The sequence below is a fragment of the Leptotrichia sp. OH3620_COT-345 genome (genome assembly GCF_003932895.1).
Lineage (GTDB): Bacteria > Fusobacteriota > Fusobacteriia > Fusobacteriales > Leptotrichiaceae > Pseudoleptotrichia.
Genome location: NZ_RQYW01000014.1, coordinates 1 through 57,671, shown reverse-complemented (window position 1 = coordinate 57,671; position 57,671 = coordinate 1). Strand labels below are relative to the sequence as shown.

Sequence of the window (57,671 nt, the reverse complement as noted above, 5' to 3'; positions counted from 1 at the left end):
AAAAGAGAACCTAAAATAACTATTGAAACTTCGTTTACTGCTTGAGATTTCTTTATTATTCCTAATCCCAATATTATTGCTGCAAGACCTATTACTATTGCCCCTACTCCTAATTGTAAATCAGCAACTTTTATTGATTGGGCAAACAATGCTCCTGAAAGTGAAACAAAACCGTTTGAGAGCATTAATCCAAATATTTTTAACCTTTTTTCATTTACACCAAGACTGACTACAAGCTGTTCATTATTACCTAATGCTCTGAGAGCAAATCCAAATTTTGAAGTAAGTATATAGTCTAAAATCATTTTTAATATGAATACTATTAAAACTGTTAACATTAGTTTTATATCTTTTGTAAAAAAAACATAAAATATTAAAATAAAAACAAGTCCCATATATACTATCATACATCTAATTACATATTTGTTTTCTTTTATTTTATAATCATAAAATCCTTTTAATATTAATAATATTATAAAAATAATTGAAAATACAACAAAATTTTTATTATAGGATACTATTTCATATATACTTCTTTCAGGAGGAATAAAAGTATTTGAAACACCAATAATTCTTGAATTGATACTATAAAGTCCCGTCATAACTATTATCCCAGATAATAATCCTTCAATATTCAAATATACATGTAATGCTCCTGTTACATAGCCTGCAAACATTCCACCGATAGTTGCTAATATTAGTCCCATTATGGGATTTGTTATTCCAAAAAATCCATTTTTAGATAGTGCAAAAGCTGCAAATATAAATCCTCCCATTGGGAAAGCTCCCTCAACTGACAAATCAGGGAAATCTAAAATTTTATATGTTATATATACTCCCATTACCATTATAGAATATATAAATCCGGTTTTGAGAGCCTCTGGAAGACTCTGTATAAATACTAATAATTCATTCATTCTTTCTAAATTTCCTTTTTAATTTATTATTTTACTAAAGTTGCATTTACTAATTCAGGATTCTTAATATCAATTCCTAATATTTTCGCAGTATCTTCATTAACAAATAAAGTAGTTTTCTTTGATACTTCAAAAGGAATTTCTGAAACAGGTTTTCCTTTTAATATTTCAATTGCCATTTCTCCTGTTCTTTTTCCCAAATCAAAATAATTAAGTCCCATTGTAAATAATGCTCCTTGTTCAACTGAAGAACTTTCACTTGAAACTACAGGTTTTTTTACATTTATTGCTTCTGATGTTATTAGTTTTATGGCAGATACTACTAAATTATCTGTAGGTAAATACAGTGCATCTGTTTTTCCTAATAAAAGTTTTATTACTTGAGGCATCTCCCCAAAAGAAGTAACTCCCTGTAATTCTATTACAAGTTTTCTCTCTTTTGCTTTTGCTTCAATTTCTCTTATTTGTACAATAGAATTTTGTTCAGATGGATTATACAGAACCCCTATTTTTTTTATATCCGGTTTTAATTTTAACAATAAATCCAGTTGCATTCCCACATTATCTAATTTATCACTTGTTCCTGTAACATTTTTATTCAAAATTTTTGCCTCTATCGGGTCAGTTACTGCTGAAAATAGCACCGGAATATCTGCTATATTATTTACCAAAGCTTGTGCCGAAGGAGTTGCTATACCTAAAACTATATCCTTTTTATCATTTTTAAAATTATTTGCAATTAAATTCGCATTTGCTATAGTACCTTCAGCATTTTTTTCATCAAAGTCAGCTTTAATTCCTGCCTCCTCAAATGCTTTTTTGAACCCGTCCTTTACCAAATCTAAAGACGGATGAGTAACTATTTGAGTAATTCCGATTTTATAACTTTTTTCAAAAGTATTATCCTTTGTATTCATATTTTTATCTTCTTTTTTATCTCCACACATTAAAATCATTAAGCAAACTAACACCGATAACCACACTTTTTTCATACTCTAATTCCTCCACACTTTTTTATCACATTAATTTTAATCTATAACTTTCAATTTGTTTTCTATTTCCTCAGGTAATTTAATACCTAATTTTTCAAGTACTTTTGAATTTACAATTATATCTCCTAATTCCATTGCTTTATACTTTATTTCTGAAGGCTTTTTATTATTTTTCAATATTTCTATAGCTAATTCCCCGGCTTCTTTTCCCATTTCATAATAATCTACTCCTTGAGTTACTAAAGCTCCACCTTTAACATGTGCTGCTTCTGCCCCAAATACTATTTTTTTCTCATTTACTGCTTTTTCTGTTATCAAATTCACCACCGAAGCAACTAAATTATCAGTAGGCAAATAAATAGCATCACTTTCTCTTATGAGACTATCTGATACCTGTGGAATTTCACTTACCTGAGTAACACTTTTTTCAATAATAACAATATTAAACTCCTTTGCTGCTTTTTTTAAATCTTCTACTTGTATTTTTGAATTCGCTTCCGATGAATTGTATATTATTCCTATTTTTTTTATTTCACCATTTATTTTCATTAATAATTCCAACTGTTGTTTAATGTCCACTCTATCACTTATTCCTGTTACATTTTCTCTTACTAGACCCGCTGATTCAGGATCTGTAATTGCAGAAAAAACTACAGGTATTTCTTTAGTCGATTGGACTACTGCCTGAGCTGTACTTGTAGCTATAGCATATATTAAATCTACTTTTGAATTCACAAAATTGTTTGCTATTAAATTTGCTGTTGTTATTTCTCCATTAGCGTTTTTTTCATCATACACTACTTCTAGTCCTACTTCTTCAATAGCATCTTTAAATCCTTTTCTTGCGCTATCTAAAGCTGGGTGAGTAACTATTTGTGTAATTCCGATTTTTATTTTTTTCTTTTCCTTCTGCCCTTCTACACTGCTTTTTTCTTTCTTACAACTTAAAATAAATACTGTAACTAATGTCAGTAATAATAATACTTTTTTCATTGTTTCCTCCTACTATCCTACATTTTTATTTATATATTCCTACGTTAACATATATTTTAGAATAATAACATTTTTTTTAATATAATGCAATACTATGAATTTCAATTTATGTTTTTCTTAAGCATTTATTAAATTAGTCTTATGTCAAAAAAGAAGAAGTTAAACAAAATGCTTTTAATTTTTTCTAACAATATAATATCTTTTAATATTTTAATAGTAATATCATCCTATAAAATATGACAATTTAAATACATCATATGTTTTTATTCAATAAAATCCCTTGTTGGAATACCAGCTATGTTTATGCTATTTAAATACATCATATGTTTTTATTCAATTGGAATTTCAAGGTATGCTTCAGGGATGGTTAATTTATTTAAATACATCATATGTTTTTATTCAATAAATAGAAATTGAGGAAGAATAATGGGTGAAAGAAATTTAAATACATCATATGTTTTTATTCAATCATAACTATGCAATATATAAGCAAAAATGGCAGAAATTTAAATACATCATATGTTTTTATTCAATTTTAATCCGGAAACTGTTAAGGATATGTCAAAAGAATTTAAATACATCATATGTTTTTATTCAATAAGATTATATAATTTTGAACAATAAAGTAGGAGTAATTTAAATACATCATATGTTTTTATTCAATTCTAGCTGAGGCAATAATGACTCCCAGATATGACCAATTTAAATACATCATATGTTTTTATTCAATTACAAAAACTTCTACGAATATGGGGATTTTTACGGAAATTTAAATACATCATATGTTTTTATTCAATAAAGAAGAAATTGACATTAAAAAGATACAAGAGTAATTTAAATACATCATATGTTTTTATTCAATTATAGCGGGAATAAAAGGGGTAAAAAGTCTTGTAGTATTTAAATACATCATATGTTTTTATTCAATAAAGGGACAAAAAATGTCCCAAGAAGAGCTACACAAATTTAAATACATCATATGTTTTTATTCAATTTTAATAAACCAATACTCCAATAAGGAGCATGTTATATTTAAATACATCATATGTTTTTATTCAATATGAGTACTGAGATATATAAGAAAGTCTTTAACTAATTTAAATACATCATATGTTTTTATTCAATGCATGCAGATAGGACGGAATTGGAGCTTATAAAATAATTTAAATACATCATATGTTTTTATTCAATTATTATTCTGAAGATGATAAGTATACTCCGGAGTAATTTAAATACATCATATGTTTTTATTCAATCTCATTATCTCCTATATACATCCCGTGTCTTCTCTATTTAAATACATCATATGTTTTTATTCAATATTCCTTCTAAATTTTCAATTACGTTTTCTTTTTCATTTAAATACATCATATGTTTTTATTCAATTTTAAGGAGTAAGTTATGACTATTGAGGAAAAAATATTTAAATACATCATATGTTTTTATTCAATTAGAAGGAATACAAGCCAAAGTTATGGTTTTAATATATTTAAATACATCATATGTTTTTATTCAATATCAGCTAAGGTCTAGAATAGAGAGTAGATTTATAAATTTAAATACATCATATGTTTTTATTCAATTGTATATTTGATAGCTTGTTTTGTTTCGTTTCCATATTTAAATACATCATATGTTTTTATTCAATGCTGTTATAAAAGAATTCGACAAAAACAGTATTGAAGTATTTAAATACATCATATGTTTTTATTCAATAAACAGAGAAAAAGCAAACACGCAAGAATTAATAAAATTTAAATACATCATATGTTTTTATTCAATGGAAGAAATAGCAGAAAAAACAATGGAAAAAGCAATATTTAAATACATCATATGTTTTTATTCAATTCCTGAATTTCCTAACGCATATATTTTCCCATTTTCATTTAAATACATCATATGTTTTTATTCAATGCCGATTTATTCTATAATATCTAATATTCCTCATAATAAAAATCTCAGATTATATTTTTATTATATACCTTTTTTTCCCAAGTGACAACATTTTTTTGATAATTTACTTTATAATACTTAAAAATCAGTTTTTTCATATAATTTATATATTCTTAGGTTGGGAATTGAATTTTATAAATAACTTTTAATATTCGTTACTATCATAAATTTAAACTATTTATATAATTATTTTAAAGTTAAAAAATAACAGTTACTTCAATTTGTATTATTTTCTTCAAAAATAAAGCATATTTATTTTGCTTTTAATCTTTGAGAACATCTCATAAATTAGAAACAATTCCAGAATTACAAGTAGTATGTACTCTAAAAAATCAAAAATCATTTTTTACTAATAATTTTATTGAATTTTATAAAAAATAAAATATATAATTTGTAATATTTTTCTACTTTAATAAAAACAACCAAAAAAATAGAATAAGCAGTATAATAAACAAATAAATAAATTAATTAATTATTACCACTTATTCTAAAATTTCATTATTAAATTTATATTATTAATTTATAACAAATTTATTCCATTTTTTTCACATATTTCCACTATTTCATCAGACCATATTGAAGCCTGAACTTCTCCAATGTGTGCTTTCTGAAGCAAAAACATACAAATCCTTGACTGTCCAATCCCTCCACCAATTGTTAATGGAAGTTCCCCATTTAAAAGCATCTTATGATACTGAAGTTTTTTTCTATTCTCTAAATGTAAAATTTCTAGTTGTTTTACAAGGGATTTTTCGTCTACTCTAATTCCCATAGATGATAATTCCAAAGCTTTATCAAGTACAGGATTCCACATAATCAAATCTCCATTTAATTCCCAATCATCATAATCAGGAGCTCTTCCATCATGTTTATTACCTGAATTAAGAATTTTTCCTATTTGCATTATAAAAATAGCTCCATTTTCTTTTGCAAATTTATTTTCTCTTTCTTCAGGTGATAAGTTAGGATATATATTTTCTAATTCTTGCGAAGTTATAAATGTAACTTTTTCAGGTAAAAATTTTTTATATTTAGAATATTTATTTACAAGCATATCCTCCGTTTTTAAGAACACATTATATATTTTTCTTACAGTTTCTTTTAAAAACTCTATATTTCTTTGATCTTTTGTAATAACTTTCTCCCAGTCCCACTGATCCACGTAAATTGAATGAGTATTATCCAATTCTTCATCACGTCTTATTGCATTCATATCAGTATAAATACCATCTCCTAAAGAAACTTTATACCTTTTTAATGCCAATCTTTTCCATTTTGCCAACGAATGTATAATTTCAATAATTTTACCTTCATAATCTTTCATTTCAAAGCTTACAGGTCTTTCTACTCCATTCAAATTATCATTCAGTCCTGTTTCTCTTTTTACAAATAATGGTGCTGATATTCTGGTTAATCCTAATTCCTTTGATAGTTCCGCCTCAAAAAAATCTTTTATTAATTTTATAGCTTTTTCAGTTTCCATTATCCCATATTTTGCATCATAATTTTCAGGGACTATAATTTTTGCCATAATTATTCACCTAATCTACCTTTCAATAAAAAATAACGTATACAAATATAAATTTGACACGCACAACTAAAAAAAACTTAACAATTTCTTTTTAGCTAAATTAATATTATGAATAATACCACACTTTTTCTATTTTTTCAATAAAAAAGCATTTATTCGCTAAACTCCTTGTTACATAAGTAAAAAAATCATTAACAAAAATTTTAATATCAGAAATTTCATACTACTTTTTTCAACTTTCTTATTTTCACCAGATCGTGTATTTTCAGTTTTTATATTGGTTAATAAACCTTATCTTCAGTAAAATAATACCTTTTCATTCAAAATTTCTGAAAATTTTCAAATTCTTCAATATAATCACTATTAACTTTAATACCTGTATATACTCTCTCATCATCGGTGTCATATACAGACTCTTACAATAAAATTTATAGAAGTATCTTACAAAAAATCATTTATATTTATTTTTCTCTTTTCCATTTAAAAATAAATATAATCTCAATATTTTTTCTTTATTTGTATATTTGTACAATATAACACACAATAATCATCACTATCATAATAAATATTGTTTATTAAATTTCTAAGAATATAATTAATTACAAGTTCCTATAAATCTTATCCCTGAAAAAATAAACATAGTAAAAAACTATCTTCTTTATAATTTACCTCAATATTATGCCTCAATTTCTTAAAAATAAAAGTCTTTTTACGAAGTTTCATTTTTTTCTTTATCTTTTTCATCTTTTATTTCTTTCTTTTTCTTTATATCATCTATAAGTACACCTGCACTTACAACTAAAACTACAATGCATCCTACTCACATAAATCTGACTCCTTTATTCAATTTTAATATATTATATCTAATTACTATAATTGTCTTTTCTAATTTTTCTTCTTATTTTTATATTTGACAATTTTAATTTTTTACAAAATTTTTTTATTTTATACTTACCTTTATTTTTTACTTTATTAATTTTCCATTAAACATTAATAATCATCTCGTTTTTAAATACATTTTAGAAAGTTATACTAAAATTGTCAATATTTTTTTAATATAATAAATATTTTAAAAAATTAATTATTATCAAAATTTATAAAAAGTAGTAATAATTCCATTTATTTAATATCTAAAAAAATAAGATATTAAAGTATTAAAAAATATTTCATAAGACAAAAAATTCAATGCCCCGAAAAAGTTAATACTGCTTAGATTTTTTAAGATTGCTGAATTCTGTTTACTTTCACTTTCAATAAAAAATCTAAAACATAGTATATAACTATAATGATATAGAAATAACGTTTTGAAAAATACTCACTGAAAATCAGTGAGTATTTTTCATTTAAAATTTATATAAACTTATTAAAAATTAGATGGCGCACCCAGCAGGAGTTGAACCCACAACCTTCTGATCCGTAGTCAGACGCTCTATCCAATTGAGCTATGGATGCATTTTATACAAAAAAATGGCGGAGAAGGAGGGATTTGAACCCTCGATCCAAGTTTTAGCCCGGATACTCCCTTAGCAGGGGAGCGCATTCGGCCTCTCTGCCACTTCTCCACAATATTTAAATAAATATGGCGGGTGAACAGGGATTCGAACCCTGAGAGCTTTCGCCTTGCCGGTTTTCAAGACCGGTCCCTTAGCCGTTCGGACATTCACCCACACATTACTTGCTAAGTTTAGCATATTTATTTGTTCTTTGTCAAGAATATTTTATTATTTTTTTTACACATGGAAAATATTGAGTTTTCAAGTTTTTATTTTATATGTAAAATCTCAAATCTATAAACATTTTAATGATTATTTTTAATAATTATCTCTTAATAAAATAATTTTATATTTAACTTATAAAATATTTATCAGTATTATATTTTTTAATATCCTGAGTTAAATTAATAAGATAACGCCTTATAAGTTAAAATTATTTTTCTAACTATATTTAAAAATTAAAATTCACTTATCTTTAATTGATTTTAATATACCATTTTTATAATTTAATAAATTTATTATAAATAAGACAACTTTATATAAACAACCATTTTTACAGTTAAATAGCTTTAGATTTAAATATTTATATAATTTTTATATGCTCTTTCGATTGTGAATAATAAAATTTAAATGCTTAAAATTATTATATTTACTACTTTTTCTTATATACAATCTTATTTATTAAAAGCTAATCAAATATGCTTAGTATACCCTCTATTTCCCAGTTTTTATTAATTTTTACAGCTTTAATTGTTTTCTTTTTTATTTTATAATTTTTAACATTTATCTTTTCCTTTTCAAATACTTTATTTATAACAATTGAAAGCTCATCCAATAATTTTTTTGCCTTTTCTTCAACTAATATATCAAAATCTAATTTTTCTAAATTTTCTCCTGTTTTCTTTTCAAATGCCTCAGCTACTTTTTTTTCAAATATTTCTTCTTGAAAGTAGGCTTCATCAGGAAATTTAATCATCAAAGTTACAATTGCTTTATTAAAAGAAATATAATTTATTTTTTCTATTTGTATATTAGTATTTTCTAGCTCCTTTTCAAATATTCGAAGATAAAAAGTAAACATTATATTTAAAAATTTTTCTTCAATTTCGTTTCTGTCACTTTTTGAAAGTCGAGATTTATATCCTTTTTTTATATTTTCTATTAATTTTCTTTTCTCTATTTCATTTTTTACTTTATTTGCAATCTTTTCAGCATTAGATTTCATTCCAGATATTGTTAAATTTACATTTGATTTTTTTACAATTTCATATTGAACTGTAAAACTTAGCGAAGATAATAATAGAAATAATATTAAAAATTTTTTCAACATACTTTGTATCAGAATAAATTATATATTTATTCAATTCTTCCTTTCTTTTTGATTATTTTTTATATCTATTATTACATAGAAAACATATTTAAACAACCCTTTATATTAAAATATACCTAAAAAATCAATAATATTGTAATTTTTTATAATTTAAGAATTTTTCAATTTACAATACTTAACATATCATATGTTCTTATTCAATTAGGGGAGGAAGCTATCCACGCTGTAATTAAAACACATTTAAATACATCACATGTTCTTATTCAATTCCTATATCAATACTTCCTAGTACATTAAAAGAATAATTTAAATACATCACATGTTCTTATTCAATATATGCTCCTCTTGAAGTTGCACCTATATCTAAAAGATTTAAATACATCACATGTTCTTATTCAATTTACTGTTTTCTTTTGTTTCTTTCAGTATCTCGTTATTTAAATACATCACATGTTCTTATTCAATCTATAGAAAAAATAAAAGTTTCATAATCATTTAACAATTTAAATACATCACATGTTCTTATTCAATGCTGATTAATTCTATCATATTTAGTATTTATCATAGTAGAGCATACCTATCATATCAATCATTGTATATCTTTTTCTTCCAACCGACAATATTTTTTTAATAATTTATTTTATAATGTTATTAAATATAAGTTTTTGGATATAATTTATATACCGTCAAGTCAGTTTTTTTATTTTAAACATATTTTTAATCAACATATCTTTAGAGTTAAAATTAATTATTATATAATTTAAAAATTATAATATCCTAATTTCGTCAAAAAAGCTAAAAAACAATACTATTATCATAAAAAATATTACTACATTTTATTTAAAATTTTCAAAATTAGTTCCTTTATTTTTATTAATATATTAAATAATAAATATGGCTTTTATTTATAATAATTTTTTCAAATCAATAAACAATTTAAAAAACATATGTAAATCTTTTTTCATTTAAATAAATAGTTCATCTTCTTTGCATTCACCTAAGCTATGTTCAAAAAAATTATATTCATTGACCATTAAGACAAAACTTACATAATCATATTTTTCATCAATTACTTTTTTCAATTCCTTTTCCAGCTTTAATATTTGTGAAGGCGATATTTTCCCTCTAAAAACCGATTTTTGATGATGTTCCAAATATTTTTTACAAATCTTAAAAACTTTATTTACTCTTTTTTCCTGTATATCATAAAAAACAAAAGCATAATTATAATTTTTATCAAGCTTCATCAAATTTTCTCCTTTAAATTAAACGGTATAAATTTTTCACCTTCTACTAAATTTTTTATTAATTTATATCCCTCTAATTTTATTGCCGTATTGTATGTAACTTTTCTTTTTAACTTAGAGTGTTCAAAAGAGCTTTCCAACCTTTTTTCAAAATTTTCAATAAATATTTTTCTTCCATTTTCATTTAATAGACAATAGTTCAGCTGTTTTTCAAAATGTTTGTTCACTTGTATTTTTTTATTATTTACCAGTTCAAATATAGTTTTATACACTATTACAGGTTTAAACACTTCACTAATATCCAAGCTTAATGAAAACCTCGATTCAAAAGGTTCATGAAGATAGCTGATTCCTTGATTTAAATGAGTTTTATACAATTGAGAGATAACTTTTGTATAAAGCATACTGTTTCCGAAAGAAATTAAAGCATTCATAGGATTATCAGGCGGCCTTTTAACTCTTTTATTAAACATAAAATCTTCAGGTAAATAAATCGGAAAAGTTTCATAAAACCTTTTCCATATACTCCCTTCCAAGTAAAGAACTTGCTTAATATTATCGAGTTTGTTCAATATTATTCCCGTTTCTTTGTTTAACCAATTTAATAAAGGCTTCAGTTCTTTATAACCATGCTTATAATAATGATACAACACTTCATATATATTTATCCCGATCCCTTTCACTATTGCCTTTGCTATTTCAAGCCTGTTTTCTTCAAACTTTTTCACTTGTGCAATAGTTACTTTTCCACTTATATACGCTTCCTTGGGATAAAATGTTCCTGAATAATATCCGTAATAATTAAAAAAATGAACTATTATTTTATTTCTTGCCAAAAAATCCAGAAGTTTACTGTTAATTGAAACTTCATTCAAACAATAAATTACTTTTACACCTTCTATCGGTATATATTTATGCCCTTTATCATTTCTAAAAATCAGCGAATTATCTTTTCTGCTTAATTCTCCCATTGATGTGATATAACGTGTTGAAGAAGACATACTTTTTTCCTCACTTTCTATATGTAACAATATGAATAATATGAGCATTTATTACATTTTTTATCATTTAAAACTTCACTCGGATTTTTTTTATGGATATAATCTTCTATTTCTTCCATTAATAATTCCAACTCTTTTTCCAATTCTTGAGTAAGTTCCAGATAAATTGTTTTACTGTTCTGTTTATTTTTTTCTACAAATTCTATTTTCCCTTTTCTTTCCACTCCTTTTTCCTTTAATATCTTTAGATACAATAAAACCTGCCATTTTACAGCCTGTACATCTGCATCTGATTTCTTTACTTCCACTAAATATTCTTTAGTTATTTTATCTATTTTTATATTTTCCACATTTAATTCAGAATTTTCATTATCCATTGCCATATTTTCATGGATAACTCTTCCTATTCTCACTTCCTCACTTTCATCTTCCATATTTAATCTATTGGCACATAACCAACACTGTCTTTTACAGTGAAAATAATAATTTATTAAAGTTCCATTTATTTTCAAGAGTTTTTCCTCCTCTCAAAATCATATTAAATAAATTCCACTTCTTCACCTGTCAATTTTTTAATGTTCAGTTTCCCATTTTCAAAATAATCTTCACCATTCTCAATATAATAAATATCTCCTATTATATCAGTATATGTTATTATCTGTGTTCCTCTAATTTCGTAAATAAAATTATTCAATTTTGAATATATTTGAGATAACTTTACTTTTCTCTCTGCAAATCCTATTTCTTGATCAATCAGAATACTAAAGAAGTCGTTCCACACTTCTTGCCCATTTATTATATTTCCACTTTCATCAGTGATATTCCTGTTAAGAAATACTTTAAATACATTTTTATCTTCATCGATAAGTTTAAAAACCGCTTCTATTTCGAAAAAATTTAAATCTCTGAAATTTCTATTTATGTCCTCTTCATTTCCTTTTTCATTTTTTTCTATTTTTTTAACAATTTTTCTGAAAACAGCTTCATAAAATGAATTAAAATCTTTATTTAAAAGATTTTCCCTATTTTTTTCATTTAATAATGTAAGAGAAAGTTCATCTCCAAGCCTATGATCTTCTTTATAAATTCTTTTAGGATCATCTAAATAAAAGAAAAATACAACTGCTCCTTTTTTCCGGGAATTTCTGTTAATTCTTCCAAGAAACTGTTCTTCACTGTCCAATGTTGATATATTTTTAAACCCGTATTTCACATCTATATCCACTCCCGCTTCAATTACTTGAGTAGCAACAAGTATTACATCTTCATTTCCATTTTTTAAATAATTTATAATTCGGTTTCTTTCAATTTTATTGTCGTCAGAAGTTATAAGCATTATTTTCCTATTTTCAAAATTTAAACTGTTTAGTTTTTCAAAAAATTCATATGCAGTTTTTTTTCTTATAAATTCCACTAATATATTTCCATCATTTTTCTTTGCAATTTCCTTTATTTTTAGTAGCAACTTTTCTTCTTCCATATTTCTGTCAAAATTTCCTTTTAGCTCAAAGTTAAGCAATGAATAGTCAAGTTTTACTCTTTCTCTAAAAATAGGATGTTCAAAATATTTTTTCGGATTCCCGATTAAAGTAACTACTTTTTCTCCTGTAAGATTACTTAGTTTAGGTAATGTTGCCGACATAATTATTATTTTTAAATTTAAAAATTCCGCATACTTTTCAAGAAGATTGATGACATATTTCCAGATACTGTTTTTATATGATTGAATTTCATCGAAGATAATAATACTGTTAGCTACATTTGCCAATGTAAATATGCTTTCTTTCCCGATATTAAATAAATATGAAAAAAAGTTTACATGGGTTGTTACAACAATAGGATAATGTATAAACTGCCTATCAAGCAGAATCTGCTCATAATCTTTACCAAAATCCTCTTCATCACTTTTTTTATTTTCCTTATAAGGAGTTAAGGAATTTAAAGTAGCTATATAATTTTCTCCGAATATATCCAATAACTGCTTTTCCGTCTGCTCTACTAAAGTATTAAAAGGAAATATGTAAAACAGTCGGTTCAATGATTTGTCATTCTCCAACAGAACTGTTGCAAGATTAATAGACATATTAGTTTTCCCGCTTCCTGTAGGAGCTTCAAGATAAAAAATCCGTTCATTTAAATTATTTTTTATATTTTCTTCCGCTTCTTTAAATAAATTTGTTCTTAAAATATTTATATCGGAAACATTTGTTAAATCATTTACTTTCACACTTTTACCGATTATTTTATAAAGTTCGGTATTTCTGTATTTTTCTATAATTTTCTCATCTTTTATCGTATTTAAAGTATTTTGAGCTTTACTGTTCATAAAACTTCCTGTAGCATAAAAGTCCGCCGTACATATGCAGGAAAAAAGAAACCTGATATATATGAATACATACTCAGGAGGTATTTTCTCACATACATCATTAATTGAAATAGTCGGGTTAAATTTTTTAACCTCGTAATGTTGACATGTGTCTTTATATTTTTCTTTTTTCATAAAGTTTCCTATTTTTTTTCCATACTCGTTAATTATATCAAAAGAACTATGATGTTTCGATATTGCATAACTGTTTAGAAAAAGTATCCCCTCCAAAATACGTTTTTCTTTTTTGGACATTATTACTTCTACTTCTTCTGTATAAATATTTAAATAAATAAATGCAGATAATAAAGAGTGATTGGTATCACTCTTATCTACATCATTTTTTATATATATGTCGTTCTTCATTTTTACACTTTGGAAATTTACATTGATTTTACCTATATCATGTAAAAATACTGCATTAACGAAAAATTTCAAAAATAATTTTTCAGATTCTTCTGATAATTTCAGTTTTTCAGCCAAAAACTTTATCTGCTTTCCCAATCCTTTTTCTTTTACTAAAAACAGAAAATATTCATAAGTTTTATAAAGATGTTCCTTTAATGTTTCTTTATAGTTCTCTTTAGTATGAGCATACATTTTATCTATTTCTTTAATCTTACCGTCCAAATCAAATAGTTCCACATTTTCTATTTGCATTTATCCCTCCGCTATATACTATATAAAATAAATAATTTTATTTTCAACACTGTAAAGCTTAACTTCTTTACATAGTTCCACATCATTATTTGTAAAACACAGTTTTTCATATTCATAATGATTTGTCTGAGAATTTAAACTTACAGGTAAAAATTCTTCATATTTGAATATATCAGCTTTTCTTTGATTATCTATTTTTTCTATTATCTCTGAAGGGAAAATACTGTCTATTTGCTCAATATTTTCAACATCTTCATAAATTTTCAAATTTAAAATTTCTGTATTTTCTATTGTTGCAAAATGATCATTTTTTCCTAAATAAGGATTAAAAATAAATCTATAATTTAGCAACCTTTCTTTTAACTCCTTCAGTATTTCGTTTTCATCATTCACTTTTAAATAAACAGCCCATTCAGGATTAACAAGCCATTGTTCCTTAACTATTAAATTCCCCCCCTCTTCTTTTGATGCATACCCCACTGAATTGTTAAAAACCTGAAGACTTTTTGGAATATATGATATTTTGGGAATAATTGAAACTTCTATTTCTTTGAGTTTTTCATAAAATTCAGGAAACTTATTTTTCTTTCCCTGCTGATTATATCCTTTCAATCCTAAAATCGAACCGAATATACCGAGCAGAGCAATTTTATGTATATGGCCGTATGTGAAATAAACGTATGAATTGACATCAGGCTGCTTGAAAAAGGCTGTTTTTCCTTTCAATGTAAACTTGACTGCTTGTTCTCTCATGTTTATACCTCTTTCATTGTGAAAATATTAAAATATTTAGCCTTTTCCAATTCTCCTTTAACTTCAGTTGTATAAGGATTATAGTAAATTTCAATTCCCTTAATATCGTCTTTTACCCCATTTACTAATTCTGAAAATCCTAATTTTATGATATTTTTTCCTCCTTCTCTCTTTTCAAATTCCACATATTGTGCCAAATCGGGTAAATATCTGTCATTTTCAACTTCAATAAATACTCCCAATTCATTTTCACATCCCATCTTTGAATTTGTATTAAATGAAGTGGCTGCTATTAAAGCTGCTTTCTTAAATTTTTCGTAATCTCCTTCCGTATATCCTTCAGTAACTCCTAATTTTACATATTCATTATACGAATTCGGAGTAATCGCAAAAGGATATATATAATGTGCTTCATCAGTTACAATTTTAGTTCCTAATGTAGAGGCATCTGCCTCAGTTCCTTCTTCTTTCTGTTTTCTATTTTCAGCTCTGAACGGAGATAATATCTGCTGTTCCTCTGCATTAGTTTCTTCATATTTATTAAATCCCTGTCCTATCTGAACTGCTCCCGTTATGGAAATGTTATTTCCTTCTTCGGCAAATGTCGCACCGAAGTTCTTGACATCTATTGCTTTAAACAAGTTTTTTAGAACTTTTTCCTGATCTTTCTCTTTTTTTAAATCTTCCACTTCAAAAATTTCTTCATATCTTTCTTTAAGAGATTTAGGTCTTACAACTCTCTCTTTTTCTTTTTCATCAGCTATCTTATAAGATTTTATATATAAAACTTTTTCTCCTGTGTTTTCCCACATTTTTTTCATAGGAAACTTAAATGCTTTATCACTACCGAATATTTCCCCATTATTTGTTTCTTTTGGATATCCTGAAAAATCTGCATTCCAGTTTGCCATTACGCTTTTAATCCCAAATACTCCAAAAATTTTTGTCTTCATAAATATCATCCTCCATTTTATTTATTTTCTTTTTTCATATACATTATATTTTTATGCAAATAACCGGCTATAATAAGATCTTCATTTATTACTCCGGGATTATCTAAAACATATCCTTCGACCATAGCCGTTAATTTTTTAAATTTTGGAAATTCACCTGCTGCATATGAATATTTCACTAATAATCTTTTTAAATTACTCTTTAATTTCTTATCATTTTTTATATTTAATAAATTTCTTAAATATTGTCCATTTAATACTTCCTTACGAGAGGACAGACTTTTATCTATTAAATAACCTGCTGCCTGTCCCATTGCTATAAAATATTCACTATCATCATATAATTTTTCATCATCTTTACCGGAATCTAGCTTTTCTTTCAATAATTTTATTTTTTCCTGCAATATATCCGCCATTTTATTTTCTCCTTTATTAAAATATTTTTTTAATTCACAAAATAAATTAAACTGAGCTATCGCTTTCTCTTTTCTTTTATTTAACACATTATGTTTTATTAAAGATAAACACAACTTATCCCATATTTGTTTTACTTGAGTATCATTTCCTTTATAAAACCAAGTATGAAATGCTTTTCTTGTAAATAATAAATTTTGTTTTAAATTTTCATCATATATTTTAATATCTTTGGGAGTGGAATAATAATTATTATTAAGATATTTATTAAATAAAACTTCATTTATTACTTGACTTAATCTTTTTAAATTCTCCAAGTCTTCTCCATAATTTATGATTTCAAATTTAAAGTCCTTTTTTTCATATTCTAAATATTCGTGAAGTATTATAGATATGTCTGTAGAATATTCTGTTACAATATCTATATCATGTATTTCAACTTCTTTTCCTTTTTTTAATCTTAAATAATATCCCCTTATTTCTCTATCGGGTAATTTCCCTTTTTCCAAAGAAATTATCTCATCTTTCAAATTGTCAAAATAAACATCATACCGTCCCTCATTTGCACAATTAAAAAGATACTTAAACAAGTTATTCTGCAGTAATATTTTTTCTGTAGATACCAGTATAGGAACTTCATTTTTTCTAGTTTTATTTTTCAAATATATTTTTTTACTGTTCAGCTGCATATTATTATTGGGAAGCCCGTAAATTTTATTATTTTCTAACTTTTCATTATAATCTACAGTATTATAAATATTAGGTAATAAATATTTTTTCTGTTCTTTTTTATATTCTTCAATATCAGTATCAATAAATATTTTCAAATAATTTTTATCTCTTTTATACTTTTCTCTTATGTTATCTAAATTATTTATAATACTATTTTTTATTTTTTGAACTAATTCTTTATCAGTTATTCTATCCTTTTTTTCTATTCCTAAAAATATTTCCTTTGCATTTTTGGAATATTTTTTTTCAGGTTCCGATAATATTTCATAATATTTATTTATTATTTCATTTGTGAGTTTTTTTGCATTATCTATAGTTTCGAGTATTTCTTTTTTTACAAAAAATGAGTATATTTGATTTGAATGAATTTTCTTTTTCGGATCAATAGGTTTATTCATATCAATTAAAGTGGAGTAATAATCTCGTTCTCTAAAATATTCATATATATCAGAATCTTTATCAAAATTTTTATCAATTTCAAAAATTTCATAGTTCCCGTCTAAATTCATTTTTACATATGTTCCCACAGATAAAATATAAGAATCCGTTATAAGTTTATCTTGTTTTTCTGAATATTCCTTTTCAAATATTTCCATTACTTCATTTAGCATATACCGTTACCTCCTTTAAGTGTAAAAACGGGAATTGACAAATCCCAATCCTCTGGCATTGACCTCAAGTATACCTGTTCCTAAAGCCATATAGGCTAACCTTTGGGCAGTTTCATTATGTGCTATATGTAATGTTATTTTTTCACCAAGCAATTTTATATTTTTCATTTTAACAGATATCGGACCTTTATTTTCAAATACTATATAATTGGAAAGTTCAAAATTCTCATCTATTTTTTCATTATAAAAATAATTATATTTTTTTATCAAATTTTCTTTCAACCAACGCTCAAAATCAATAATACTGAACATATCTCTCCAATATCCTTCATCATTTTTCACTATACAAGGTGTTAAAGAATAAATTTTTTCAATCATTTTGGGATAAATTTTTCTTTTTTCTACTGTAAGAAGTTTTATACTGTCTGTAAAACACCCTACCAAAACTTTCTCAAAATGAATTTTTAAAGTTTCAGATACATTCAACATTCTTAAAATTACAGTATATATATTTCCTTCTTTATGTACTCCGTCTTTTTCCAATGGAAAAAAAGAATTAAAACAGTAAGGTTTATATATATTTTTCTTATGCATTTCTTTTAATTCTTCATTTTTTAAAAAGGAACTATCCACAAGTTTTGCAATGTTAGTTAATGCATCCTCCTGCTTTATATCTCTTAATAAATAAACTTTCAGTCTGTATTCCATTACTTCCATAAACTACCTCTTTTCTACTTTGAATTTTATTTCAATTATTTTTTCTAATTTTATTATACCCCACTTTTTATTTTTTTCAAATAATAAGTTTAATATATTTTTTATTTTATTTCTAAATGTATTCAAATCTTTTAAATTCATTTTTTTTGATTTTCAATTTTTTGTTTTTAAAATTTTTCTATACAAAATCGAATTATATTTTTAATATTTCTATATCAATAAGAAAATTATAAAATTTTATACTTAGTTTTTTATCTATATATTTTTAATTTTTTACAAACTTTATTAATAACGAAAATAACATTTCACTTCTTAATTTCAAATAAAACAAACTGATGCAACATTATATAGATAAGCCACACTACTAATCTCAAAAATCCTATTTTTATAAAACATATAGGAATTTTAGAGTAAATAAAAATATTTATTTCATAAAAAGAAATATTCATATTAAATATAACAAACTTACCTTCTATTTTATTTTTCTTTTCTTCAAAATCATATTCTATTTGTAAATAAAAAACTGTCTGTTTGGATTTTTTATATCGCTTTTTTATTTTTTTCATTTTATTACCTTCTTTCTTACGTTATAATTTTCTTTTTATTGTATAATATTTACCCAGATACAATGTTTTATAATATAATTCCTTAAACTAAATTTTTATAATATACAGTATTGACTTTTTATCATATATTGTTAAAATATTATTTTAATTACAAAAGTTATTTATAATGATAAAATAATTTTATTTTCTAAAAAAATCAATATTTATTCTTATAAATTTAATTTACAATAATAAAAAACATCACATGTTAAAGTTCAAAATATTACAAAAGTTATTTATAAATTTAAATACATCATATGTTCTTATTCAATCGAAATTTGAGATATCTAAAGTACAGCATTTAAATAAATTATATATAGTTATCCACTTTTTATGAAAACAAATCAAAATAACATTTCGTTTTTTTAACTTATTTATCCAACACTTTATTCCACTCATCTATTCTATTTTTATGCTTTTTCAGAAATTCTTCTATTCCTTCTCCGCTTATTGTTACCGTTTCCATTATATCTCCATTTGTAAGAGATTTTACTACTTGTAAATCTTTATCCGATACTACTTCTCCAAAAATAGTATGATTTCCGTTAAGCCACTCTGTAGGTACAGTTGTTATAAAAAATTGACTTCCATTTGTTCCCGGACCCGCATTTGCCATCGCCAGTTTTCCCGGAACTGAAAAATCCAGTCCATTTTTCACTTCATCTTCAAATCTATATCCCGGACCTCCCATTCCTGTACCTGTGGGATCTCCTCCCTGTGCCATGAAATCTTCTATAACCCTATGAAATTTGAGTCCGTTGTAATAACCTCGCCTTACAAGATTTACAAAACTGGCCACTGTAACAGGAGATTTTTCAGAAAATAATTTTACATTAATTTCTCCTTTGTTTGTCTTAAATTTTACATTCATTTTTGTCACTTTTGCGTATGATTCCGAATTTATTGAAAGCATCATCATTAAAACTATCAAAATAAACGAAATATTTTTTATTTTCATTTGAATCATACTTCTCCTTTCTATTATAATTATTATTTACAAAACTTTTTACTACCATATTTTTTTATTTTTTACCTTTATTCGGATTTAACCTGTATCCATCCATCAATTCATCATTTTCCATAATAAAAGGACTCGCAGTTTCCTGCCCCCATTCAACATCATATTTATTCATAAGATAATCATTCAGCTGAGTCCGATTATCAAATTTTAAAACTTGATATGGTTCTTGAAAAGACAACTTTTCAATAAAAATGAGTTTTCCATTGTCAGAGTTAATTAAAACACCGGCATGTCCGATAAACAGAAAATTTTCTTCAGGAGTAATTAATGAATGAAAAAATACCGATATTAAAGAAAGTTTATCATTCTTTTTAAAAGTTATATTCTTTTTTCTCCAATCTTCCTTAACCTTAATTATATGTTTATCAATATCTTTTGTTTTTTCAGTTTTTATTATTGAAAAAAAACTGTTGAATATCTTTCTTTCATTTTCATTAAATTTTTTTAAAGGTGTACTATTTAATGCTTCCTCATCTATAAAAAGCTGACTTGTATCATTAATTTCAGGATTTCCCAAAGAAATGTAATCTTTCATGAGTCCAAAAGAAGTAATCCTGCAATTATATCCCGGAAATAAAGAATTTTTTTCTTCCCATTTATTTTGAATAACTTCAATATTATAATCAGGATTTAAACTGTCGGAAGTGATAAATCCTTCTTTTACAAGACTTTCATTATCAATTTCACTATTAAAATAATTCACACTTTCTAAAAAATTTTCTATATCATTATGCTGTATTCCTGCTTTCAGCAATTCATTTTTCAGTTCTTCCTGAGTTTTTTTATCAACTAAATTTGAGTATGTCAGTAACTTTAAATCTTCTGTTTTATTATTATTTTGTTGTTTTTCAATCTTTTCAGATATTCTATCATTTTCATTTTTCTTATTTTGAGTGTTTTCCGAACAGGAAACAATTAAAACTGAAAATAATATTATCATTATCTTTTTCATTTTAGTTCCTTACTTTCTATAATATAATACAAAAGTATACCCTATTTTTTATATTTTTTCAATAAGCGGAAATATTATATGTATTTCTTCACTTTATCAACAACCGTAATAATTGATTCTGACATTATACTTTATATTAAATATTTTTAGCAATATAATTTATAATATGTTTTATAAAATTTATTCGATTATAATTTTAATTATTATTATTATTTGATTTTTTCTCCTGTATTGTTCTTTCTAAAGTCCATATAATATATTTTTCAATCTATTACTATAAAATTTTATAAGTTCTATAAAAATAAAACTGTTTCATAACTTAAAAAATATATCAACTCTAAATTTATACATTTTAATCACTTTTATAAAATCAATAATCTATAAAACATTAAAAGTATATTACTTATAGTTTGTAAATTTCATTAACTTATGAAACAGCCTTTTATATATGATTTATTTTATATTATTAAATATCAATTTCCTTATGGTGCGAGTGGCGGGACTTGAACCCACACGGACTTAGTCCACTACCCCCTCAAGATAGCGTGTCTACCATTCCACCACACTCGCATTTAAAACTTAACAATAATCATTTTACAATATTTAAAAATTTTTTTCAACAAAAATTTTATAGTTTTTTTGATTTTTTTATTTTTAGATTTTAGTTTATTAATTTTAAACACTATTTTCTCTTGCTTTCAATACTTTATTTCTCATCAAAATATATTTTCCGTTTATACAACTTCGAACTTATTTCCTATTATATATTGCTGATAAAAAATATAAATTAATCTTTTCATTTTCTTAAATAATAGTATAATTACTAGATAAACTTCGATATTTTTATCCCGGCAAAAAAATATCTTTATATTTAAATAATAAAAACAACAAATAACCGATTACAGCTATTTTAATGATAAATTTTGCAGATTTAAAAATAAATCGAATAACAAGAATACCCAATATTAATAATATTATTTCCAGCATTTTAAATCCTCCTTTCCATACAGATTTTCTATATAAATGCTTTTTTCTCCTTTTTCATTATATACATAAACAGCCTCTTCTATTATAAGTCCCTTTTTTGCATCTTTTATTGCTTCAATAAGACAAATTTTTGCATTTCCTTTCTTTTTGGTATAACAGATTCTCATTCTTTTCGGTTCTAAATTATAATTTGTAAGTAATGACACTATTTCCGTAAGTCTGTCACTTCTGAAAACCATTGAAAAGGATCCCCTGTTTTTCAACAAATAACTTGATATTTCAATTATTCTGTCAATGGTCAAATCTATATTGTGTCTTGCAAATGCCAACTGTTTTAAATTATTAGTCTGATTTATATCTCCTTTATATTCAAAGTAGGGAGGATTTGTTACTATTGAGTCAAATTCATCTTTTTTAAATATTTTTGTATAATTTCTAATATCTTCATTAACTATTTTTATGCGCTCACTTAAATTATTATATTCAATATTTTTTTCAGCAATCTTTGACATTTCATTATACAGTTCTATTCCGATTATTTCGGCTGTTGATTTATTTCCTAAAATAAGAGGAATAATTCCACATCCTGTTCCTATATCAAGTATTTTCTTAGTTTTCCTGTTTATTTTTACAAAATCACTCAATAATACCGAATCAAGTGTAAAATTCTGAAAATCATTTCTCTGTATAATTTTCATATTATTTAATAATGTTAACGTTTCTTCTCCATTTTTTCTCATTTTTAGACTTTCCTTTTATATTTGTTTTCTTTATTTTTGTTATTATACCATTTTTATTATCTTCTTGAAATATATTTAAAACAATTATATAATAACTAAGATAAATTAAAAGGAGAATAATAAAATCAATGAATAATAATTCCGAAAATAATATAAATGATATAAAAATTGGAAATATAGGAAATACGTCCTGTGAAGCTATACTTCCTCTTGTTTCTTTAAAACCTCTTAATGAAATAGAAAAAAGTATTCAGAAAAAGTACCGTTCTGACCTTTGGTCACCTTTTATACGAGCATTAAAAGAATTTGAAATGGTAAAAGACGGTGACAGAATTGCCGTTGCTATTTCAGGAGGAAAAGACAGTCTTCTACTTTCAAAACTTTTTCAGGAGCTAAAAAGAGCAAGTAAAACTTGTTTTGAACTTATATTTATTTCAATGAATCCCGGATTCAACAAAATAAATTTGGAAAATTTGAAAAAAAATCTGAAACATTTGAATATCCCATGCGAAATATATGATGATAATATATTTGAAATTGCAGGGCAAATTGCCCAAGATTATCCCTGCTACATGTGTGCAAAAATGCGTCGCGGAAGTTTGTATACAAAGGCTACTTCCCTTGGTTGTAATAAACTGGCTTTAGGTCATCATTTCGATGATGTTGTTGAAACAACATTAATGAGTATGTTTTATATGGGAAAATTTGAAACTATGCTCCCTAAATTAAAATCCGATAATTTTGATATTGAACTTATAAGACCTTTATTTTATGTAGAAGAAAAATCCATCATAAAATGGGTAAGAAATAATGGTATAGCGGCTATGAACTGTGGCTGCACCGTTACTGCCGGAAAAACTTCAAGTAAAAGGCGTGAAACCAAAGAATTACTTACACAGCTTGTTAAAAATAATCCCGATATTAAGAAAAGAATTATTCAATCTACTCAAAATGTTAATTTGGAAAAAATATTAGGTTGGAAAACTTCTAAAAGAAAATTTTCATACCTTGATAATTTTTAAAACTTAAAAATAAAAAAGACTCAAATTTTTTTACACATTTTTTGAAAAATTTACCCAAAATATCTTTAGATTATCTGAATAAATCGAGTTTATTGTTTTCCAAGTACAATTTTGAGTGTTAAAAATTCTGTAACCTATAGTAAGAATATAAGAATTGTAATGACCCCTGACAGAAAATAATTTGAGTCGGTAGTTTTTGTCGAACTTTTTCCAAAAATTATAATTCCAATTAAATTCTAAAACAGTTTCATCATAATTAATTTAATATTAAAACAAGCTGTATCATTTTTCCGATACAGCTTTTATATCTATCCGGCAACTTTAAAAAGTTTAAGTCTCAAAGCATTCAATAAGACCGATACTGAACTGAAAGACATAGCAAAAGCCGCAATCATAGGGTCAAGTTTAGGCCCTCCAAATAAGACATAAAAAATACCGGCTGCAAAAGGTATTCCTATTACATTATAGAAAAATGCCCAGAATAAATTTTCCTTAATATTTGTAATTGTGGCTTTACTCAAAGCGATAGCTCCGGCCACATCATTCAAATCATTTTTTATTAAAACTATATCAGCTGACTCAATTGCTATATCTGTACCGCTTCCTATAGCAATTCCTACATTTGCCTGTGCCAATGCTGGCGAATCATTTATTCCGTCACCTACCATTGCCACAAATTCTCCTTGAGACTGTAATTTTTTTATTTCTTCAGCTTTTTGATAAGGAAGTATTTCCGAAATTACACTATCTATTCCTACTTTTTTTGCTATATAATCTGCTGTTTTTTCATTGTCCCCTGTAAGCATTATAACTTTCAATCCCAATTTATGCAATTTATTCACAGCTTCCTTGCTTGTTTCTTTTACAACATCCGCTACTGCTATTATACCTGCAAGTTCATTTTCTATTGAAATAAACATAGGTGTTTTCCCTTCATTAGACAACAAATTATAATCCGATTCACTTTCTGATAAATCTATTTTTCTGGAATTCATCAATTTTTTGTTTCCTATCTGTATTTCTTTTCCTTCTATTTCAGCTCTTATTCCGTATCCCGGCATTGCTCTGAACTTGTCATAATCTTTAAATTCAATATTCATTTCTTCAGCTTTATTAACTATAGCTTCAGCCAAAGGATGTTCAGAATGTTTTTCTACACTTGCTGCTGTTTTTAAAATTTCATTTTTATCATATCTCCCGTATGTTCTTATATCTGTAAGTACAGGTTTCCCTTTTGTAATTGTTCCCGTCTTATCTAATACCACTGTCCTTATTTTATGAGCTGTTTCAAGAGCTTCTCCGCTTTTAATAAGTATCCCGTTTTCTGCTCCTTTTCCTGTACCAACCATTATAGATGTAGGCGTGGCAAGACCCAATGCACAGGGACATGCTATTACAAGAACGGAAATAAAAAACGTAAGTGCAGCTGTAAGACCTGCTCCGCTTAAATACCATGCTACTCCTGAAATAACTGCAATAAAGATAACAATAGGGACAAAGTATCCTGCTACAATATCTGCCATTCTCGATATAGGGGCTTTTGATCCCTGTGCTTCTTCAACTAATTTTATTATCTGAGAAAGAATAGTATTTTTTCCAATTTCTGTAGCTTGAAATTGTATGCTTCCGTTTTTATTTATACTTCCTCCGATAACTTTATCTCCGATATTTTTAGTTACAGGAATACTTTCTCCTGTAATCATTGATTCATCTATTGAAGTACTTCCACTCGTAACTTTCCCATCTACAGGAATTTTTTCTCCGGGCTTTACTATTATTATATTTCCTACTTTTATATTTTCAATTAAAACTTCTTTTTCTGCTCCATTTTCAATAATTTTGGCTTTTTTCGGCTGTAATCCGATTAATTTTTTTATTGCCGATGAAGTTTGACCTTTTGTTCTAATTTCAAGAAACTTCCCTAATAAAATTAGTGTTATTATTACTCCTGCAGACTCATAATACAAATTCATATGATATTCAGGATCAATAGTCGCTGTCATATATGTTGCATACAAACTGTACAGTATAGCAGCGGTAGAACCTATAGCAATAAGAGAATCCATTGTCGGAGATTTCCTTATAAGATTTTTAAATCCATGTATGAAAAAATCTCTTCCGGCATATATTATGGGTAAAGTAATAAATAGCTGCACTAATGTGTATCTCAAAGGATATTTCACAGGGTTTATGAAATCGGGAAGAGGTAATCGCATCATATGTCCCATGGATATATAAAATAAAGGAATCACAAATATAATAGATAAAATTAGTCTGTTTTTTAGACTTTTTACTTTCTCTTCATGCATTTTCACTTTCTCTTCTTCATTTAGAGTTTCCAACAATCCATATCCTGCCAATTGAACTATATTTTTTATTTTTTCAAAATCATACTTTTTTTCATCATATTCTATATTAAGTTTTTCAGTAGCTATATTAACTGATGCATTTATATTTTCATTTTTATTTAATGCTTTCTCTACTGCTTTTGCACAAGCTGCACAACTCATTCCCGTTACACTGTAAGTTCTACTTTTCATATTATTTCTCCTCCTTTTGATTATTATAACAATGCTCAGGACAGTTACACTGTCCCGGTAAACACAAGCAATGAACTTTTTGAACTGCTGTTTCTTTTTTCTTTTCAGTCACTTTCTGAATTCTTCTTAGATCATCATAACTCAACACACTATTTTCTATAACTTCTTCTATCATTTTTCCAATTTTTGTCTTACATATTCTGTTAAAGGTTTCCATAACATACCCTTTTGCTATTTCTTGTTCATTATACTCAGTATAATAGATATATCTGTTTCCTTTTTCTTTTTTTTTCAGAACACCTTTTTCCAGAAGACGGTTTAATAAAGTTTTTACAGTTGTATGTTTCCATTTCATTTTTTCCCCTAAAATTTCCGATACGGATTTAGCCGTTATTTCTTTGTTTGCCCATACAGTACGCATTATTTCCCATTCAGCCCCTGTTATATGACAAATAGAGTTTTCTTCCATATTTCTCCTTTCATAGTTTTACTTTCATTGAAATTCCACATTTAAAACGATTACATTTGTAATTATAAATAGTTTACAACAGTAATCGTTTTTTGTCAAGAAAATTTTAAATAAAAAATGAATCTCAATTTAAAAATTCTCCTGTTATAAATATATACTCACTATCTTTCTGATATACCCCGAATCCCCTGTTTTCATTTCCATATTCAGATTTTCCAAAAAGATATATCAGTATATAACCTACTAAATACAACATACTAAAAGTAGTTTTCTACATTCTACTTTCTTTATCATGATGTTTTTTAAAATTTTTTCATATTTTGTCCGATATATCCAAATCTGAATAACTTGTCGCCAACTTTTTAGGTATTTCTTTTAAATTTTTCACTGAAAACCTTAATTTTCAGGGATTACCTTCCATTTCCATATTAAACGACTTTCCATTTATTAATTCCTGCTTTATATTATATCAACATTAAAAATATCTTTAGCATCTTCAAATGAATCACTTATAACGGGAGTATAAGTCATCTCCACTTTATATCCTAGATTTTCTTTACAAACTTTACCTGAAATATCTTTTATTTTTACACTTGTATTTCCCATTTAAAACTTTCTCTATTTTCTAAATTAATTTTCTCTTCTCTTTTAATCATATTATCTACCATTTTGTTTTTTTAGTCTTCATGATAAATTGCACATATCTTTCAGTGAAATTCTTTTTTCTTTATCCGATTCTGCCATAGTTTTCTTCTTTTTAAATTTTTTATCAGTTATAAATACAATAAAAACCTTTTTGGAAATCAAAATAAAAATGATATTTTCGGTTATTTTCTTTATTTTTATTCTTTATAATTATTTTGCATTATGTAACTATACTTTGTCAAATTTTATAGTATATGGGCTAATTACTTTATAATATTTATTTTTTAATAAATTAAAAAGAGAATTTGTAAATATCTACTTTACAATTCTCTTAGTAATATTAATATCTATTTTCACTCATACACATTTTTATTTTTTCTATAACTACTTTTTTCATTTTTTCTTTAGCATTTGCCATGTATTTTCTCGGATCATTAGCTTCAGGATGTTCTATCAAATATTTTCTCAGTTCATCGGAAAAAGGTATTTTAAGTTCCGTTGCTATATTTACTTTTGTTATTCCCAAACTTATACATTTTCTCACATCATTATGACTCACTCCCGAAGCTCCATGAAGCACCAAAGGTATTGATACCTTTTCTCTTATTTCTTTAAGTCTTTCAAAGTCAAGTTTAGGCTCATTTTTATATAGTCCGTGTGCTGTTCCTATTGCTACAGCTAAAGAATCTATTTCCGTCCTTGCCACATATTCCACAGCTGCATCGGGATTTGTATAAAACGAATCTTTCTCATTTACCACAATATCGTCTTCTTGCCCTCCCAATCTTCCCAGTTCAGCTTCTACAGTAGCATCATATCTATGCGCATATCGGACTACCTGTTTTACAAGTTTTATATTTTCTTCAAAAGGATAATGAGATGCATCAATCATAACTGATTTTGTTCCCAAATCCACCGATTCTTTTATACTTTCAAAAGTTTCATGATGGTCCAGATGAATAGCCACAGGAATACTATACCTTTTTGAAGCTGCTTCTACTATTGCCTGTAAATAATCCCTTCCTCCGTATTCAAAAGTACCGGGCGTCCCTGCCAATATAACAGGGGATTTCATCTCAGCTGCACCTTCGACTATTGTCTGTATGGTTTCCAAATTATGGAAATTAAATGCAGGTACTGCAAATCCCTCTCTTTGTGCCTTTAATAACATTTCTCTTGTACTTACTATCATATATCTTTAAATCTTTGTAAAACAGAAAATCATTTTACTTCTTTATATATTTTTCAAATCTGATATAAATGAAAAATTATAAATATCAGAAATATAAAAGCTGTTTTTCAAAAATTTTTCTCCTTTCCAGTTAAATTTCATTTTCAAAATTGTTATTTCTTCATATAATAATTATTTTTTATCCAAAACTTATATTTTCCATTTTTATAAAATATAAAAAATCCATTTTTTATTCTTAACTTTTACATTTTCTTAACTATTAAATTTATATATCCTAAATTTTTTAACTACTCTGTTTACTTCTCCTGTAGGAAAAGGATTATCCGTAGTATTTCCCAGATACTGAGATTTAAAAAAGGCATACATCTGTCCGTATACTAAATATATAAAAAGACTGCACAGTTCTTTATTTTTTATATTTCCTATACTTATAGGAAAAACTATATTATGTGTATTTTCAATTATTTTACTATTTTCCATAATAGAATAAGCAACCAACCTATCAGATTTTCGGTCTTCAAACATTTCCTCCATGAGATCTTTATCATATTTTTGAGCATATTCATTCTGATTTACAAGATTAAATACTATTGTTTCCTCGTTAATAATTGCTTTGGGACCGTGTCTGAAACCGAGAGTTGTATTGCTTACTGAAACTGCTTTTCCTCCACTCAGTTCCATAACTTTTAAAGAAAGTTCCTCGGCAAGACCTTTCAATATACCGCTTCCGAGTATTACAATTCTTTTATTGTCATTATCAGCCAATTCTTTTATTTTCAGATATTTTTCATTTAATTCATTTTCTGCAAGGATTATTATTTTTTCCATTTCTTCTATAATTTCTTCACTGTTATTTTCAAATACAAGAATCCCTGATAAAAGCATACAGCTAAAGCTGTTTATCATTGCAAATCCTTTATCATTAGATCTTTCAGGCATCAATAACAAAAACACTTTTTCATTATTTTTCGAATTTTTTGCCAATGCTCCCTCTTTATTACATGTTATAAATAAATGATATACCTCTTTAATATTTTCATTTGCAATATCTACAACAGCCATACTTTCAGGAGAATCTCCAGATCTTGCAAATGAAACAAGGAGAGTTTTCCTGTTTTTTTTCAAATAGTTCAAAGGATTACTTAAAATGTCGGTTGTTGCAAGTGATTTGAATGTAATATCTAAATTTTTCCTTAACAAAGGTTCCAATATATTTCCCACATATTCGGAAGTACCTGCTCCTGTGAATATCACTTCAAATTCATTATTAAATCCTATTTTCTTCAAATAATTTTCCAGTTCCATTTTGGAATTTTTAAATATTTCAAGAGTTTCTTTCCACAGTTCAGGCTGCTGAATAATTTCCTTTGCAGTATTCCATGATTTTTTTTCTTTCAATATTTCTTCTTCCATTCCAAATAATTTACTCATAAATTTCCTTCTTTCCTGTTTAAAAATACTGATTAGTTTCATAAAACACATATCATGTAATAAATATTATAACAAAACAGTCTCAAAATCAAGCCAAAAATACACTTTAAAAATTACGACTTTTAAACTGATTTCATCACATTGTATATTTTTTACTTTTGTTTTATATACTATATAAAAACCTGAAATTGAATTTAATTTTTTATTAGTTTACTGTATTTTATTTTCTATTTCTATCTTTTTATTTTCATCCAGCTTTCCGTCAGATGAAAATATAAATTTTGAATGATATCTTCCAAAAGTATTTTTTGCATATGCTCCCCATTTCCCTGCAAGTTTTTTTTGTCCTGCACCGTAAATCGGAAGCACAGCACCATCAATTTCTTTATTTACATAATTTAAAAACCATATTTCAAGTTCTTTTCTCATTTCATCTATAATTTTGTTGTACATTTCATTATCAATTTCATTTATATATTCTTCCGGATCCTTTTCTATATTATAAAATTCATGAGGCCCGTCAGGATATCTGTGAATATATTTATATTTTTCATTTCTGATCATTCTTGTAGGTCCGTACTCATCATAGACTACAACTTTTTTTCCGTTACTGATTTTTTGATTATTTAATATTTTTAAAAAGCTTTTTCCGGGATAATTGACATTTTCCTTTTCAATATCATCCAATTCTAAATATTCAAGTAATGTAGCTCTGATATCATAATGACTTAACAAATCACTTATCATCTCTGTTTCCATTTCATCTTTTTTATATATAATAAAAGGAACTTTCACAGAAGTATCATACATATTTAAGGGACTTGTTCCGTTTCCTTTCCCGAAAATTCCGTGATGACCCATATTCATTCCGTTGTCACTTGTAAATATTATAAGAGTATCTTTGAGAATATCTTTTTTTTCAAGTTCTTCGATTATTTTTCCGATACTGAAATCCATCGCAGTTAATGCCGCAAAATACCCTTTTAATATTTCTAGCCTTTCTTCTTCATTTCCTTCAAATGTTTCGGAAATTTTCCAAGGATGATATGGATCTCTCGGACAAGATTCAAATTTACATTTTTCATATAATTTTAAAATTTCCTCTTTATGATTTTTTCTATCCCAAGGAGAATGAGGAGCGGTATAATTAAGATTTAAAAAGAAAGGTGACTCTTTTTTATAAACATCATTTAAAAATTCGACAGCATAATCTGTTATTTTATCGGTTATATATTCTTTTTCATGAATCAATTCTCCATTTTTATACATAGGAGCATTGTAATAAGGTCCTCCGCCCTTTTGATGAGAATACCAGTATTTAAATCCCTTTTGAGGCATATTTGAAAATCCCATATGCCATTTCCCGCTCATGCAACATATATAACCGTTTTCGGCCAAAACATCTACAAAGGTAGACTGTCCCTTTAAATAATCTTCCGTTGTTACTCCATTTTCCCATTCATCAAGCCAGTCATGTATCCCATGCTGAGATGGTATTCTTCCTGTAAAAATTGAAGCTCTTGCGGGAGAACATACAGGAGAAACACAGAAAAAATTTTCAAATATTTTCCCTTCTTCTGATAATCTATCAATATTAGGGGTTATAGCATCTTTATTTCCATAACATCCTAATGCCCATGCTCCTAAATCATCAGCTATAATAAGTAAAACATTATTCTTTTTCATTACTAACGGCCTCCAACATTTCCTTTATATTTTTAAATCCTTTTATTCCTACAATAATTATAGTTCTTACATACCAAATCAATCCGAAAACTATTAAAATTTTCCAAAACAGTATTAATATATTCATTTATTTCACTTCCTTTTTCAAAATAATTTCTTTTAAATAAGAACCTGCTATCATAGCAATCCAAGTAAAAACAAATGATGCTATACCTGAATAATACGGACCTATTTTATCTGCAAAAGGTTTCAACACTTCTATCTGTTGTGCAATCAAAAAACTCACAGGAGTTAAAGCCCCTGTAATTATTGCGGCACAGGCACCCCATTCATTTGATTTTTTCCAATAGCATGCTGCTATCAGTAAAGTAGATACACTTACTGAATAAATCGTAGCTGTAAGAGTCATATATACCCACAAATCAGATTTTAAAGGATACCATAGTCCATATAAAAGTAAAAATACTCCTATTAAAGCTACCAATAATCTGTTTACAAAAACAGCTTTCTTTTCTTCCCATGAGTTTTTGTGAAATATTACTAATATATCATTATATATAACACTTGCCCATCCTAATAAATACGATGAATCTGTTGACATATCCGCAGCAAGCATTGCAGCTACAAGAATTCCTATTACTCCGCTTGGAAGAAGTACTGACAGCATTTTAGGCATTGCTTTTATAGGTGCTCCTCCGACGGAATCCAAACTAATAAGAGACAAAGCTGCCACTCCCCATATTACAGGTATTAATGATCTTACAATATAAAATAAACTTGTTTTTGTATATATTTTTTTCGCTACTTTCTCATTCTTAGCCGATAATACACGTGAAATCATCGTCTGCCATGTCAGAACAGTTGCACTGAGGACCAATGCCGTATATAGAACATACTGCCAACCCAACTGAGGATGAGCAAAAGGGTTTAATCCTCCTACTCCGTATTTTTCTATAACTGTATTAAATAATCCATTCCATCCTAATTTATAAAATATAATGAATGTGGTTAAAATAAGTCCTACACTCATAAGGAGAAACTGCATATAATCCGTAACCAGAACCGACAGCATTCCGCCAAATATGGTATATAATGCAACTATTAGCAATAATACGGTCATTGTAATTTCAAGATAATGTGGATTTAAACCTGCAACATATACTAAAAACTCCCCTCCTGTCCGAAGAAAAACTCCCATATTTAAAAGTCCTCCCAAGACTATAACTACTCCTGTTGCCCATCTGATTTTCTTTCCAAATTTTTTTTCAAAAAACTCGGGTATTGTAACTACTCCCGCTTTTCTTAACGGCTCTATACAAAATCCCGTTTTACCCACGGTAAACATAATTGTTGCCATAAGAATACCCACTGTAGCACCTGAAAATCCATACTTATACCCTAACTGACTTGCAGCCATACATGTTATAATTCCAAATTCCGTTGCTGCAAGAGAAGCCATTCCTACATAAAGATCTACACTTCTTCCTGCAACTAAAAAATCATCAACATTTTTCACATATTTCCTGATTAACAGACCTACAATAAGGCTTAATAAAATATAAAGTCCTACAATACTTCCATCCAACATCCAGTTAAAATTCAACATTTTATCACCTTCTTTAAAAAATTTATATTTAAATATAACAGTTTTAAAAATGGTATGTACCTCTTAAACAAAGTATACCACGCTTTTTTTTATTGTCAAGATTAAAATCTTATATTTTACTCTGTCTTATTTCTTTAAAATATGGTATTATATATAAAATAAATTGATTCTATAATTTAAGGAAAGGAACTGAACATTGGCAAAAAAAAAATCAGTTAATATTCCTTTATATTATCAAATTTATGACCACTTTAAAACTCTGATAAAAAACGAAGAATTATCTGAAGGAGAAGCACTGCTCCCTGAAAGAGAACTTGCAAATATGTTTAAAGTCAGCAGAGCTACCATAAGGCAGGCCTTGCAGAAACTGGAAGAAGACAATCTTATATACAGATTACACGGTAGTGGAACTTTCGTTTCACATAAAACTATAAAACAGGAACTGTCAGCTTTTTACAGTTTTTATGAAGAAACGGTAAAGGCCGGAAAAACTCCTTCTTCACGTGTTTTAAGTTACGAAACAGTTTCTACTAACAAAGAACTTGCAGAAATTTTTAAAATTGCATCATCAGTGAATATAATGCATATTAAAAGGTTAAGACTGATTGATAATGAACCTGTAATGTACGAAGATACATTCATTCCTTTAAACAGATTTAGGAATTTCAAGCCTGAATTACTGAATGAAAAACCGATGTATTCGATTTTTAAAGAACAGTATGGTGTTTCTTTTGATAAAGCCACTGAAGCATTTTCCTCTCTTATAGTAAAAGATAAATCGATCTTGGAAAATCTCGGATATAAAGGAGAAGCATCATGTATGCTTATAAAAAGAATTACATATGAAAAAAACAGGATTATAGAATATACCGTTTCTTATGCTCGAGGTGATAAATATGAATATAAAGTGGTGTTGAACAATATAGAAAAATAATGTTATCAATAAATTTGAAAAATAAAGGAGGAGGGGCACATTTTATAAAAATGCCTTAGTTAATTAATAATGTTAAATACGGAAATACTTGATAAAGTAAATATACTGGGACTGAATTCAGAAAAACTCCGTGATATTTTTTCTGTTACAGGATTGAAAAAATTTAATGCAGATCAGGTTTATGACTGGCTTCATAACAAACTTGTATTTGATTTTGATAAATTTACAAATATTTCAAAAAAAGATAGGGAACTTTTGAAAAAAAATTTTTATTTACCTACATTGGAATATAAAACTCATCAAATTTCCGATGACGGAGATACCGAAAAATTTCTTTTTGAATTAAAAGACGGAAAATTAATTGAAAGTGTACTTATATCTCATAAAAACAGACATACTCTCTGTATTTCTTCTCAGATAGGATGTCTTCTCGGTTGTGACTTCTGTGCAACTGCAACAATGAGATATGAAAGGAATCTTGATGTTTCCGAAATTCTGATTCAGTTCTATTTCGTTCAGAATTATCTAAAAAAATATGGAAAAAAACTTGATAATTCGGTTTTTATGGGTATGGGAGAACCTTTCCTTAATTATGATAATGTTATCGAAGCTGTAAATATACTTAATTCCCATAAAGGTCAGAATTTTTCCAAAAGAAATTTTACAATTTCCACAAGCGGAATTATACCGGGAATAAATAAATTTACCGAAAATGAAAACCAAATCAATTTAGCTATTTCACTTCACTCGGTAAAAGATGACATAAGAACTGAAATTATGCCTATTAACAAAAAATATAAAGTAAAGGAATTAAAAAAAGCTCTCGTAAATTACCAGAAAAAAACTAAAAATAGAATAACTTTCGAGTATATTCTTATAGACGATTTAAACTGTGAAGCGGAAGATGCCTCTGAACTTGCAGATTTTTTACGATCTTTTTCATGTATGGTTAATCTTATTCCTTATAATAAAGTCATTGGAAAACCTTACAAAACTCCTTCTAACAAAAAACAAAGAAATTTTTATAGTTTACTTAAAGAAAAAAATGTTAATGTAACTTTACGTGAAACAAAAGGTCAGGACATAGCTGCTGCATGTGGACAGCTGAAAGTCCAAAAGGAGATGGAAAATGGAAAATAAAGATAAAATAAATATTGCTAATAAAAAATCTCCAAAAAAAAGTAAAAAAAGAGTTTTTCTTTCATTTTTTTTAAAATTTTTTGGGGTGTTATTAATTGCGAGTATCGGTTTTTTTGCATATATGATATTTACACTTAAAGGAGAAACTCCTACTGAATTGATAGAAAGTTACAGTCCTATTTCTCCTTCTATAATATATGATATTAATGGAAACCAGTTGGATACAATAACAATCGAAAGTAGGGATCCTATAAGTATAAAAGATGTACCTCTGAATGTCCAGAATGCTTTCTTGGCAATAGAAGACAAAAAATTCAGAACACATCACGGGTTTGATTATTTAAGAACATCTCGTGCAATATTTCTTACAGTAACAGGGAAAAGAAGAGAAGGAGGAAGTACAATTACTCAGCAATTAGCTAAAAACGCCTTTTTGACTCCTGAAAGAACTTTCGTAAGAAAAATAAAAGAAGCTATACTTGCTCTTGAAATAGAAAGAAAATATACTAAAGATGAAATATTGGAAAATTACTTGAATACAATTTATTTTGGCAGGGGAGCTTACGGTATTAAAAATGCGGCTTTGAAATATTTCAACAAAGAGCCTAAAGATTTGACAATTGCACAAGCTGCTATTTTGGCAAGTTTACCGAAATCTCCTTCAAAATATTCTAAAATTGAAAACGCAAAAAAAAGACAGGAAATTGTTCTTTCTCAAATGCATAATTTCGGATTTATAAATGAACAACAATATGAACAAGCTAAAGCTGAACAAATTGTATTTTCCGATACTGAAGAGAAAAACAAAAATGAAGAAGAGCAAATATCAACTTCAAATGTCGCTCCTGAATTTACTACTATTGTTTTAAGTGAAGTAAAGAAAATTCTAAAAATTGATGAAGATGATCAGAATTTTCTTTTTGACGGATATAAAATTTATGCAACTGTGGATTTGGATATGCAAAGAGCTGCTTATAAGGCTTTTACAAGTAACTATAATTTAAGACGGCGTGAAAGACTCAACGGTGCATTATTTTCAATAGATCCAAGCAACGGATTCGTAAAAGCTATGGTTGGAGGAAAAAACTACAAAAAAGGAGAGTTTAATAGAGCATTAAGCTCATTAAGACAACCCGGTTCATCTTTCAAACCTTTAGTTTATCTTGCCGCAATACAAAAAAATATGGGAATGAATAATGTTATGGAAGATTCACCTCTAACTACACGTGGATGGTCACCGAGAAACTATGACGGAAAGTTCAGAGACAGTATGACTTTGTTAAAAGCTCTAGAAATTTCAAATAACATTATACCTGTAAAACTTCTTCAATATGTAGGAATAGATTCAGTGGAAAAAATATGGCGTGATTCAGGAATTTCAGGTGGAGATTTCCCTAAAGATTTGACACTGGCTTTAGGTTCCATTTCCACTAAACCGATAGACATGGCTTTATTTTATGCTGCTCTTGCTAATGGAGGATATCAGGTAAAACCTCAATATATATATAAAATTGAAAATAAATACGGAGAAGTTATTTACGAAGCAAAACCTCAAAAAAAGCAGATATTTAAGCCTGAAGATGTGGCTATTCTGACATATATGTTAGAAAGTGCTATAAATTATGGAACCGGACAAAGTGCAAAAGTCTTTAAAAACGGAAGTTTAATTCCTATGGCTGGAAAAACGGGAACAACCAGTGACTATATATCTGCATGGTTTACAGGCTACACTCCTACTCTTGCTACTGTAGTTTATGTAGGCTATGATGACAATAAATCCATGGGTAGAGGAATGACCGGAGGAGCTGCTGCAGCACCTATATGGAAAACTTATATGCAGTCTGTAGTAAATATTCAAAATTACAATGTAGGAGTGTTTGAATTTATAGATGATTACATAAAAAGAAAAGATCTTACTTTAAGAGAAATAGATTTAAAAATTGGTTTACTTGATGCTGACGGAATTGATAAAAGAACAGCTTTATTTAAAGCTGGAAGTGAACCTATTGAAAGTGAAAATAAATTTAAAAACGGTCTTGTATTCTAATAAAATTTTATTTTTAATAATATTATAAAAAATTCGTTAATTTTAAAGTGTTTTCCAAATAGAAAATCTTAAAAATTAACGTTTTTTTAATTTTAATTTATTTTTTTAAATTTAATAACACTCTTTTTACAGTAAAGAATTTCAATTTTAAATATACTTTTTAATACACTACGTATTTTCCAATTCATTCAAATCATAAGGCGTTTCCTGATAAACATAATAATTTATCCAATTTTTAAAAAATAAATTTGTATGACTTCTCCATGTATACAAAGGTATCTTTTCAGGGTTGTTTTCAAGATAATAATTAAAAAGTATTTTAATATCTTTTCCTAATTTTATATCTCTTTCATATTTATCTGTCAATGTCTATCCGTCATATTTCATGTGTCCGGTCACAAAAATCTTTCTTTTATCTCTGCTGTTACAATACTACTCCTGCTTCATCGGACTGTGCCAATATTTCCAAATCCTGAATTTTTTCTATATCTTTTTTTATTTCCGTATGCCGTGAATGAGGCATATTAAATATTTTATCAAAATTTTTCATATGTTTAGCTGATATATTTCCGGAAACATAAGTATCCGTTTTTAAAAACGTAATTTCAACTTGAAGAGGTGTATTTCTTAAAAGTCTAAACAGTTGAGTTTCCGTTTAAATTTTCGTCAACATCAAATTTATAATAACAAATTTCAAAGGACGTATATCTTGAGATAATGCTCTATTTTCATTTATTATAAACATATTTTCTTTTCCTAAATATCCAAAGTCAGTAAATTATGAGGAATTTTTATTGATATTTTTTCCTTCTGTACAGCATATTTCTGTTAAATAAGGATAATCTGTCATTTCTATCTGAATTTCCAATGAACCGTAATTAATTTATGATTTTCTTATCGGATCCACTCTGACAGCATATTTGAAATATTTCCCCCAATAAGAACTCTCAAGTGATGAAAGAACTACACCTTTTGATGTAGAAGCATTTATAAATAAAGAATTTCCAAGATAAACAGCTGTATGATTTACCCTGTTTTCAGGTTTGAAAAACAATATATCTCCCGGTTTTAAATTATTTACTGAAACTTTTTTTCCTACTTTTACTTGATCTGTAGAAACTCTCGGAAGTTCATATCCAAAAACTTCTCTGTATACTCTCCTTGTCAATGCCGAGCAGTCCATCCCCCTTGAAGAATCTCCTCCCCATACATATTTTGTTCCCTTCCAGTTATTAAATGATTTTAAAAGTTGATTTTCTAAAATAACTCTGTCAATTTCATCGGCAGTTCCCGATGAAAAAATTCTGTCCTGTTCTCTTTTCAGTTCTTTTAATCTACTTCCTACTATCTGTTCGTCACTTGTTATTTTCCCTATATTTCTTCCTTTTCCTGATTTTCCTTTATTGTTTATACTTGAACAACTTAAAGCTAAAAAAAAGCACATTATTCCTAAAATTATTTTTTTCTTCTTCATTTTTATATTTCCTTTCCAATTTTATAAAAATAATTAATATTTTTTAAGATTCAATTATTAAATTAACAGGTCCATTATTTTCAGAATATATTTCCATATGTTCCTGAAATTCCCCTGTTCCGAAAGAAACTCGGGTTTCAAATAGTTTTTCTAAAAATAAATTATATATTTCTCTTGCTCTTTCTGCAGGAGCAGAATTCAAATAATCAGGACGTCGTCCCTTTTTAGTATTTCCATAAATAGTAAAGTTACTCACAATTAAAAGTTCTCCCTTTATATCCTGAATTGACAAATTCATTTTTCCGTCATTGTCATCAAAAATTCTGAGATTAATCAATTTATCAATACAATAGTTTATATCTTTAATCTCATCATCATGAGTAATTCCTATATAAGCTACTATTCCTTTTCCTATTTCACATTTAAAATTTCCATTTACAAGCATTTTAGCTCTATTCACTCTCTGAATAATTATTTTCATAAAATCCTTCCAATAATCCAAATTATATTTACATAATATATATTTTCTAAGTACTTTGTCAATATCTTTCCCGATCTTTATTATTTTTTTTAATTATTTTTACACTATTTTAAATTTCCGCGACATTCAAAATTTTCCGAAAAAATATGAAATTATACCCAAAAATAAAAACCTGTCTGAATAAATGAAATTTACCGTTTTTCAAGTATAATAAATATTTTTAAGAGTATAATTTTCCGGTCGGTAGGAAGTATATGAAGTCGACAATGAACTCTCACAAAAAAATTATTTTCCCCATTCTTCCACTTCATTAGTTTCAGAAACTTTTTTTATCCAATATCCGGATTTTTTTATAGTTTTTATTTGAGTAGGAAGATCTACTGAAATAAAACCGTATCTGTTTTTATAAGCATTTGTCCATGACCAACAATCTATGGGAGTCCATGTATGGTATCCGAAACAATTAGCTCCTTCCTGTATTGCCTTATGAAGATAAGTCAGATGTTCACGGTAAAAATCTATCCTGTAATCATCTTCGATAATTCCATCAGAATTTTTAAACCTTTCTTCTCCTTCTACACCCATACCGTTTTCTGAGATAAACCATTTTATGTTTTTATAATTTTCCTGAATATTTTTTGCAATATCATAAATTGCCTGAGGGTATATTTCCCAACCTCTATATATGTTCATTCTCCTTCCGGGCATATCATAATGTTCAAAATATTTATCGGGAAGCCAACCTTTTGATACATCAAATCCACTTTCTCTCGCTTTCACTCTTTTGGGTTGATAATAATTTACTCCTAAAAAATCAACAGTATTTTCTCTTATTATTTCAAGTTCTTTAAGTGTTCCATCCCAAAGAACATTATCTTTTTTGAGTATTTCTACAAGTAACTCAGGAAACTTTCCATAAATTGCCGTATCAAGAAAAGAATTATTGAAAAATGCATCTGATATGTCTGCCGCTTTCTTATCTTCGGTACTTTCACTTCTCGGATAAGAGGGGGTAAGATTAAGTATAATTCCTATTTCACCGTCATTTTTCATATTTCTGAACTCTTTTATAACTTTAGCTGAAGCAAGAGCAGTATTATAAAGAACTTGAACCGCCTTCTTCCCGTCAACTATAAGAGGATAATGAAATTTATACATATACTGAGCTTCTACAGGGACTATCGGTTCATTGAAAGTAACCCAGTGTTTTACTCTGTCTCCAAATAATTCAAATGCTTTTCGGGCATATTTTACAAACAACTCAACTACATATTTTGATTCCCAACCACCATATTTTTCCTGCAATTCCATAGGCATGTCAAAATGAAACAGGTTTAAAACGGGAATAATCTCATTTTTAATAAGTTCATTTATGACATTGTTATAAAATTTTGCTCCATCTTCATCTATTTCAACAGTTTCATAATCTTTTATAAATCTTGTCCATTGAATTGATGTTCTTAAAGAATTTAACCCTATTTCCTTTAACATTTTTATGTCTTCTTTATAACTATTATAAAAATTTGAAGCAATATCAGGACCCACTCCGTTAAAAAATGCCGTTTTATCATTATCAAACCAGTAATCAAATATGTTCCTATTTTTCTTATTAAATCTTCCTTCACTCTGAGGTCCTGAGGTGGCTGCCCCCCACCAAAAATCTTGAGGAAATTTCAATTTACTCATAATTCTTCTCCTTTTTAAATTTTATAAATTCTGATAAATAAAAATTTTTTTTAACACAAATAATTTTTCAGATTTTTAACAATATATTTTTTAAAATCATTATTTGTATTTTATCGTTTTGAGAAATAATAAAGTACATAAAACTTATAAATTAATATATTTCTCCAGGTTATAAAACAACTATTTTCTTTATTGAATATAAAATTTTTATAAAAATTCCTTATTTATCTATATTTTGTTTGAAAATAACTCCCCAATCTTTAATATGTTTATTATATAGTTTTTCAATTATACATCCTCTATCATGATTAAAAACCGTAATTATGTCTTTCGTCTTTTATATATGTATGCCCTCCATGTCCGGGATATACGATAATTTCTCCATCAAGTTTCATAAGTCTTTCAATAGATTTCTTCATATCTTCAGAATTTCCTGTAGGTAAATCCGTCCTTCCATATGTCATTTTAAAAATTGTATCTCCTGAAATAAGTATCTTTTCCTTTTCATTATAAAAGCATATTCCACCGTGTGTGTGTCCCGGAGTTTCTATTATTTTCATCCCAAATATTTCATCATTTTCTTTTAGTTTGATAACTTTTACATCGGCAGAAAGTTTGAAATCCAATTTTATCCATGTTGTAAGAGATAAATTCGGATTATACAGAAAATCATAATCTTTTTCACTTATATATACAGGTATATCCCTGTATTCTATAATCTCAGGAATACCTATTATATGATCAAAATGTCCGTGTGTAAGAAGAATTCCTATAAGATTCAAATTATTTTCTTTTATATATTCAATTACGGGAGCCATTTTTCTTCCTCCGGGATCAACTACATAACAGTCTTTTCCGTTATCTATAACATAACTGTTTCCCTGTGTATCATAATTCATAAATAATTTTACATTCATTTTATTCTCCTTTTTTAGAAATGTGAATATCCATTTGAGGATAAGGTATTTCAATATTATTTTCATCAAATTTCATTTTTATTTTTTCATTTAATTTTAATTTTAAATTAAAATAATTATCACTTTTCGTATATACAAATACACAGAATATAACTGACGAAGCTCCAAGTTCAAATATTCCCACAGTAGGTGCAGGAGATTTCAAAATAAGTTTTTCCTCTCCTTTAATTTCATCTTCTACAATTTGATTTAAAACTTCTTTTACTTTTAAAATATCACTGTTATAAGATACCCCTACATTAATATCCAACCTTCTTACTTTTTCTTTAGTAATATTTCTTATTTCATTATTTGTTATAAGTCCGTTAGGAATAATAACTAATTCATTTTGGGGTGTTTTTATTTTCGTATATATAAGTTCAATAGCCTTTACTTCACCTATATATTTCCCATATTCTATAAGATGTCCTACTTTAAAAGGTTTAAATGTTAAAATAATAAGACCGCCACAAAAATTACCCAGCATTTCTTTAAAAGCAAACCCTAAAACTATCCCTGTAGCCCCTAAAAATGTTGTTACAGATGAAAGATTTATACCTAAAAAACCAATCAGTATATATCCTAAAATTATATAATAAAGTATTGAAAAAGAGGACCTCAAAAATGTTGCCACACTTTTATCAATTTTTGATTTTTCAAGAACAAGTTTAATTGTATTATCCACATATTTTTTTAGCATACCTGCTATTTTAAATACTGCAAATGCAAATATAATTTTCAATATATTAGTTTCAAAAAAGTGAAGTATTGATTTCCAATCAAAAAACTTTTGAATATCTTTCATGTTTTTTCCCTCATATTTTTTTATTATTTATTATTAAAAAACCTGATAAACATTTCGTTATCAAGTTTATTTTTTTACACGTTAAATCTGAAGAACATTACATCTCCATCATTTATTATATATTCTTTTCCTTCAAGACGCATAGCACCTTTTTCTTTTGAGCCTTGCCAACCTTTATATTCTATAAATTTTTCAAAAGAAACCACTTCAGCTCTTATAAACCCTTTTTCAATATCGGTATGTATTTCTCCCGCTCCTTTTTGGGCATTTGTTCCTTTTCTGACAGTCCATGCCCTCACTTCTTTTTCCCCTGCTGTAAAATATGTTATAAGTCCGAGAAGCTTAAAACCTCCACGTATAAGCCTGTTTAAGCTCGGTTCATTGATTCCCAACTCTTCTATAAACATCTGTCTTTCTTCTTCGTCTTCTATTTCTATAAGCTCAGCTTCTACTTTTGCAGAAAAAGTGACAACTTCACTTTTATGCTCTTCGGCAAATTCTCTCACTTTTTTTACATAATCGTTTTCTATGCACTTAGACAGATCATCTTCAGAAACATTTGCTGCAAACATCATAGGTTTTAATGTCAGAAACTGATAAACTTTTATCAATTCCAGTTCCTTCAAAGTAAATTCCAGTGTTTTCAGTAACTTGAATTCTTCCAGATGAACTCTACATTTTTCAAGAACTGCAAGAAGTTCTTTTCCTTCAGCATTTCCTCCTCTTGCCAATTTGGAATTTTTCTGTAATCCTCTTTCCACCGTATCCAAATCTGCAAATATAAGCTCGGTATTTATGGTTTCTATATCTCTTATAGGATTTACACTTCCTTCTACATGAATAATATTATCATCGTCAAAACATCTTACAACCTGACAGATTGCAGCAGTATTTCTTATATTTGATAAAAACTGGTTTCCTAATCCTTCACCCTTAGAAGCCCCTTTTACAAGTCCCGCTATATCTACAAACTCCACTGTTGCTCCCACAGTTCTTTGAGGATTTATAATTTCTTCCAGTTCTTTAAGCCTGATATCAGGTACACTTACAAGCCCCACATTAGGTTCTATTGTTGCAAAAGGATAATTTGCAGCTTCAGCATTCTGTGTTTTTGTAATTGCATTAAATAATGTCGACTTTCCTACGTTAGGAAGACCTACTATTCCTATTCCTATCATTTATATTTCCTTTCTTTATTTATTACCTTTTTTTAATATTTTAAAATTATTTTTTTAAATTTTATGATACATATATCTTTAATTGTAATTCATATCTAAAGATTTTTTGATCATCTTACTTACAGAAAAATCAGATTTATAAAACATATTATAAATTCTCTCTATTTTCTAAAAAATATAAATTTCATTATTATCAACTATTTCTCGTTATTTTAATTAATCTTCCTATAATTTAATTTTTTAAATCCCGACTCTTCTGTCAAGTTCTTCAAGTATTTTTATTACTTGCCATTTTTCCTTATCTGTAGCTTTAAATAAATAAGACAAATCATAAATCGGAACTATTTTTATTCCTCCTATGTATCCATATATTTTTCCTATCATACTTTTTATTTCTTCTTTGGATTTTATAAAGCTTTTTGTAGGATTTTCCCCAACCGTAACAATGTATTCGGGATTTAGTAATGCTATCTGAGTTATAAGAAAATCTCTGCATTTCAATACACATTTATTTTCTATAATTTCTCCATGTGAACTGCATTTTGTAAGTGTAGTAAAATAACATTTTTTTAAATTTATACGAGAATATTCCAAAAATTTTTTAAAATATTCTCCTTTTTTATCTGTCAACAGATCATTTTTTCTGTCTTCTTCCTCACTTACATTATCCAATACAAACAATATTTTAGCCTTTTCACTCCCTTTTCCTGAAACAGGTTCTTTCCGTATTTTTTCAAGATGACATTTTTCACATATTCCTATTTCCATTTCCAATTCATTCCACATTTATTTCAACCCCATTTTTCCTTTTATCATACTTTATATATCATCGTTTCCTTTTCAGTCACAATTTCTATTTCCAGATGACTTTTATTTTCTCTTTCCAATATTTCATATAAGGAATTATATGCCAATTCAGGAGTATTGTTGTCTTTACTGATATGCATCAGATAAATTTTTTTCAGTTTATCACTCATCACCTGTGATATGAGTTTTGAAGCTTCTGCATTGGATAAATGTCCATTTCTTCCTTTTACTCTGTTTTTAAGTTCCCAATGATAAGGTCCTGTCATAAGCATATTATAGTCATAATTACTTTCAACTACAATTACATCACTATTTTTAAAATTTTCTTTTATAATATTGTTTGTACACCCTACATCACTTGCATAAGCCAATTTCTTATTATCATACTCAAATGTAAATCCTAAACATTTTTCTGCATCATGCATTACTTCAAAATTATTTATTACACAATTTTCAATAACAATCTTTTCTTCAGTAATAAAATTTATATTTTTATAATCTACTTTTCCTATTTTTTCCTTAATTATCCCGTATGTTATTTCGTGAATATATATGGGAATATTAAACTTTCTTGATAAAACTCCCAATCCTTGTATATGATCTGAATGCTCATGAGTTACAAAAATTCCGTCTATATCTTCTATCCTACGTTCTATACTGTTTAACTTTTCTATAGTTTTTTTTCCACTGAATCCTGCATCTATAAGAAATTTTTTATTTCCCATTTCTATATAGCTAGAATTGCCGCTACTTCCACTTCCCAATACTGAAAATTTCATCTGTATCTTTTTTCTCCAATTTCCATAATTTCTATTTTTATACTTTCGTAATTTCTCCTATGTTACTCATACTTCTTCTAAATGTTCATTCAAATAAACTTTTCAGTTTCTTATTTCTATTATTCTATATTAGGCTTTACTTCTCCTGTAATTCCGCTATAAACCCAACCACCTTTATTATTTTTTGTAAAAACTGTATTATTGGATTTTTCTATTCCTTTTTTCAGGTTTCCGGGAATTTCATAAAGCTTTTCTGTACCGTAAAACAGATCAAAAGTATATTTTCCATCAGGGCTTTTTATTTCTTTAAGATTATTTTCCTTTCCCGCTATAATAGGATAAACTCCCGTTTTTTCTCTAAAACTTTTTACAGCATTTTCAAATCTTTCGGTTTCTATCTGAATATCCGCTTTTATTATTTTTTCTATTTTACGTGAAAAAAGATAAACTGTAAGAAAAAAAGCTGTAACAAATATTATTATCAACATTATCGCTTTTCCTATTAATTTTTTCACATTTTTTCTATTTATTTCCAAATGATAGCCATTATTTGATACCATATATACTCCAATTATCCTTATATTATTTTTTGCCTTTAAACATGGCAGGTCTTACAATTACTTTTGCATATTCAGGAACAGTAAGTTCTACAAGTAAAGGACCTCTCTTTACATTAATCCAACCTAACCCTGCTATTGCAAGGTCTTCATTTTGATTAAGCTTGACTTTATAAGTTACAAATTTATTTTTCAAATATTTTTCCTTTTCATCTTTTTTCATGACTTCAAAAAATTTCCCATTCAACAGCTCTTCCACTCTATCTTCTTTAGTAATATGAAATTTTACACTTTTAGAAGAATAAGCTGAAAATATGGGCTTATAATTTTCTTCATCTTTACTTTCATTTTCCAAAATTTTAAATCTACAGAAAGCATCAAACATAAAGATACGATTTTCTTCAAGTTTAAATGTTTTTCTGGAAATTTCTCCTGAAGATACTAATTTCAATCCTGTTTCCACACTTACTAAATCCGAAATTCTTCCCTCAGGAATCAGTCCCGGTGTATCAATTATTTTTATATTGGTTTTAGGTATTTTATTGCTTATTGATTTTAAAGTAGTTCCTGAATACTTTGAAGTAGTTATCCTATTTTTTCCCAACAGTAAATTAATTACTGAAGATTTCCCCACATTTGAAGCCCCCAGAACTACCGCATTTACTTTTTCTCCTGCAAATATATTATTTATTTTTTTTATAATTCCATTTATGCCATATTTACTTTTTGCACTTAAAAAAGCAATATCGTCAGGAACTATATCTTCTTCTATAAGTCTTCCTTTTACCCAATCGGCTATTTCCGTTGGATGAAGAAAATCAGGCAAAAGATCTATTTTATTTATTAATATTAAAGACCTGTAGTCTTTTAAATAATCCAATATCTCTTCTGTAAAAGAGCCTTCAAAATCAATAATATCAAATATCGGAAGTATTATATCAGATTTTTTAACACTTTCCGTTACTTCCTTTGAATAATCTTCCTTTGTCAAATCATTTTCAATATTCTGTCCGTAATTCTTTATTTTGAAACATCGCTGGCAAAGCAGATCTTCTTCAGTTATAAATTTTTCTTCAGGAACATACCCTTTCTTTCCTTTATTTTCAGATTGCAATTCTATTCCGCAACCTTTGCATTTTTTTAAAATCAATGTTTCCTCCGTATTTATTTTTTTATTTATTCTTTTGCTAATGGATGTGTATTCATATATACATCTTTTAAAAGTGCCTTACTTACATGAGTATATACCTGCGTAGTAGATATACTGCTGTGTCCTAAAAGTTCCTGTAAATATCTTATATCCACTCCGTTATTTAAAAGTTCCGTTGCAAATGTGTGTCTAAATACATGGGGAGTAACTTCCTTATTAATTTCAGCTTTTTTTGCATAGTCTGCTATAAGTCTTCTCAAAGATCTTGTTGTCAATTTTTCCCCCTTGCTGTTTGTAAAAATTGTATTTTTATTATAATTGGCATATTTCTTCTTTTTTTCTTCTATATATTTTTCTAACCATTTTTTACTGTTTTCACTGAAAAAAGTAATTCTTTCTTTATTACCTTTTCCTATAACCCTTATTTCCCTCTCATCAATATTTATCATATATTCACTTAAATCTATAAGTTCACTTGCTCTTATTCCGCTTGAATAAAGAAGCTCTATGATAAGTCTGTCTCTTATTCCCGTTAATTTTTCAGTATTTACTACATTTCTTAATCTATCTATATCTTCTTTACTCAGAACGTTCGGCAACTCCTTCTCAAATTTAGGCATTGTAATATAAGTCACTTTATTGGATTTTATAATTTTCTTTTCCTGTAAATATTTGAAAAATGTCCTCAACGCTGAAATCTTTCTGTTAATACTTCTTTTAGATACGGATTTTTCAGACACTATTTCTTTATTTCTTTTATCAACAGAATTTAAGTAAGCTATAAAAGACCTGAAAGTTATAGTTTCAATTTGATCAAAATCATTAATTTCCTCATATTCTTGCAGATAATCCATAAACTGTATTATATCTTTTCTGTAACCTTTTATTGTATTATAACTTTTTCCGATTATTACTTCTTCATAATACAAAAATTTTTCAACATAGGACTTCAAATTATCTTTTTCTTCAAAATTTTTATCCATTTCTTTATTTTCTTCTATTACTTTTTCTTTACTGTTTGTCTTTACAGTTTTCATAAAAATTCTCCACTATCGGTTTTTTATTTCATATAGTTTATTTTTCCGACGTTTCCTTTTTAATAGTTTTTTTCTTGATCGTCTTTTTTGCTGATGATTTCTTTTCAACAGCTTCTTTTTTAGATTTTTTCACTCTCACCGACTTTGCTACTGTCTTTTTTTCTGTTACCGTTTTTTTTGTTATTTTTCTTTTTGAAGAAGCTGTTTTTGATTTAGGTATGGCTTTTATATTTTTACAATCAGGATATCCCGTACATGCTAAAAATTTTCCAAATCGTCCTATTTTTATTTCAAAAGAACGTCCGCATTTTTCACATGTTCCCGCTTCTTCTATTATTTTTCTTTCTTCATTAAGAATGCCGGTAATTTCCTCGTTTATTTCTAAAATTCCGTTCTTTTCACTTAAAGTCCCTTTTTTATATTTCTGTTTTACTGATAATGGAAGCGACATACGTTTTTGGTCATTTTCATAATCTTCACTTTCAAGATATTCTCCAAATCGTCCTTTTTTAAGTAAATATCTTTTGTTTTCCTCAGTAAAAAAATCTGTCAACAAGCCTTTTTTATCTGCTTGAAGTTTTTCCACTTCAGCCTTTATAAATATTTTTCCTGCTTCAATTTCTTCAGGATTTATAGCTATACCTTTTAATGTTATTTTTTCTTCGGGATTGGATTCACATACAAGATATTTACCAAATCTTCCTGTTTTCAGAACCATAAGTTCTTTTCCGCCTGAACAGGGAATATCCGACTCTATCCTTCTTTCTTTTAATCTTTCTATTTCTTTCTCATACTGCTCAAGATGAATTTCCAGTGAATTATAAAATTTTTTCAGAAGTTCCACCCATTGGACATCTCCCTCTTCAATTTTATCCAAATCTTCTTCCATAATTGCTGTAAATTTCACATTCATTATATCTTCAAAATTCTTTTCCAGTTCATTTTTAACTTCATACCCGAGAAACGTAGGATGAAATCTTTTTTCAATAATTTCCACATATTCCCTTGTTTTAAGAGTTTCCACTATTGAAGCATAAGTGGATGGTCTTCCTATTCCTTCAGATTCAAGTTTTTTAACAAGCGTAGCCTCGGAATATCTTGTAGGGGGTTTTGTAATTCCCTCTTCTATATTCAGTTTTTCAATCAGATAACTGTCTCCCTCTTTCAAATCAGGAAAATCAGCTGTTTTTATTTCGTCTTCCTCTTTGAATATTTTATAATATCCGTCAAATATTACTTTATTTATTGTCCCTCTAAATTTATAATCACCATTTACAGCATTTATTTGCATTTGTTCATATTTCATTGCTGCAAATTGTGAAACTAAAAATCTGTTCCATATGAGTTTATATAACTTATACTGATCATTTGAAAGAAAATCTTTTATTTCTTCGGGATCAAGATTTATATCTGACGGTCTTATTCCTTCATGAGCATCCTGTACATTGGATTTAGAATTTTTAGTAACATAATACCCTACATATTCTTTTCCAAATTTTTTCGTTATATATTCTTTCGCCATATTGAGAGCATCCATTGAAACTCTTGTAGAATCAGTTCTCATGTATGTTATAAGTCCCCTGTTTTCTCCGTTGATTGAAAGCCCCTCATATAGCTGCTGGGCAATTCTCATTGTTTTTGTAGCTCCGTATCCCAAATAAGAAGATGCCAACTGCTGAAGTGTACTTGTTTTGAAAACTAACGGAGGTCTTTGAGTCTTTTTTTTGATTTCAATACTTTCAAGGGTTAAAAACTTCTCATTTAATTCTTTTTCCAGTTTTTTTACTACTTTTTCATCAAAAATTTTGTCAACTTTTTCTCCCGATATTTCCAAAAGATTAAGACTTATCCCATTTTCAAGAAGAACATTTACTTCCCAATATTTTTGAGGAACAAAGCCTTTTATTTCATCTTCCAGATCACAGATAAGTTTGAGAGCTACTGACTGCACACGTCCTGCGCTGGCATTCTTATTTATTGTTTTCCATAGTAAAGGACTTATTTTATATCCTACTATCCTGTCAAGAAGTCTTCTTGCCTGTTGGGCATTTACAAGGTTTTTATTTATGTCTCTCGGATTTTTTATCGCATTATTTACTGCTGTCTTTGTTATTTCATTAAATTCTATTCTTTTTGTTTTTTCAGGCTGTTTTATATAGTTGGATATATGCCATGCTATGGCTTCCCCTTCTCTGTCCTGATCTGATGCAAGGTATACCGTACTCGCTTTTTTAGACTTTTCTTTCAATTTTTTAAGTACTTCACCTTTTCCCTTTATGACCTGATATTTAGGCTCAAAATTATTTTCCACATCTATACCTATTTTTGTTTTTGGTAAATCAATAACATGACCGTAAGAAGCCGTAACTTCATAGCCTTTTCCCAATATCTTTTCAATTGTTTTTGCTTTGGACGGCGATTCCACTATTACAAGTTTTTTTGCCAAAACTCTCACCTCAAATTTTTAAAAATTATATATCACTTTTTTTATTTTCAAGTTAATTTATATTCATAGTTGTCAATTAAAAAACAAATTTAAAGTCAGACTGAAAAGTGAGTAGGATTGCATTACTCAATAAATTCTCTTTCTTAATATATTCTACATTCAAATCTATTTTAAATCAGTCTTACATATTTTGCCGTTCCCGTTTCAATTATAAGTCCTTTTACTTTGAGACTCATTAAAATTGACAATATACGATTTAAAGGAATTTTATTTTTTACTTTTTCCATCAATTCTTCCAGTCCTGTTTCTTCATAAAGATGACAAAATAACAGTTTTTCCTCTTCATTTAATTTTGAAATTTTACTTTTCTCCTTATTTATATCCCACAGAAACTCTTGTGCCACATCTTCAGCACAAGTTATAAGTTTTGCCTTATTTTCTTTTATAAGATTATTACATCCTTCAAATGACGGATAATTTATAAATCCCGGTATGGCAAATATTTCCTTATCCATGGAAAACCCAAGTTCTGCTGTTATAAGTGAACCTCCCGATTTGAAACTTTCAGCTATTATTATTCCGTCTGCAAGTCCCGCTATTATACGATTTCTTTTAGGAAAATTCCATTTCAACGGCTCCGTTCCCAGTGGATATTCACTAATCAATATACCGTTACCACTTATTTTTTCCCATAAAATTTTATTTTCATAAGGATAAACTCTGTCAAGTCCGCTACCAACAACAGCTACAGCATTCCCTTCTTTTTCAACTGCAACTGTAAGTGCTATTGTATCTATCCCTTCAGCAAGACCGCTTATTAAATTTACGTTGTAGTATAAAAGTTCTTTTACTATTCTTTCACATGAGCTTTTTCCAAATTTTGTAGCCCTTCTCGTACCTACTACCGCTATATTTTTTCTTATCCTGTCATCTGTATTTATAAATTCATTCAGCGATTTCCCTTTCACATACAAAAACAGAGGATAATCAATGATTTTTTTTAATTTTTCGGGATATTCCCTATCATTTGCACTAATTATCCTAATCCTGTTTTTATAATATAAATCCATCTTTTTACTTATATCAATATTTCTTGCTTTTTCAAGCATTGTTTTCAGCCCGGTATTAAAAAGTTTAAAATTTTCATCACAAAACAGTTCTTCATATGTCTTATAATACCCCATTAACTTTCTTATATATCCATCCTTCATACCTGCTTCTTTTAATTTCAGCCACCCCATAAATTAATCCCCCAATTAATTTTTATCCCTACTGTTTATTATTTGCTATTACTTCATTTAACACAGCAATCTGTCTTGTAACTTCCCTGTCAGGATTTGTTGCTGCATAGGCTCTCAGATACTCCAGAGCTTTGGAGAATTCTCCTTTTCCTTTATATGCTATACCTATTCCCAGTCTTGCCTGAGCTTCTCCCGGTGATACAGAAAGTATCCTGTTATAATAATTTATTGACTGATCATAATTTCCCATTAATCTTGAACTTATAGCAACTACATAAAGGTTTCTCAAATCTCCTGATGTATCTTTCTTAGCAAGATTTGCCGCTCTTTCAAAAAGTCCGTCTTTAAAATATAACTGACATAATTGAAATATTGTTGAAGCATTCCTTTTAGCAAGTGCCGCTTTTTCATAGTTATTATACGTTCCAAATTTTGACCCGTCAGATACATCATCTGTCTGAGTTATAGGTACTGTTCCTGTATCTGCTGTAGGAGGTAAAGTAGTTGCAATATTTTCTCCCTGAACCGCTTCGGATATTATTTTATCTATTTCCGCCTGAGCATCATTTTGCTTTTCAGTAGATTGCGTTACAGTCTGCTGTTGTTTCTGAGAATTTTTTTTCTTTGATATTTCGTTTAGAAGATTTTGTACTGACGCCTTTTCCTGAGGAGTTATGTTCGGATCGTTCAGTAATCTTCTTGCAGCCTGCTCCGCTCTGTCATACTTTCCTTGCTGAACAAGAGTGTCTATTGTCTGGATTTTTCCCAGTAAATCTCCTTTTACCGTCATAGCGACTGTAAATATAATTATCAGACTTAATGCTATTTTTTTTACTTTTTTCATATTTTCCTCCAACATAACATCTCATTGATATTTTTATATTTTAAATTATTATACTTAGAATTTTATTAAATTAAGTATATAACTAAAACTCAAGATTTTTTGTAGTTCTCGGGAAAGGAATTACATCCCTTATATTTGTCATTCCCGTTATATACATAAGCATTCTGTCAAATCCAAGCCCAAATCCCGAATGAGGTACACTTCCATATTTTCTTAAATCGAGATACCACCAGTAATCTTCTTCTTTTAAGCCCATCTGATTTATTTTTTCCAAAAGAATTTCATATTTATCTTCCCTTTGGCTTCCCCCGACTATTTCTCCTATTCCCGGTGCTAATAAGTCTACTGCTCTTACGGTTTTATCATCTTCATTTAATTTCATGTAAAATGCTTTTATATCTTTAGGATAGTCCGTTACAAATACAGGTTTTTTAAAATGTTTTTCAGCCAAATATCTTTCATGTTCAGTTTGAAGATCTATTCCCCACTCCACTTCATATTCAAAATCTTGTCCGGAATTTTTCAATATTTCAATTGCTTCAGTATAAGTAATTCTGTCAAAATCTGAATTTACAAGTATATCAAGTCTTTCAAACAGCTCTTTATCTATAAATTTATTGAAAAATTCCATTTCTTCCTTTGCATGCTCTCTTACGTATTTTACTATATATTTTATCATTTCTTCAATAATGTCCATATTTACATCTAAATCTGCAAAGGCAATTTCAGGTTCCATCATCCAAAACTCAGCGGCATGCTTCGGAGTATTGGAATTTTCAGCTCTAAAAGTCGGACCAAATGTATATGTATTTTTAAATGCCGTACAGAATGTTTCCACATTCAGTTGTCCGCTTACCGTTAAATTGGCTTCTTTTCCGAAAAAGTCTTGTTTAAAATTAATATATCCCTTTTCATTTTTAGGCACATTTTCCAGATCCAAAGTTGTCAACTTAAACATTTCTCCTGCACCTTCAGCATCACTTCCTGTAATTATAGGTGTCTGAACATAAACAAAATTTTTCTCCTGAAAAAATTTATGTATTGCATAAGATAAAATCGATCTTACTCTGAACACCGCAAAAAATGTATTCGTTCTCGGTCTCAAATGTGCTATTGTTCTTAAAAATTCAAATGTATGTCTTTTATTCTGAAGAGGATAGTCGGAATCGGATTTATCATAAATTTCCACTTTAGTAGCTTTTATTTCATATTCTTGACCTTTCCCCTCAGATTTTACCAACTTTCCGTAAACTTTTATTGAGGAAGAAATTGTCAGCTTGGATACTTCTTCAAAATTAGGAAGTTCTTCACTTATAACTACCTGAATTCCGTTAAAAAATGTACCGTCATTCAACTCTATAAATCCAAAAGTTTTCTGGCTTCTTATTTTTTTTATCCATCCGTTCAGTTCTATTTCTTTATCCACGTATTTTTGAGTATTTGTTTGTAATTCTCTTAATTCTAATAACATTTTTCTCTATGTGGCAAAACACCACACAACTCCTTTCTTTCATTTTCTATGCTTATTATTTTCAGTCAATTATATCATATTATCAGACTAATTTTAACCCTGAAATATGTATTTTTTTCAATTCAAATTATTTTATTTTCCTGAAATCAGGTTATAATAATAATGAATAATTGCAAGTTACCAAAATAATTTATATAGATTTTATTTTAGGAGGTATTAAAATGTTCAATTTAAATTCTAGAACTAAACTGCTGGAAAATAAATGGTACCGAGTATTTCTCGATAAAATAACTAATAATTGTACAAAAATTGACTATGATTTTTATACAATAGACTTTTTAAATGATTCTGTAGGAACTGTTGTAGAAAATAAAAAAGGAGAAATATTATTTGTAAATTCATATAGATACATAACCGGCAGTCTAAGTCTTGAAATTCCTGCCGGAAGTCTGGAAAAAGAAGAAAATATAAAAAAGGGGGGAATAAGAGAATGTTTTGAGGAAACAGGATACAAAGCTTCTTTCAGTGATGATATTTTTACTTTTTATCCAAGTAATGGTGTCAGTACCCAAACTTTCCATGTTATATTCGGTAAAGTTGACAGTGAAATAGAACAAAATGTTTTTGATAAAACTGAAACTGCCGAAGTCGTATGGTTGAAAAAGAATGAAATAATTGAAAAAATATTAAATAATATAATCATTGACAGTCTTACTATTGTTTCTCTTTTTATCTATTTTCTTAAAAAAGGCGAGATCGGTTTTTTATAATAAAATTTTATATTTTATAATTTTTCTTTTTTATTCATATTCAAATACATTATGGAAAAATAAATTTTAAAGTAACGAAATAAAAATTATCAACTTTCAAAACATGTGAAATATATAATCTCTTTCAGTTTATTGAAAAAATCCCAAACAAAAAGACAGTTTCTAAAAAATATAGAATACTGTCTTTTTTTTATTATGCTTCTGCCTTTTCAGCATAAATACTTACTCTTTTTTTACCTTTTCCAAAATTTTCAAATTTTACATATCCGTCAGTTAAAGCAAATAATGTATAATCCTTACCTAATCCCATATTTGCCCCCGGATGAAATTTAGTTCCTCTCTGTCTGACAATTATATTTCCGGCTTTCACTGATTCACCGTCATATTTTTTAACTCCCAAATATTTAGGATTGGAGTCTCTCCCGTTTCTTGTAGACCCTTGTCCTTTTTTTGAGGCAAACAACTGTAAATTTAATTTCAATATCATTTTTATACCTCCTTAATTTTCAATTTTACATATTTCCCGTATGTTTTTACGATTTCTTTTAAATATGAAAACATTGACTGTGTCAATATATCAGCTTTCTCATATTCCTCATCACTTAAACCTGATTTTTCCAAGTCGCAGACAATATAACCTTCTTTTTCACTATATTTCAAATTTTTTAATTTTAATATTTCCAATAATCCGTTTAATGTCATTTGTGATACTGAAGAAACTGCTGAGCATACTATATCTTCACCGTATTCTTTAAAATTGGCATGTCCGTTAATCTTAAAATATGTAATTCTTTCATTTTTTTTCTGAATTTCTATTCTAATCATTGAAATATCAGCTTTCTTTTGAATTTATTAAGCATTTATCGACTTGACTTCAATAGTTGTATATTGCTGTCTGTGACCCTTTTTTCTGTAATAAGTTTTCTTATTATATTTAAAGTTGATCTTTTTCTCGCCTTTTCCATGTTCTTTAACTGTTACTATAACAGAAGCAGTATTTACTAATGGAGTTCCAACCGTTACATTATTTCCTTCTCCTACTAATAAAACTTCTTTAATTTCCACATCTGAATTTACTTCAGCGGCTAATTTTTCAACTTTTAATACAGACCCTACTTCAACTTTATATTGCTTTCCGCCTGTTTTAATTACTGCAAACATCCTGTACACCTCCAAAATATTAAAATCGCTAAATTATAGGTATTAGCCACCCAATCTATGCGTATACTTTGATAATATATCATATCTTTACTTTTTTGTCAAATTGATATATACAACTTCATTCATTTACAATAAGCCGCTTATATTTCATGGAATTACTTCCTAAATATTTGGAACTCCTGTATTTATTATCTCCGTCTTTATTTACATAAAGGAATATAAGGGCTCATTGCCGCCCTCATACTCCCGCTACCCGGCGGTCTTCGCTCCTTGCAGTCGACTTCGACAATGCGGGGAAAAAATTTACTTATTTTTTAAATTTCATCATAATTTTCCTTATACTCAAACATTTCCATTAGTTTACTCCCTAATTCATAGGCTGTTGGTTTCTTTTCTCCAAATTCATATTCACTGTTTTCATCTTCAAAAGGACCAAACCCTGCTCCATCTTTTCTCCTTAGTTCCAACGAATAAATATTTTTATAAAAATCTAGACTTATAAGATTATATTCTGTTGAAAATTTTCTATAAGAATTACTATTAGAATACTGTTTTTCTATACTTATTTTAGAACTATTTTTGATTATTTCTTCACTACTCTGCTCTAAAGCCCATAATACTAGCTCTCCTATTTTTTCCACTTCATTTTTATCTAAATAAGAAATTATACTATAATCTTTACATCTCCTTATTCCAACTTCATCAAATCCTGTTGGAATTATTATCATTCTAAAATTTTCTTTTTTCTTTTCTTTGTATATCGGTACTGATATTAACATTTTTATCCTCCTATTTTATTACTGTTATCTTTACTTTTATTCCTCTCTGCTTGCCATAATTTATGGCTTTTTTCAAATTATCCATTTGAGATTGATTTAAATTTATATCATTTACTACAAAATTTACTACTCGAGTTTTTATATCTTTTGAATTAAGACGAATTTTGTTTAAATCATAATTTCTAAAATCAGCAGCTTCATTTATCGCTCTTTTCATTGTACTTAACATATTTGTTCCGCTTTGATAAGATTTTGCATTTAAATTCATCGATTTTATACTTGTTGCCACTCCGTTTTCAAATGTGTCAAATGTTTTAAACGTCTCTCCTAAACCTATTCTCGAAGTTGGACTATTTCCAAGTGCTTTATC

General features: G+C 27.6%; 55 protein-coding genes, 4 tRNA genes, 1 pseudogene and 2 CRISPR repeat arrays (1 of these 62 running past the window's edge). Of the genes and pseudogenes, 5 read left to right on the top strand and 55 right to left on the bottom strand.

What is annotated here, in order from left to right; all coding sequences use genetic code 11:
• The 23 genes from EII29_RS08815 to EII29_RS08715 form a co-directional block, all read right to left on the bottom strand.
• On the bottom strand, positions 1-917 hold the 5' portion of the coding sequence (locus tag EII29_RS08815) for an ABC transporter permease (RefSeq protein WP_125237159.1). It extends 229 nt beyond the left edge of the window; only the first 917 of its 1,146 coding nucleotides appear in the window; its start codon is at positions 915-917; its stop codon lies off the left edge, out of view.
• A 26-nt stretch (positions 918-943) separates the two neighbouring features.
• Complete coding sequence (locus EII29_RS08810) at positions 944-1,909, bottom strand: ABC transporter substrate-binding protein (RefSeq protein ID WP_125237158.1); 966 nt, start codon at positions 1,907-1,909, stop codon at positions 944-946.
• Positions 1,910-1,945: 36 nt separating this feature from the next.
• Positions 1,946-2,902: an ABC transporter substrate-binding protein gene (locus EII29_RS08805; protein ID WP_125237157.1), complete on the bottom strand. Its 957-nt coding sequence runs from the start codon at positions 2,900-2,902 to the stop codon at positions 1,946-1,948.
• A 242-nt stretch (positions 2,903-3,144) separates the two neighbouring features.
• A CRISPR array of direct repeats spans positions 3,145-4,816; the repeat unit is 30 nt; unit sequence ATTTAAATACATCATATGTTTTTATTCAAT.
• A gap of 559 nt (positions 4,817-5,375) precedes the next feature.
• Positions 5,376-6,386, bottom strand: a complete 1,011-nt coding sequence (gene asnA / locus EII29_RS08800) for an aspartate--ammonia ligase (RefSeq protein ID WP_125237156.1) — start codon at positions 6,384-6,386, stop codon at positions 5,376-5,378.
• 1,375 nt (positions 6,387-7,761) lie between these two features.
• A tRNA-Arg gene (locus EII29_RS08795) sits at positions 7,762-7,838 on the bottom strand.
• 16 nt (positions 7,839-7,854) lie between these two features.
• A tRNA-Ser gene (locus EII29_RS08790) sits at positions 7,855-7,948 on the bottom strand.
• A gap of 18 nt (positions 7,949-7,966) precedes the next feature.
• Positions 7,967-8,052 (bottom strand) — tRNA-Ser (locus tag EII29_RS08785).
• A gap of 515 nt (positions 8,053-8,567) precedes the next feature.
• On the bottom strand, positions 8,568-9,209 hold the full coding sequence (locus EII29_RS08780) for a hypothetical protein (RefSeq protein WP_125237155.1): 642 nt from the start codon (positions 9,207-9,209) through the stop codon (positions 8,568-8,570).
• A 172-nt stretch (positions 9,210-9,381) separates the two neighbouring features.
• Positions 9,382-9,740: direct repeats of the CRISPR family, unit length 30 nt; unit sequence ATTTAAATACATCACATGTTCTTATTCAAT.
• A 434-nt stretch (positions 9,741-10,174) separates the two neighbouring features.
• Entirely contained in the window at positions 10,175-10,456 is a 282-nt protein-coding gene (gene cas2, locus EII29_RS08775) for a CRISPR-associated endonuclease Cas2 (protein ID WP_125237154.1), read from the bottom strand.
• Positions 10,456-11,457, bottom strand: a complete 1,002-nt coding sequence (gene cas1b, locus EII29_RS08770; protein ID WP_125237153.1) for a type I-B CRISPR-associated endonuclease Cas1b — start codon at positions 11,455-11,457, stop codon at positions 10,456-10,458. Before cas1b ends, cas2 begins: the two co-directional genes overlap by 1 nt.
• 17 nt (positions 11,458-11,474) lie before the next feature.
• Positions 11,475-11,969, bottom strand: coding sequence for a CRISPR-associated protein Cas4 (gene cas4, locus EII29_RS08765; RefSeq protein WP_125237152.1), 495 nt, complete (start codon positions 11,967-11,969; stop codon positions 11,475-11,477).
• A gap of 26 nt (positions 11,970-11,995) precedes the next feature.
• The gene (cas3, locus tag EII29_RS08760) at positions 11,996-14,482 is read right to left on the bottom strand and encodes a CRISPR-associated helicase Cas3' (protein ID WP_125237151.1); all 2,487 of its coding nucleotides are present in this window, start codon (positions 14,480-14,482) and stop codon (positions 11,996-11,998) included.
• 18 nt (positions 14,483-14,500) lie between these two features.
• On the bottom strand, positions 14,501-15,235 hold the full coding sequence (gene cas5b, locus EII29_RS08755) for a type I-B CRISPR-associated protein Cas5b (RefSeq protein WP_125237150.1): 735 nt from the start codon (positions 15,233-15,235) through the stop codon (positions 14,501-14,503).
• A 2-nt stretch (positions 15,236-15,237) separates the two neighbouring features.
• On the bottom strand, positions 15,238-16,188 hold the full coding sequence (locus EII29_RS08750) for a type I CRISPR-associated protein Cas7 (protein WP_125237149.1): 951 nt from the start codon (positions 16,186-16,188) through the stop codon (positions 15,238-15,240).
• A 17-nt stretch (positions 16,189-16,205) separates the two neighbouring features.
• On the bottom strand, positions 16,206-17,945 hold the full coding sequence (locus EII29_RS08745; protein ID WP_125237148.1) for a hypothetical protein: 1,740 nt from the start codon (positions 17,943-17,945) through the stop codon (positions 16,206-16,208).
• Between the two features lie 15 nt (positions 17,946-17,960).
• Positions 17,961-18,662 carry a CRISPR-associated endoribonuclease Cas6 gene (locus EII29_RS08740; RefSeq protein WP_125237147.1) on the bottom strand — a complete coding sequence of 234 codons (702 nt, stop codon included), beginning with the start codon at positions 18,660-18,662 and terminating at the stop codon, positions 17,961-17,963.
• 3 nt (positions 18,663-18,665) lie between these two features.
• Entirely contained in the window at positions 18,666-18,803 is a 138-nt protein-coding gene (locus EII29_RS12135) for a hypothetical protein (protein ID WP_158612504.1), read from the bottom strand.
• Between the two features lie 164 nt (positions 18,804-18,967).
• Positions 18,968-19,228 carry a hypothetical protein gene (locus EII29_RS08735; RefSeq protein ID WP_125237146.1) on the bottom strand — a complete coding sequence of 87 codons (261 nt, stop codon included), beginning with the start codon at positions 19,226-19,228 and terminating at the stop codon, positions 18,968-18,970.
• Between the two features lie 409 nt (positions 19,229-19,637).
• Positions 19,638-20,225: a peptidylprolyl isomerase gene (locus EII29_RS08730; RefSeq protein ID WP_125237145.1), complete on the bottom strand. Its 588-nt coding sequence runs from the start codon at positions 20,223-20,225 to the stop codon at positions 19,638-19,640.
• Between the two features lie 64 nt (positions 20,226-20,289).
• On the bottom strand, positions 20,290-21,240 hold the full coding sequence (locus EII29_RS08725; RefSeq protein ID WP_125237144.1) for a DUF4300 family protein: 951 nt from the start codon (positions 21,238-21,240) through the stop codon (positions 20,290-20,292).
• Positions 21,241-21,725: 485 nt separating this feature from the next.
• Positions 21,726-21,810, bottom strand: a tRNA-Leu gene (locus EII29_RS08720).
• Positions 21,811-22,083: 273 nt separating this feature from the next.
• Positions 22,084-22,227: a hypothetical protein gene (locus EII29_RS12130; RefSeq protein ID WP_158612503.1), complete on the bottom strand. Its 144-nt coding sequence runs from the start codon at positions 22,225-22,227 to the stop codon at positions 22,084-22,086.
• Entirely contained in the window at positions 22,215-22,967 is a 753-nt protein-coding gene (locus EII29_RS08715) for a tRNA1(Val) (adenine(37)-N6)-methyltransferase (RefSeq protein WP_125237143.1), read from the bottom strand. The genes EII29_RS12130 and EII29_RS08715 overlap by 13 nt, the downstream gene beginning before the upstream one ends.
• Positions 22,968-23,095: 128 nt before the next feature.
• Here EII29_RS08715 and EII29_RS08710 point away from each other — a divergent pair, with 128 nt between their 5' ends.
• Positions 23,096-23,989, top strand: a complete 894-nt coding sequence (locus tag EII29_RS08710) for an ATP-binding protein (protein WP_199726063.1) — start codon at positions 23,096-23,098, stop codon at positions 23,987-23,989.
• A 308-nt stretch (positions 23,990-24,297) separates the two neighbouring features.
• Here EII29_RS08710 and EII29_RS08705 read toward each other — a convergent pair whose 3' ends face one another.
• The 9 genes from EII29_RS08705 to EII29_RS08680 form a co-directional block, all read right to left on the bottom strand.
• The gene (locus EII29_RS08705; RefSeq protein ID WP_125237142.1) at positions 24,298-26,529 is read right to left on the bottom strand and encodes a heavy metal translocating P-type ATPase; all 2,232 of its coding nucleotides are present in this window, start codon (positions 26,527-26,529) and stop codon (positions 24,298-24,300) included.
• Position 26,530: 1 nt separating this feature from the next.
• A complete protein-coding gene (locus EII29_RS08700) occupies positions 26,531-26,998 on the bottom strand; it encodes a CopY/TcrY family copper transport repressor (RefSeq protein ID WP_125237141.1) in 468 nt (155 codons plus the stop codon).
• 124 nt (positions 26,999-27,122) lie between these two features.
• Positions 27,123-27,254 carry a hypothetical protein gene (locus EII29_RS13090; protein WP_255411030.1) on the bottom strand — a complete coding sequence of 44 codons (132 nt, stop codon included), beginning with the start codon at positions 27,252-27,254 and terminating at the stop codon, positions 27,123-27,125.
• Between the two features lie 203 nt (positions 27,255-27,457).
• Complete coding sequence (locus EII29_RS12125) at positions 27,458-27,604, bottom strand: hypothetical protein (protein ID WP_158612502.1); 147 nt, start codon at positions 27,602-27,604, stop codon at positions 27,458-27,460.
• Positions 27,605-27,983: 379 nt separating this feature from the next.
• Positions 27,984-28,835, bottom strand: coding sequence for a tagatose bisphosphate family class II aldolase (locus EII29_RS08695; RefSeq protein ID WP_125237140.1), 852 nt, complete (start codon positions 28,833-28,835; stop codon positions 27,984-27,986).
• 252 nt (positions 28,836-29,087) lie between these two features.
• Entirely contained in the window at positions 29,088-30,266 is a 1,179-nt protein-coding gene (locus tag EII29_RS08690) for an SIS domain-containing protein (RefSeq protein ID WP_125237139.1), read from the bottom strand.
• A 210-nt stretch (positions 30,267-30,476) separates the two neighbouring features.
• Complete coding sequence (locus EII29_RS08685) at positions 30,477-31,952, bottom strand: sulfatase-like hydrolase/transferase (RefSeq protein ID WP_125237138.1); 1,476 nt, start codon at positions 31,950-31,952, stop codon at positions 30,477-30,479.
• Positions 31,939-32,079 (bottom strand): hypothetical protein, encoded by a 141-nt coding sequence (locus EII29_RS12710; protein WP_199726062.1) that lies wholly within the window; start codon positions 32,077-32,079, stop codon positions 31,939-31,941. The genes EII29_RS08685 and EII29_RS12710 overlap by 14 nt, the downstream gene beginning before the upstream one ends.
• Positions 32,080-33,558: a sodium:solute symporter gene (locus EII29_RS08680; RefSeq protein WP_199726061.1), complete on the bottom strand. Its 1,479-nt coding sequence runs from the start codon at positions 33,556-33,558 to the stop codon at positions 32,080-32,082.
• 196 nt (positions 33,559-33,754) lie between these two features.
• Between EII29_RS08680 and EII29_RS08675 the strand changes: the two genes are divergently transcribed.
• The 3 genes from EII29_RS08675 (at position 33,755) to EII29_RS08665 (ending at position 37,679) form a co-directional block, all read left to right on the top strand.
• Positions 33,755-34,492 carry a GntR family transcriptional regulator gene (locus tag EII29_RS08675; RefSeq protein ID WP_125237137.1) on the top strand — a complete coding sequence of 246 codons (738 nt, stop codon included), beginning with the start codon at positions 33,755-33,757 and terminating at the stop codon, positions 34,490-34,492.
• 69 nt (positions 34,493-34,561) lie between these two features.
• On the top strand, positions 34,562-35,632 hold the full coding sequence (rlmN, locus tag EII29_RS08670) for a 23S rRNA (adenine(2503)-C(2))-methyltransferase RlmN (RefSeq protein ID WP_125237136.1): 1,071 nt from the start codon (positions 34,562-34,564) through the stop codon (positions 35,630-35,632).
• Positions 35,622-37,679 (top strand): transglycosylase domain-containing protein, encoded by a 2,058-nt coding sequence (locus EII29_RS08665; protein WP_125237135.1) that lies wholly within the window; start codon positions 35,622-35,624, stop codon positions 37,677-37,679. The genes rlmN and EII29_RS08665 overlap by 11 nt, the downstream gene beginning before the upstream one ends.
• 168 nt (positions 37,680-37,847) lie before the next feature.
• Here EII29_RS08665 and EII29_RS13085 read toward each other — a convergent pair whose 3' ends face one another.
• From EII29_RS13085 to asnS, 18 genes and pseudogenes are all read right to left on the bottom strand, one after another.
• Complete coding sequence (locus EII29_RS13085; protein WP_255411029.1) at positions 37,848-38,045, bottom strand: homoserine O-succinyltransferase; 198 nt, start codon at positions 38,043-38,045, stop codon at positions 37,848-37,850.
• A 58-nt stretch (positions 38,046-38,103) separates the two neighbouring features.
• Entirely contained in the window at positions 38,104-38,229 is a 126-nt protein-coding gene (locus tag EII29_RS13080; protein ID WP_255411031.1) for a homoserine O-succinyltransferase, read from the bottom strand.
• A 60-nt stretch (positions 38,230-38,289) separates the two neighbouring features.
• Positions 38,290-38,424: pseudogene (locus tag EII29_RS13075) on the bottom strand (homoserine O-succinyltransferase); the annotation flags it as partial.
• Between the two features lie 138 nt (positions 38,425-38,562).
• Positions 38,563-39,153 (bottom strand): C40 family peptidase, encoded by a 591-nt coding sequence (locus EII29_RS08655; protein WP_125237134.1) that lies wholly within the window; start codon positions 39,151-39,153, stop codon positions 38,563-38,565.
• Between the two features lie 43 nt (positions 39,154-39,196).
• A complete protein-coding gene (gene dtd, locus EII29_RS08650; RefSeq protein ID WP_125237133.1) occupies positions 39,197-39,634 on the bottom strand; it encodes a D-aminoacyl-tRNA deacylase in 438 nt (145 codons plus the stop codon).
• Positions 39,635-39,919: 285 nt separating this feature from the next.
• Positions 39,920-41,320 (bottom strand): glycoside hydrolase family 1 protein, encoded by a 1,401-nt coding sequence (locus tag EII29_RS08645; protein ID WP_199726060.1) that lies wholly within the window; start codon positions 41,318-41,320, stop codon positions 39,920-39,922.
• Positions 41,321-41,628: 308 nt separating this feature from the next.
• Entirely contained in the window at positions 41,629-42,237 is a 609-nt protein-coding gene (locus tag EII29_RS08640) for an MBL fold metallo-hydrolase (RefSeq protein ID WP_125237131.1), read from the bottom strand.
• Position 42,238: 1 nt separating this feature from the next.
• Positions 42,239-43,081: a mechanosensitive ion channel family protein gene (locus EII29_RS08635; RefSeq protein WP_125237130.1), complete on the bottom strand. Its 843-nt coding sequence runs from the start codon at positions 43,079-43,081 to the stop codon at positions 42,239-42,241.
• Between the two features lie 74 nt (positions 43,082-43,155).
• On the bottom strand, positions 43,156-44,259 hold the full coding sequence (gene ychF / locus EII29_RS08630) for a redox-regulated ATPase YchF (RefSeq protein WP_125237129.1): 1,104 nt from the start codon (positions 44,257-44,259) through the stop codon (positions 43,156-43,158).
• A gap of 240 nt (positions 44,260-44,499) precedes the next feature.
• Positions 44,500-45,045: a uracil-DNA glycosylase family protein gene (locus tag EII29_RS08625; RefSeq protein WP_125237128.1), complete on the bottom strand. Its 546-nt coding sequence runs from the start codon at positions 45,043-45,045 to the stop codon at positions 44,500-44,502.
• Between the two features lie 26 nt (positions 45,046-45,071).
• The gene (locus EII29_RS08620; RefSeq protein ID WP_125237127.1) at positions 45,072-45,845 is read right to left on the bottom strand and encodes an MBL fold metallo-hydrolase; all 774 of its coding nucleotides are present in this window, start codon (positions 45,843-45,845) and stop codon (positions 45,072-45,074) included.
• Positions 45,846-45,964: 119 nt separating this feature from the next.
• Positions 45,965-46,405 (bottom strand): competence protein ComE, encoded by a 441-nt coding sequence (locus EII29_RS08615; RefSeq protein WP_125237126.1) that lies wholly within the window; start codon positions 46,403-46,405, stop codon positions 45,965-45,967.
• 22 nt (positions 46,406-46,427) lie between these two features.
• Positions 46,428-47,549, bottom strand: coding sequence for a ribosome biogenesis GTPase YqeH (gene yqeH, locus EII29_RS08610; RefSeq protein WP_199726064.1), 1,122 nt, complete (start codon positions 47,547-47,549; stop codon positions 46,428-46,430).
• Between the two features lie 29 nt (positions 47,550-47,578).
• Positions 47,579-48,589, bottom strand: a complete 1,011-nt coding sequence (gene xerA, locus EII29_RS08605) for a site-specific tyrosine recombinase/integron integrase (protein WP_199726059.1) — start codon at positions 48,587-48,589, stop codon at positions 47,579-47,581.
• 37 nt (positions 48,590-48,626) lie between these two features.
• Positions 48,627-51,035, bottom strand: a complete 2,409-nt coding sequence (topA, locus tag EII29_RS08600) for a type I DNA topoisomerase (RefSeq protein ID WP_125237124.1) — start codon at positions 51,033-51,035, stop codon at positions 48,627-48,629.
• Positions 51,036-51,205: 170 nt separating this feature from the next.
• Positions 51,206-52,276 carry a DNA-processing protein DprA gene (gene dprA, locus EII29_RS08595; protein WP_125237123.1) on the bottom strand — a complete coding sequence of 357 codons (1,071 nt, stop codon included), beginning with the start codon at positions 52,274-52,276 and terminating at the stop codon, positions 51,206-51,208.
• A gap of 28 nt (positions 52,277-52,304) precedes the next feature.
• Positions 52,305-53,120 carry a lipopolysaccharide assembly protein LapB gene (locus tag EII29_RS08590; RefSeq protein WP_158612501.1) on the bottom strand — a complete coding sequence of 272 codons (816 nt, stop codon included), beginning with the start codon at positions 53,118-53,120 and terminating at the stop codon, positions 52,305-52,307.
• An 82-nt stretch (positions 53,121-53,202) separates the two neighbouring features.
• A complete protein-coding gene (gene asnS / locus EII29_RS08585) occupies positions 53,203-54,591 on the bottom strand; it encodes an asparagine--tRNA ligase (RefSeq protein ID WP_125237121.1) in 1,389 nt (462 codons plus the stop codon).
• Positions 54,592-54,812: 221 nt separating this feature from the next.
• On the opposite strand from asnS, the gene EII29_RS08580 reads away from it, so the two are divergent.
• A complete protein-coding gene (locus tag EII29_RS08580; protein ID WP_125237120.1) occupies positions 54,813-55,361 on the top strand; it encodes an NUDIX hydrolase in 549 nt (182 codons plus the stop codon).
• Between the two features lie 193 nt (positions 55,362-55,554).
• Here the strand turns inward: EII29_RS08580 and rpmA are convergent, their stop codons facing one another.
• The 5 genes from rpmA to EII29_RS12120 all read right to left on the bottom strand — a co-directional run.
• On the bottom strand, positions 55,555-55,848 hold the full coding sequence (gene rpmA, locus EII29_RS08575) for a 50S ribosomal protein L27 (RefSeq protein WP_125237119.1): 294 nt from the start codon (positions 55,846-55,848) through the stop codon (positions 55,555-55,557).
• A gap of 2 nt (positions 55,849-55,850) precedes the next feature.
• Positions 55,851-56,186, bottom strand: a complete 336-nt coding sequence (locus tag EII29_RS08570; protein WP_125237118.1) for a ribosomal-processing cysteine protease Prp — start codon at positions 56,184-56,186, stop codon at positions 55,851-55,853.
• Between the two features lie 27 nt (positions 56,187-56,213).
• Positions 56,214-56,522 carry a 50S ribosomal protein L21 gene (gene rplU / locus EII29_RS08565; RefSeq protein ID WP_125237117.1) on the bottom strand — a complete coding sequence of 103 codons (309 nt, stop codon included), beginning with the start codon at positions 56,520-56,522 and terminating at the stop codon, positions 56,214-56,216.
• Between the two features lie 314 nt (positions 56,523-56,836).
• The gene (locus tag EII29_RS08560) at positions 56,837-57,301 is read right to left on the bottom strand and encodes an osmolarity sensor protein EnvZ (protein ID WP_125237116.1); all 465 of its coding nucleotides are present in this window, start codon (positions 57,299-57,301) and stop codon (positions 56,837-56,839) included.
• A gap of 10 nt (positions 57,302-57,311) precedes the next feature.
• Positions 57,312-57,671: hypothetical protein (locus EII29_RS12120; protein WP_158612500.1), on the bottom strand; the 360-nt coding region annotated here is incomplete at its 5' end.

Coding starts and splice junctions, on each gene's coding strand:
- EII29_RS08810 (WP_125237158.1), bottom strand. CDS start 1,909: ATGAAAAAAGTGTGGTTATCGGTGTTAGTTTGCTTAATGATTTTAATG.
- EII29_RS08805 (WP_125237157.1), bottom strand. CDS start 2,902: ATGAAAAAAGTATTATTATTACTGACATTAGTTACAGTATTTATTTTA.
- asnA (WP_125237156.1), bottom strand. CDS start 6,386: ATGGCAAAAATTATAGTCCCTGAAAATTATGATGCAAAATATGGGATA.
- EII29_RS08780 (WP_125237155.1), bottom strand. CDS start 9,209: ATGTTGAAAAAATTTTTAATATTATTTCTATTATTATCTTCGCTAAGT.
- cas2 (WP_125237154.1), bottom strand. CDS start 10,456: ATGAAGCTTGATAAAAATTATAATTATGCTTTTGTTTTTTATGATATA.
- cas1b (WP_125237153.1), bottom strand. CDS start 11,457: ATGTCTTCTTCAACACGTTATATCACATCAATGGGAGAATTAAGCAGA.
- cas3 (WP_125237151.1), bottom strand. CDS start 14,482: ATGCAAATAGAAAATGTGGAACTATTTGATTTGGACGGTAAGATTAAA.
- cas5b (WP_125237150.1), bottom strand. CDS start 15,235: ATGAGAGAACAAGCAGTCAAGTTTACATTGAAAGGAAAAACAGCCTTT.
- EII29_RS08750 (WP_125237149.1), bottom strand. CDS start 16,188: ATGAAGACAAAAATTTTTGGAGTATTTGGGATTAAAAGCGTAATGGCA.
- EII29_RS08745 (WP_125237148.1), bottom strand. CDS start 17,945: ATGCTAAATGAAGTAATGGAAATATTTGAAAAGGAATATTCAGAAAAA.
- EII29_RS08740 (WP_125237147.1), bottom strand. CDS start 18,662: ATGGAAGTAATGGAATACAGACTGAAAGTTTATTTATTAAGAGATATA.
- EII29_RS12135 (WP_158612504.1), bottom strand. CDS start 18,803: ATGAATTTAAAAGATTTGAATACATTTAGAAATAAAATAAAAAATATA.
- EII29_RS08735 (WP_125237146.1), bottom strand. CDS start 19,228: ATGAAAAAAATAAAAAAGCGATATAAAAAATCCAAACAGACAGTTTTT.
- EII29_RS08730 (WP_125237145.1), bottom strand. CDS start 20,225: ATGAAAATAAAAAATATTTCGTTTATTTTGATAGTTTTAATGATGATG.
- EII29_RS08725 (WP_125237144.1), bottom strand. CDS start 21,240: ATGAAAAAGATAATGATAATATTATTTTCAGTTTTAATTGTTTCCTGT.
- EII29_RS12130 (WP_158612503.1), bottom strand. CDS start 22,227: ATGCTGGAAATAATATTATTAATATTGGGTATTCTTGTTATTCGATTT.
- EII29_RS08715 (WP_125237143.1), bottom strand. CDS start 22,967: ATGAGAAAAAATGGAGAAGAAACGTTAACATTATTAAATAATATGAAA.
- EII29_RS08710 (WP_199726063.1), top strand. CDS start 23,096: ATGAATAATAATTCCGAAAATAATATAAATGATATAAAAATTGGAAAT.
- EII29_RS08705 (WP_125237142.1), bottom strand. CDS start 26,529: ATGAAAAGTAGAACTTACAGTGTAACGGGAATGAGTTGTGCAGCTTGT.
- EII29_RS08700 (WP_125237141.1), bottom strand. CDS start 26,998: ATGGAAGAAAACTCTATTTGTCATATAACAGGGGCTGAATGGGAAATA.
- EII29_RS13090 (WP_255411030.1), bottom strand. CDS start 27,254: ATGTTGTATTTAGTAGGTTATATACTGATATATCTTTTTGGAAAATCT.
- EII29_RS12125 (WP_158612502.1), bottom strand. CDS start 27,604: ATGGGAAATACAAGTGTAAAAATAAAAGATATTTCAGGTAAAGTTTGT.
- EII29_RS08695 (WP_125237140.1), bottom strand. CDS start 28,835: ATGATAGTAAGTACAAGAGAAATGTTATTAAAGGCACAAAGAGAGGGA.
- EII29_RS08690 (WP_125237139.1), bottom strand. CDS start 30,266: ATGAGTAAATTATTTGGAATGGAAGAAGAAATATTGAAAGAAAAAAAA.
- EII29_RS08685 (WP_125237138.1), bottom strand. CDS start 31,952: ATGAAAAAGAATAATGTTTTACTTATTATAGCTGATGATTTAGGAGCA.
- EII29_RS12710 (WP_199726062.1), bottom strand. CDS start 32,079: ATGAATATATTAATACTGTTTTGGAAAATTTTAATAGTTTTCGGATTG.
- EII29_RS08680 (WP_199726061.1), bottom strand. CDS start 33,558: ATGTTGAATTTTAACTGGATGTTGGATGGAAGTATTGTAGGACTTTAT.
- rlmN (WP_125237136.1), top strand. CDS start 34,562: ATGTTAAATACGGAAATACTTGATAAAGTAAATATACTGGGACTGAAT.
- EII29_RS08665 (WP_125237135.1), top strand. CDS start 35,622: ATGGAAAATAAAGATAAAATAAATATTGCTAATAAAAAATCTCCAAAA.
- EII29_RS13080 (WP_255411031.1), bottom strand. CDS start 38,229: ATGAAAAATTTTGATAAAATATTTAATATGCCTCATTCACGGCATACG.
- EII29_RS08655 (WP_125237134.1), bottom strand. CDS start 39,153: ATGAAGAAGAAAAAAATAATTTTAGGAATAATGTGCTTTTTTTTAGCT.
- dtd (WP_125237133.1), bottom strand. CDS start 39,634: ATGAAAATAATTATTCAGAGAGTGAATAGAGCTAAAATGCTTGTAAAT.
- EII29_RS08645 (WP_199726060.1), bottom strand. CDS start 41,320: ATGAGTAAATTGAAATTTCCTCAAGATTTTTGGTGGGGGGCAGCCACC.
- EII29_RS08640 (WP_125237131.1), bottom strand. CDS start 42,237: ATGAATGTAAAATTATTTATGAATTATGATACACAGGGAAACAGTTAT.
- EII29_RS08635 (WP_125237130.1), bottom strand. CDS start 43,081: ATGAAAGATATTCAAAAGTTTTTTGATTGGAAATCAATACTTCACTTT.
- ychF (WP_125237129.1), bottom strand. CDS start 44,259: ATGATAGGAATAGGAATAGTAGGTCTTCCTAACGTAGGAAAGTCGACA.
- EII29_RS08625 (WP_125237128.1), bottom strand. CDS start 45,045: ATGTGGAATGAATTGGAAATGGAAATAGGAATATGTGAAAAATGTCAT.
- EII29_RS08620 (WP_125237127.1), bottom strand. CDS start 45,845: ATGAAATTTTCAGTATTGGGAAGTGGAAGTAGCGGCAATTCTAGCTAT.
- EII29_RS08615 (WP_125237126.1), bottom strand. CDS start 46,405: ATGGTATCAAATAATGGCTATCATTTGGAAATAAATAGAAAAAATGTG.
- xerA (WP_199726059.1), bottom strand. CDS start 48,589: ATGAAAACTGTAAAGACAAACAGTAAAGAAAAAGTAATAGAAGAAAAT.
- dprA (WP_125237123.1), bottom strand. CDS start 52,276: ATGGGGTGGCTGAAATTAAAAGAAGCAGGTATGAAGGATGGATATATA.
- EII29_RS08590 (WP_158612501.1), bottom strand. CDS start 53,120: ATGAAAAAAGTAAAAAAAATAGCATTAAGTCTGATAATTATATTTACA.
- asnS (WP_125237121.1), bottom strand. CDS start 54,591: ATGTTATTAGAATTAAGAGAATTACAAACAAATACTCAAAAATACGTG.
- EII29_RS08580 (WP_125237120.1), top strand. CDS start 54,813: ATGTTCAATTTAAATTCTAGAACTAAACTGCTGGAAAATAAATGGTAC.
- rpmA (WP_125237119.1), bottom strand. CDS start 55,848: ATGATATTGAAATTAAATTTACAGTTGTTTGCCTCAAAAAAAGGACAA.
- EII29_RS08570 (WP_125237118.1), bottom strand. CDS start 56,186: ATGATTAGAATAGAAATTCAGAAAAAAAATGAAAGAATTACATATTTT.
- rplU (WP_125237117.1), bottom strand. CDS start 56,522: ATGTTTGCAGTAATTAAAACAGGCGGAAAGCAATATAAAGTTGAAGTA.
- EII29_RS08560 (WP_125237116.1), bottom strand. CDS start 57,301: ATGTTAATATCAGTACCGATATACAAAGAAAAGAAAAAAGAAAATTTT.